This is a genomic window from Clostridium beijerinckii, from assembly GCA_003129525.1.
Classification (GTDB): domain Bacteria; phylum Bacillota; class Clostridia; order Clostridiales; family Clostridiaceae; genus Clostridium; species Clostridium beijerinckii_D.
Map to the genome: position 1 here is coordinate 1,057,672 of CP029329.1, position 57,671 is coordinate 1,115,342.

49 protein-coding genes (2 of these 49 only partly in view) are annotated in these 57,671 nt (G+C 29.2%); 42 read left to right on the forward strand and 7 right to left on the reverse strand.

Going from position 1 to position 57,671, the window contains the following annotated elements:
• The 4 genes from DIC82_04405 to DIC82_04420 form a co-directional block, all read left to right on the forward strand.
• Positions 1 to 763, forward strand: partial view of an isoleucine--tRNA ligase gene (locus DIC82_04405; protein AWK50327.1) — the 3' end only. 2,351 nt of this gene lie to the left of the window's left edge; the window shows 763 of its 3,114 coding nt (coding positions 2,352–3,114); its start codon lies off the left edge, out of view; its stop codon occupies positions 761 to 763.
• Positions 764 to 1,033: 270 nt separating this feature from the next.
• Positions 1,034 to 2,032 carry a catabolite control protein A gene (locus DIC82_04410; protein AWK50328.1) on the forward strand — a complete coding sequence of 333 codons (999 nt, stop codon included), beginning with the start codon at positions 1,034 to 1,036 and terminating at the stop codon, positions 2,030 to 2,032.
• 332 nt (positions 2,033 to 2,364) lie between these two features.
• Positions 2,365 to 2,808, forward strand: a complete 444-nt coding sequence (locus DIC82_04415) for a MarR family transcriptional regulator (GenBank protein ID AWK50329.1) — start codon at positions 2,365 to 2,367, stop codon at positions 2,806 to 2,808.
• A complete protein-coding gene (locus DIC82_04420; protein ID AWK50330.1) occupies positions 2,801 to 4,153 on the forward strand; it encodes an MATE family efflux transporter in 1,353 nt (450 codons plus the stop codon). Before DIC82_04415 ends, DIC82_04420 begins: the two co-directional genes overlap by 8 nt.
• 74 nt (positions 4,154 to 4,227) lie before the next feature.
• Here DIC82_04420 and DIC82_04425 read toward each other — a convergent pair whose 3' ends face one another.
• The gene (locus DIC82_04425; protein AWK50331.1) at positions 4,228 to 4,413 is read right to left on the reverse strand and encodes a hypothetical protein; all 186 of its coding nucleotides are present in this window, start codon (positions 4,411 to 4,413) and stop codon (positions 4,228 to 4,230) included.
• Between the two features lie 111 nt (positions 4,414 to 4,524).
• Between DIC82_04425 and DIC82_04430 the strand changes: the two genes are divergently transcribed.
• The 3 genes from DIC82_04430 (at position 4,525) to DIC82_04440 (ending at position 7,101) form a co-directional block, all read left to right on the forward strand.
• On the forward strand, positions 4,525 to 5,100 hold the full coding sequence (locus DIC82_04430) for a spore maturation protein (GenBank protein AWK50332.1): 576 nt from the start codon (positions 4,525 to 4,527) through the stop codon (positions 5,098 to 5,100).
• An 81-nt stretch (positions 5,101 to 5,181) separates the two neighbouring features.
• A complete protein-coding gene (locus DIC82_04435; GenBank protein AWK50333.1) occupies positions 5,182 to 5,706 on the forward strand; it encodes a spore maturation protein in 525 nt (174 codons plus the stop codon).
• Positions 5,707 to 5,856: 150 nt separating this feature from the next.
• Complete coding sequence (locus DIC82_04440; GenBank protein AWK50334.1) at positions 5,857 to 7,101, forward strand: Xaa-Pro aminopeptidase; 1,245 nt, start codon at positions 5,857 to 5,859, stop codon at positions 7,099 to 7,101.
• A 166-nt stretch (positions 7,102 to 7,267) separates the two neighbouring features.
• Here the strand turns inward: DIC82_04440 and DIC82_04445 are convergent, their stop codons facing one another.
• Positions 7,268 to 7,909 (reverse strand): hypothetical protein, encoded by a 642-nt coding sequence (locus DIC82_04445; protein ID AWK50335.1) that lies wholly within the window; start codon positions 7,907 to 7,909, stop codon positions 7,268 to 7,270.
• A gap of 601 nt (positions 7,910 to 8,510) precedes the next feature.
• On the opposite strand from DIC82_04445, the gene DIC82_04450 reads away from it, so the two are divergent.
• From DIC82_04450 to DIC82_04540, 19 genes are all read left to right on the forward strand, one after another.
• The gene (locus DIC82_04450) at positions 8,511 to 10,448 is read left to right on the forward strand and encodes a methionine--tRNA ligase (protein ID AWK50336.1); all 1,938 of its coding nucleotides are present in this window, start codon (positions 8,511 to 8,513) and stop codon (positions 10,446 to 10,448) included.
• A 734-nt stretch (positions 10,449 to 11,182) separates the two neighbouring features.
• Positions 11,183 to 12,112, forward strand: coding sequence for a ribokinase (rbsK, locus tag DIC82_04455; protein AWK50337.1), 930 nt, complete (start codon positions 11,183 to 11,185; stop codon positions 12,110 to 12,112).
• Between the two features lie 2 nt (positions 12,113 to 12,114).
• Complete coding sequence (locus DIC82_04460; protein ID AWK50338.1) at positions 12,115 to 12,510, forward strand: D-ribose pyranase; 396 nt, start codon at positions 12,115 to 12,117, stop codon at positions 12,508 to 12,510.
• A 12-nt stretch (positions 12,511 to 12,522) separates the two neighbouring features.
• Positions 12,523 to 14,022 (forward strand): D-xylose ABC transporter ATP-binding protein, encoded by a 1,500-nt coding sequence (locus DIC82_04465; GenBank protein AWK50339.1) that lies wholly within the window; start codon positions 12,523 to 12,525, stop codon positions 14,020 to 14,022.
• A gap of 36 nt (positions 14,023 to 14,058) precedes the next feature.
• Positions 14,059 to 14,988 carry a ribose ABC transporter permease gene (locus DIC82_04470; protein AWK50340.1) on the forward strand — a complete coding sequence of 310 codons (930 nt, stop codon included), beginning with the start codon at positions 14,059 to 14,061 and terminating at the stop codon, positions 14,986 to 14,988.
• 112 nt (positions 14,989 to 15,100) lie between these two features.
• Entirely contained in the window at positions 15,101 to 16,033 is a 933-nt protein-coding gene (locus tag DIC82_04475; protein ID AWK50341.1) for a ribose ABC transporter substrate-binding protein RbsB, read from the forward strand.
• 168 nt (positions 16,034 to 16,201) lie between these two features.
• Entirely contained in the window at positions 16,202 to 16,858 is a 657-nt protein-coding gene (gene fsa, locus DIC82_04480) for a fructose-6-phosphate aldolase (GenBank protein AWK50342.1), read from the forward strand.
• A 104-nt stretch (positions 16,859 to 16,962) separates the two neighbouring features.
• The gene (gene tkt / locus DIC82_04485) at positions 16,963 to 18,954 is read left to right on the forward strand and encodes a transketolase (GenBank protein ID AWK50343.1); all 1,992 of its coding nucleotides are present in this window, start codon (positions 16,963 to 16,965) and stop codon (positions 18,952 to 18,954) included.
• Positions 18,955 to 19,257: 303 nt separating this feature from the next.
• Positions 19,258 to 20,256, forward strand: coding sequence for a LacI family transcriptional regulator (locus DIC82_04490; GenBank protein AWK50344.1), 999 nt, complete (start codon positions 19,258 to 19,260; stop codon positions 20,254 to 20,256).
• A 119-nt stretch (positions 20,257 to 20,375) separates the two neighbouring features.
• A complete protein-coding gene (locus DIC82_04495; protein ID AWK50345.1) occupies positions 20,376 to 21,161 on the forward strand; it encodes a hydrolase TatD in 786 nt (261 codons plus the stop codon).
• A gap of 295 nt (positions 21,162 to 21,456) precedes the next feature.
• Entirely contained in the window at positions 21,457 to 22,512 is a 1,056-nt protein-coding gene (locus DIC82_04500; GenBank protein AWK50346.1) for a hypothetical protein, read from the forward strand.
• 213 nt (positions 22,513 to 22,725) lie between these two features.
• Complete coding sequence (gene rnmV / locus DIC82_04505; protein ID AWK50347.1) at positions 22,726 to 23,283, forward strand: ribonuclease M5; 558 nt, start codon at positions 22,726 to 22,728, stop codon at positions 23,281 to 23,283.
• Complete coding sequence (locus DIC82_04510; protein AWK50348.1) at positions 23,284 to 24,135, forward strand: 16S rRNA (adenine(1518)-N(6)/adenine(1519)-N(6))-dimethyltransferase; 852 nt, start codon at positions 23,284 to 23,286, stop codon at positions 24,133 to 24,135. It begins immediately after the preceding gene.
• Positions 24,136 to 24,299: 164 nt separating this feature from the next.
• Positions 24,300 to 26,312, forward strand: a complete 2,013-nt coding sequence (locus DIC82_04515) for a hypothetical protein (GenBank protein AWK50349.1) — start codon at positions 24,300 to 24,302, stop codon at positions 26,310 to 26,312.
• A 15-nt stretch (positions 26,313 to 26,327) separates the two neighbouring features.
• Positions 26,328 to 26,894, forward strand: a complete 567-nt coding sequence (locus DIC82_04520) for a hypothetical protein (protein AWK50350.1) — start codon at positions 26,328 to 26,330, stop codon at positions 26,892 to 26,894.
• A gap of 248 nt (positions 26,895 to 27,142) precedes the next feature.
• Complete coding sequence (locus tag DIC82_04525; GenBank protein AWK50351.1) at positions 27,143 to 27,916, forward strand: prolipoprotein diacylglyceryl transferase; 774 nt, start codon at positions 27,143 to 27,145, stop codon at positions 27,914 to 27,916.
• Complete coding sequence (locus DIC82_04530; GenBank protein ID AWK50352.1) at positions 27,903 to 28,739, forward strand: hypothetical protein; 837 nt, start codon at positions 27,903 to 27,905, stop codon at positions 28,737 to 28,739. The genes DIC82_04525 and DIC82_04530 overlap by 14 nt, the downstream gene beginning before the upstream one ends.
• A 20-nt stretch (positions 28,740 to 28,759) precedes the next feature.
• Entirely contained in the window at positions 28,760 to 29,599 is an 840-nt protein-coding gene (locus DIC82_04535; GenBank protein AWK50353.1) for a sodium:proton antiporter, read from the forward strand.
• 161 nt (positions 29,600 to 29,760) lie between these two features.
• Positions 29,761 to 29,949: a ferredoxin gene (locus tag DIC82_04540; GenBank protein ID AWK50354.1), complete on the forward strand. Its 189-nt coding sequence runs from the start codon at positions 29,761 to 29,763 to the stop codon at positions 29,947 to 29,949.
• Between the two features lie 230 nt (positions 29,950 to 30,179).
• Here DIC82_04540 and DIC82_04545 read toward each other — a convergent pair whose 3' ends face one another.
• Together DIC82_04545 and DIC82_04550 are read right to left on the reverse strand one after the other, a co-directional pair.
• On the reverse strand, positions 30,180 to 30,386 hold the full coding sequence (locus DIC82_04545; protein AWK50355.1) for a hypothetical protein: 207 nt from the start codon (positions 30,384 to 30,386) through the stop codon (positions 30,180 to 30,182).
• Between the two features lie 145 nt (positions 30,387 to 30,531).
• On the reverse strand, positions 30,532 to 31,380 hold the full coding sequence (locus DIC82_04550; protein ID AWK50356.1) for a fatty acid-binding protein DegV: 849 nt from the start codon (positions 31,378 to 31,380) through the stop codon (positions 30,532 to 30,534).
• 360 nt (positions 31,381 to 31,740) lie between these two features.
• Between DIC82_04550 and DIC82_04555 the strand changes: the two genes are divergently transcribed.
• From DIC82_04555 to DIC82_04580, 6 genes are all read left to right on the forward strand, one after another.
• The gene (locus DIC82_04555; GenBank protein AWK50357.1) at positions 31,741 to 33,852 is read left to right on the forward strand and encodes an anaerobic ribonucleoside-triphosphate reductase; all 2,112 of its coding nucleotides are present in this window, start codon (positions 31,741 to 31,743) and stop codon (positions 33,850 to 33,852) included.
• Positions 33,853 to 34,409: 557 nt separating this feature from the next.
• On the forward strand, positions 34,410 to 35,576 hold the full coding sequence (nifV, locus tag DIC82_04560; GenBank protein ID AWK50358.1) for a homocitrate synthase: 1,167 nt from the start codon (positions 34,410 to 34,412) through the stop codon (positions 35,574 to 35,576).
• Between the two features lie 18 nt (positions 35,577 to 35,594).
• Positions 35,595 to 37,517: an aconitate hydratase gene (locus DIC82_04565; protein ID AWK50359.1), complete on the forward strand. Its 1,923-nt coding sequence runs from the start codon at positions 35,595 to 35,597 to the stop codon at positions 37,515 to 37,517.
• A 276-nt stretch (positions 37,518 to 37,793) separates the two neighbouring features.
• Positions 37,794 to 38,303, forward strand: a complete 510-nt coding sequence (gene nrdG / locus DIC82_04570; GenBank protein AWK50360.1) for an anaerobic ribonucleoside-triphosphate reductase activating protein — start codon at positions 37,794 to 37,796, stop codon at positions 38,301 to 38,303.
• 111 nt (positions 38,304 to 38,414) lie between these two features.
• Positions 38,415 to 39,290: a galactose mutarotase gene (locus DIC82_04575; protein ID AWK50361.1), complete on the forward strand. Its 876-nt coding sequence runs from the start codon at positions 38,415 to 38,417 to the stop codon at positions 39,288 to 39,290.
• A gap of 184 nt (positions 39,291 to 39,474) precedes the next feature.
• Positions 39,475 to 40,086, forward strand: a complete 612-nt coding sequence (locus DIC82_04580) for a DNA-3-methyladenine glycosylase (protein ID AWK53037.1) — start codon at positions 39,475 to 39,477, stop codon at positions 40,084 to 40,086.
• A gap of 249 nt (positions 40,087 to 40,335) precedes the next feature.
• Here the strand turns inward: DIC82_04580 and DIC82_04585 are convergent, their stop codons facing one another.
• The 3 genes from DIC82_04585 to DIC82_04595 form a co-directional block, all read right to left on the reverse strand.
• Positions 40,336 to 41,421 carry an HD family phosphohydrolase gene (locus DIC82_04585; protein ID AWK50362.1) on the reverse strand — a complete coding sequence of 362 codons (1,086 nt, stop codon included), beginning with the start codon at positions 41,419 to 41,421 and terminating at the stop codon, positions 40,336 to 40,338.
• A gap of 525 nt (positions 41,422 to 41,946) precedes the next feature.
• A complete protein-coding gene (locus DIC82_04590) occupies positions 41,947 to 43,341 on the reverse strand; it encodes an asparagine--tRNA ligase (protein ID AWK50363.1) in 1,395 nt (464 codons plus the stop codon).
• Positions 43,342 to 43,556: 215 nt separating this feature from the next.
• On the reverse strand, positions 43,557 to 44,936 hold the full coding sequence (locus tag DIC82_04595) for a UDP-N-acetylmuramate--L-alanine ligase (protein AWK50364.1): 1,380 nt from the start codon (positions 44,934 to 44,936) through the stop codon (positions 43,557 to 43,559).
• Between the two features lie 290 nt (positions 44,937 to 45,226).
• Between DIC82_04595 and DIC82_04600 the strand changes: the two genes are divergently transcribed.
• The 10 genes from DIC82_04600 to spoVT all read left to right on the forward strand — a co-directional run.
• Positions 45,227 to 46,042: a pur operon repressor gene (locus DIC82_04600; GenBank protein ID AWK50365.1), complete on the forward strand. Its 816-nt coding sequence runs from the start codon at positions 45,227 to 45,229 to the stop codon at positions 46,040 to 46,042.
• A 200-nt stretch (positions 46,043 to 46,242) separates the two neighbouring features.
• Positions 46,243 to 46,518, forward strand: coding sequence for a transcriptional regulator (locus DIC82_04605; GenBank protein ID AWK50366.1), 276 nt, complete (start codon positions 46,243 to 46,245; stop codon positions 46,516 to 46,518).
• A gap of 290 nt (positions 46,519 to 46,808) precedes the next feature.
• On the forward strand, positions 46,809 to 48,176 hold the full coding sequence (gene glmU / locus DIC82_04610; protein AWK50367.1) for a bifunctional UDP-N-acetylglucosamine diphosphorylase/glucosamine-1-phosphate N-acetyltransferase GlmU: 1,368 nt from the start codon (positions 46,809 to 46,811) through the stop codon (positions 48,174 to 48,176).
• Positions 48,177 to 48,225: 49 nt separating this feature from the next.
• Positions 48,226 to 49,191 carry a ribose-phosphate diphosphokinase gene (locus tag DIC82_04615; protein AWK50368.1) on the forward strand — a complete coding sequence of 322 codons (966 nt, stop codon included), beginning with the start codon at positions 48,226 to 48,228 and terminating at the stop codon, positions 49,189 to 49,191.
• Between the two features lie 335 nt (positions 49,192 to 49,526).
• Positions 49,527 to 50,213 carry a DNA-binding response regulator gene (locus tag DIC82_04620; protein ID AWK50369.1) on the forward strand — a complete coding sequence of 229 codons (687 nt, stop codon included), beginning with the start codon at positions 49,527 to 49,529 and terminating at the stop codon, positions 50,211 to 50,213.
• Positions 50,214 to 51,623 (forward strand): two-component sensor histidine kinase, encoded by a 1,410-nt coding sequence (locus tag DIC82_04625; GenBank protein AWK50370.1) that lies wholly within the window; start codon positions 50,214 to 50,216, stop codon positions 51,621 to 51,623.
• Between the two features lie 22 nt (positions 51,624 to 51,645).
• Positions 51,646 to 52,221 (forward strand): aminoacyl-tRNA hydrolase, encoded by a 576-nt coding sequence (locus DIC82_04630; protein ID AWK50371.1) that lies wholly within the window; start codon positions 51,646 to 51,648, stop codon positions 52,219 to 52,221.
• 14 nt (positions 52,222 to 52,235) lie between these two features.
• Entirely contained in the window at positions 52,236 to 55,736 is a 3,501-nt protein-coding gene (gene mfd, locus DIC82_04635; GenBank protein AWK50372.1) for a transcription-repair coupling factor, read from the forward strand.
• Between the two features lie 200 nt (positions 55,737 to 55,936).
• A complete protein-coding gene (locus DIC82_04640; protein AWK50373.1) occupies positions 55,937 to 56,935 on the forward strand; it encodes a peptidylprolyl isomerase in 999 nt (332 codons plus the stop codon).
• Between the two features lie 519 nt (positions 56,936 to 57,454).
• Positions 57,455 to 57,671 carry the beginning of a stage V sporulation protein T gene (gene spoVT / locus DIC82_04645; protein ID AWK50374.1) on the forward strand. Its footprint extends 332 nt past the window's final position, so 217 of the gene's 549 nt are visible here — the first part of the coding sequence; its start codon is at positions 57,455 to 57,457; its stop codon lies off the right edge, out of view.

A 57,671-nucleotide genomic window follows, 5' to 3' on the forward strand; every position in this document is an offset into this window, starting at 1 on the left:
TTGGCCAGAAATTAATAAGGAAGCTATAAATAAGGACCTAGAGAAAGAAATGGATTTAGCTTATACAATTGTTAAGCTTGGTAGAAGTGCTAGAAATGCGGCTAATATCAAGAATAGGCAACCACTTTCTGAATTACTTATATCAACAAAATCCCTTCCAGATTATTATGGAGATATTGTAAAAGAAGAATTAAATATCAAGAAGGTTGAGCTTGGAGCCGATCTTTCAAAATATGTTAACTTCGAAATAAAGCCTAATTTACCTGTTATAGGTAAATTGTATGGAAAATTAATTCCTCAAATCAGAAAGGCAATTTCTGAAAAGAACCAAATGGAATTAGCTCAAAAGATTCAAAATGGTGGAAGTGAAACTATAATTGTTAATAATACAGAAATAGTTCTTACAAATGAAAATATTTTAGTTACAATGCAAGGTTTAGAAGGTTATGCATTCGCTGGAGAAGGCGAACTTGGAGTTGTTTTAGATACAACTGTAACACCAGAACTTCAAGAGGAAGGTCATGTAAGAGAAATTATTTCAAAGATTCAAAATATGAGAAAAGATAAAGGCTTTGAAGTTGCAGATAAGATAAAACTTTATGTAGCAAATAATGATATGTTATTAAATATTATTAAGAAGTTTGAAGACACAATCAAAAAAGAAACTTTAACTTGTGAAGTTATTTATAATGGAGAAGTTGATTATACAGAAATAGTTATAAATAGTGAACAATTAAATATGACTGTTGAAGTTATAAAGTAGTATAAATATTGGATAATATGGCTAGGAATAGAGAGAATCCCTTAAAATTCCTAGTCATTTTATTTCAATAATAGGATTGATAATTTAAAAGTTTGCATTTTTATATCTTATATTGTAAATTATTAAATAAAAGTATAAGTTTAAGGGAGAAAATTATGACTTTTAACAAAACTTATAATAAAATAATAATTTATTTATAGTATTGTTGATTTATAGCGTAATATATTAGTATAATGAACTTATCTAGAAGAATTCAAAGGAGGAATAATAATGGCTACTTCTATTAAGGATGTTGCAAAAGAAGCTGGAGTATCAATTGCAACCGTTTCTAGAGTTTTAAATGACATCGATGTGGTGAATGAAGATACTAAGAAAAAAGTTGTAGAAGCAATAAAGAAACTTTCATACAGACCTAACATAGTTGCAAGAAGTTTAAAAACTCAAAGAACAAAAACAATAGGAATTTTACTTCCAGATATATCAAATCAATTTTACCCGGAAATTGTAAGAGGAGCTGAGGACGTTTCAAATATATACGATTACAATATAATATTGTGTAATTCAGACCTTGATATAGAAAAGGAAAAAGAATATTTAAGAGTACTTAGTGAAAAAATGGTTGATGGTGTAATTTATATGAGTAGTTCTCTAAATGAAGAAATTTTAGAACTAATCAATGAATTAAATTTAAAAACTATATTAGTTGAAACAAAAGATAAAGATGGATTATTACCAAGCGTAACTATTGATAATGTAAAGGGTAGTTATGATAGTACAAAATTTTTAATTGAAAAGGGAATAAGGGACATTGCATTTATAGGTGTTAAAAAAGATAATTTAAATGCTTGGGGAGATAGATATGTTGGTTACGAGAATGCCATGAAAGAAGCAGGCCTTAAAATAGACCAAGAATTAGTATATCTTAATTCAATTAAGGTAAAGAGTGGATATGAAGGCATACAAAAATTCGTAAACCAAAATAAGAAATTTAAGGGCGTTGTATGTGCATCTGACGATGTTGCAATGGGAGCAATAAATGCTTTAAGAGACAATGGACTTAGAATACCAGAAGATGTAAGTGTTATAGGATTTAATGATAACTTTGCAGCATCAATATTCTACCCTAAGATTACAACAGTATCTCAACCAACTTATGATATGGGTTCAGTTGCTATGAGAATGCTTATTAAGCTTTTAAACAAAAAGGAATTAGATGAACCACATTACGTGTTAGAACATCAATTAATTGAGAGAGAAAGTACAATTTAAATAGAAAACTCAAAAGTGAGAATCCAAATTTTATATTTTGGTTCTCGATCTTTCCCTGTAACATTTATGATTTGTGTGAGTTACAGATTCAGCGACTAAAGGGAGCTGAATTTTATAATAATAAAAGGCTGCTTTAAAATGGTTAAATTATTTTAAGCAGTTTTTTTGTGCTTATAAAATTGTAATGGCGAAGGGATTTGATTTAGCACTAATTAGTTGCAGTTGCAACCGATTAGTGCTAAAATAGTTGTTATTGCAACTATTAAGTTATAAAAAGTAAAAATATTTATTATAAAACTATTTTGTTTTAACGGGAATGGGAGAGATTTAACATGGAACATTACCAACACATTGGGAAATATATTAGTGATATTCACAAGTCAGGTTGTATTTATTTCAATAAAGAATTTAGAGAACTTGGAATAGGGGCAGGTCAATATGTATTCTTATTAAATCTCTATAGATGTGATGGAATAACACAAGAAGAGTTAACTGCGAAAGTTAAGTTAGATAAGGCAACAACTGCGAGAGCTATAAAAAAATTAGAGGATAAGGGTTATGTAAAGCGTGTAAAAAAAGAAAATGATAGGCGGGCTTACAAACTTGAACTTACAGAAAAGGCAGAGGAAATAAGAGAAAAGGTGTATTTAATAATGAATGAATGGGACATTAAAGTTAGAAATTGTTTTACTAATGAAGAATCTCAAGAATTAATGAAATTATTAAATAAATTATCTAAAAGCACGTTAATTACTAAGGAGGATATTTATGAATAGTCAGAACCGTTTAGGAGAAATGAAGGTAGGAAAATTATTATTAGAATTTTCAATTCCAGCTATTATAGGTATGTTAGTTAATACTTTATACAATATAATAGATAGAATATTTATTGGGCACATAGAAGGAATAGGAAGCCTTGCAATGGCAGGGGTTGGAGTAACCATGCCACTAATGTTTATAATTTTAGCATTTGGTATGTTAATTGGGATTGGTACAGCTACTAAAATATCAATAAAACTTGGACAACATGACAAAGAAGGTGCAGAGAAACACTTAGGAAATGCATTTACTTTAATAATAATAACAAGTATTTTTTTAACAATATTTGGACTTTTATTTGCTAACCCACTTCTAAAAATGTTTGGAGCAAGTGAAAATATTATAGGATATGGAGAGCAATTTATTCAGGTGATTTTTATAGGATGTATATTTAATCTTATAAGTTTTAGTCTTAACCATTCAATTAGAAGTGATGGAAGTCCTAAAATAGCTATGGCATCAATGCTTATAAGTGCTATTATAAACATTATTTTAGATCCTATATTTATCTTTGGTTTAGGACTTGGAGTTAGAGGAGGAGCACTTGGAACTGTTGTCGCACAAATGATAAGTAGTATTTGGATTATATATTATTTTACTAAAGGATCTAGTACTCTTAAAATTAGAAGGAAGAATTTGAAACTTGATAAAGAGGTAGTATTAAGTATTTGTGCCATAGGAATAGGTCCATTTAGTATGCAGATTGCACAAAGCGCTGTTCAAATAGCTTCTAATAATTCACTACAATCATATGGCGGAGATCTAGCCGTAAGTGCAATGACAATAGTAAATAGTATAGCAATGGTATTTTTAATGCCTATTTTTGGATTAAATCAAGGACTTCAACCTATAATAGGTTATAATTTTGGAGCTGAAAAACATGACAGAGTTAAACAAGCAGTAAAATATGGAGTCATCACAGCTACTATAATAGTTACAATAGGCTTTATAGTAGTTGAAGGATTTTCAGAAAAATTAGTTATGATATTTAATAATGATCCTGCACTTATAGAAATAACTTCTCATGGGATGAAGATATTTTTAATTATGTTACCATTTATAGGTGGACAGATTATAATTACTAATTATTTTCAATCAATCGGCCTAGTTAAGATATCAATGTTCTTAAGTTTGTTAAGACAAGTTATAATATTAATTCCTTGCCTTTTAATAATTCCAATGTTTATGGGTTTAGATGGAGTATGGATTGCTGGAGCAACATCAGATGTCTTATCTGTTATAATAACACTGTTTGTATTATTTAAAACAACAAAGGGATTGACACGAAGTAAAGAAGCATAAAAAATTCTGCTAGAAATTTAAAACAATCAATAATAGGGATGTCTCAAAATAATTTTGAGACATCCCTATTATATTTAAAGGATTCCTTCGCTTTTTAAAATGTTTTCTAAATTTTGAACTCTATTAGATAGGCAGATAAATTTCTCTTTTAACTGTTCGTTTGAAGGTCCATTATCATTGATAAATTTCTCCATATCTTCGACAGCTTTTAAAGCTTCTTCTACATCTTGTTGAGCTATTTTTAAATTTGAATCTTTCATGAAAAATTCTCCTTCTGAAATTTAATTATGTTTAGTAATTATATCCTATCACTACTAAAAAATAAGTGCAAGGAATATAAATGTAAAGAATAATTATAATAGGAGGAGAATATGATAAATTATATTTGGTTTTTTTTAATATTTTGTGGAGTTTTAGTTGGATTATTAAGTGGAAATGGAGATATTATATCTAAAGCAATAATTAACTCTTGTAGTAATACTGTTACCTTTGTGATTGAACTCACAGGTATAATGTGTTTTTGGTGTGGTGTTATGAAAGTTGCAGAAAATAGTGGACTTACAGAAAAAATATCTAAAATATTAAAACCTATCCTTAAGCTTATTTTTAAAGAGGCTGCTAAAGATGAGAAAGCCTTAGGTGCTATAGTTATGAATCTTACTGCTAATATGATGGGATTATCTAATGCAGCAACACCTTTTGGTATTAAAGCAATGGAAGAAATGAATAGGCTTAATAAAGATAAAGAAACTGCATCTAATGATATGGCTCTTTTTTTAGTTTTAAATGCAACATGTATTCAATTAGTCCCATCTACTATAATTTCTATAAGGGCTGCTTGTAATTCAGCAAATCCAGGAATCATAATATTGCCAACATTAATATCTACAGCAACAGCGGCAGTAGTTGGAGTAATGTGTTGCAAAATATTACAAAGATATTTTTAGAATTAGAATAGCGATCTCAAGACAACTAAGTTTGGAACAACACCATTTAATACTTAACTTTACAGGAGGAATAATAGAACTATGTTAAATTATTTAAGTAAGAGCATAATACCAATAATATTTTTACTTATTATAACTTATGGAATGTTTAAAGGAAGAAAGGTTTATGAGTGGTTCATAGAAGGTGCTAGAGATGGCTTAAAGGTAACCCTGAGAATATTCCCATATCTTTTAGCTATGATAATTGCAGTACAAATATTCAAGGAAGCAAATTTGATGAATTTGCTGAATAATTTAATAGCACCGCTTGGAAATTTTATAGGATTGCCTAAGGATCTTATACCACTAATAATCATAAAGCCCTTATCAGGAAGTGGGGCTATTGGAATGTTTACAGATATAATAAAAAGTTTTGGACCAGACACTAGAACTGGTCTTATAGCATCTGTTGTAATGGGCAGTACAGAAACTATATTTTATACAATTACAGTTTACTTTGGGGCGGTAAAGGTAAAGAAAATAAGGCATACTTTGTGGGCAGCAGTTTTTGCAGATATGACAGCAATAATTATGGCAATTTTTATGGTTAATATATTTCTTATTTAAATGCCTTTATTAATATTAAGGCATATTCCAGGAAATAATAAGTAAGTCAAAAATCGAATCATTAACTTATTATTTTCTTTCATATGCCTAATTTTTGGAGTATTATGTTTAAAGGAAAGAAAATATTTGTAGAAAGAAAGAGGCTAGATAATGAATAAAGATGCGTATATAGAAAACAGAAGTAGATTTATGGATAATATAGAAAACAACTCAATGGTATTATTATTTGCAGGAAAGCCATGTAAAAAAACAGGTGATGAACTATATCAATTTACTCCAAATAGAAATTTTTATTATTTAACAGGGATTCAAGAAGAAGAACATATAGTACTACTATCCAAATTTAAAGATATAGTAAGTGAAAAATTATTTTTAAAAGACTTAGATTTGTCTAAAGAAATGTGGAATGGAAGGACTCTAAGGGACAATGAAGGAAGAGAAATATCAGGAATAGAAGATGTATTGTATATGAAGGATTTCAATTCTAATATAAATAGATTGATTAATGGTTCTGAAGGAATAAATTTATATTTAGATTTAGACAGAGAAGCTATCGATGAAGTAGATTCTATTGCAAATATTTTTGCAATAGAAATGAAAAACAAATATCCACAAGTTACAATAAAGAATCTTTCAAGTAAGATTGCACCGCTTAGAATGATTAAATCTGAACAAGAAATAGCAGAGATGCAAAAGGCTATAGAGATAACAATTAGTGGAGTAAAATCTTTAATGAAGAATGCAAAAGCTGGAATGAAGGAATACCAACTTGAAGCATATTTTGATTTTGAATGTAAAACTAAAGGGGTTAAGGACTTAGCTTTTGGAACAATAGCAGCGGCAGGTAAGAATGCAACTATACTTCATTATTCAGAAAATAATAGTGAATTAAAAGATGGAGATTTAATTCTTTTTGATTTAGGAGCCCAATGGAACTTATATAATGCAGATATTACAAGGGTTTTTCCTGTGAATGGAAAGTTTACAGATAGACAAAAGGAAGTTTATGAGGCCGTACTTAGAGTAAATAAAGCAGTCATTGAAAAAATAAAACCAGGAGTTGATTCTAAGGAATTGAATACATGGTCTAGAGATTTAATAGCTAAAGAATGTATCAAGCTAGGAATCATAAAAGAAAAAGAAGAAGTGAGTAAATACTATTGGCATAGTATAGGACATAGTTTAGGATTAGATACTCATGATTTGGGAATACAAGGAAGAGAATTTACATTTGCAGAAGGAATGGTATTCACAGTAGAACCTGGAATATATATAAGTGAAGAAAGTATTGGAATAAGAATTGAAGATGATATTTTAGTTACTAAAACTGGCTGTGAAGTTTTAACAAAGAATATTATTAAGGAAGTTAATGAGATTGAAGAATTTATGAAATAATTAGCAAAGTACTTAATTAAAGAAATGACATGGGTTTGTAATATTATTTATAATAAATCAGGTCACTTTTTAGTTTGTTAAGAATTATTACGTTTATCTTTAAATATGCCAGAATAGTAGATAGTTTTGTTTTTACACAAGATTATCTACTGTTCCTAATGGAAATCTATTTTTGTCTTGTTGTTTTTGAGGGAGAATCTAACATAACTTTCAAGTCATTAAGTTCAATTCGTTTTTCTTCATTATCAATATTTATATAACAAATTATGTTTTGTATTTTAGTTAACTTTGCATCGCTATTTAATAATTCTTGTTTAGTAGCATCCTTTTTCCAAATATAACCTTTTGAGACAGTTTTAGTTGGAGGAATTACTGAATCAAGAAGAAATATGTGCTCATCATGAAAATTACTTGTCTTTGTATATTTATCTTCAAATAAAATATGAAATGAAATCTTTGATATTTCAACATTTGTATTATTCTTAATTTCAAATTCGCTATAATAATAATTATTATCATCATAAAAAGTTTTTTCTGTTATGACAATTGGATCTTCGCTATTGCTACTTATTACTTTCATGTCTAATTCATTATCATTAACTTGGGTCATGGCATCTTTTGAATTTTCATAATAGTAATACCCTAAACCTATACCAATAGACAAAATGATAACAAAAATAGCTGTTGAAATAATTGATATTATTTTTAGTTTGCTAGCATTTTTTATTATTGCTATTAGTAGTAATATAAATGAAATAATTACCCCAATGGCGCCGATACCAAACATTATTTCATAATTTTGAAACATATTATATTAGCCTCCTATCGAGCTATTTTTTAGTTAAACTACTGTTTAATTAATATAAGTATATCACAATACTTATATTTTGCAGATTTTATGGTAAATATTGAGGGGAATAAGAATTAGATTGATGTACAAATATTTTATATTTACGATTAACCCTAATTAATTTTTAAATAATAATTGATTATATTAGTAAAATTGGTTACAATATTAAAAGGGAACTCGACTCCCTTCGGTCACTGAGTAAGTGATTCACTCCAAATCATAGATTTGGGTTCTCTAATTATAGTAAAAAAATTAAATGCATTGAAAAGAAGAGTAATAAAATAAGCATTCTAAAAGAGAGTTAACATATGCTGAAAGTTAGCGTTTGTGAATTTTATGAAGATGGTCTTAGAGCATATTTTTTGAGCCAATATTATTGGGTTAGGGAAGTACGGTAGCAACCGTTATATTGCAGGGTGATGATAGTCACATATTGAGTTATTTATTGTGAAATAAGTAAGAATTAGAGTGGTAACGCGTATAATACGTCTCTATATAGGTTTTAATATACCTATATAGAGACTTTTTTATTTTTTTAAAATAAGGAGGAACACAAATAATGTGTAAAGATTGTAAAAAAACATACTATATAACTACACCAATTTATTATCCATCAACAAAGCTTCATATAGGAAATACCTATACTACTGTAGCTGCTGATGCATTAGCTAGATTTAAGAGATTAACAGGCTATGATGTAATGTTCTTAACAGGAACAGATGAACATGGTCAAAAGATCCAAAGGATAGCTGAGGAAAAGGGGATTAAACCAAAGGAACATGTAGATGAGGTTGTTGCTGGGATTAAGGACCTTTGGAGCATGATGAATATAAGCTATGATAAGTTCATTAGAACTACTGATGATTATCACATTAAAGCAGTTCAAGATATATTTAAGAAATTGTATGATCAAGGAGATATATATAAGAGTTCTTATGAAGGTTGGTATTGTACACCTTGTGAATCATTTTGGACTGATACTCAATTAGAAAATGGAAACTGTCCAGACTGTGGTAGACCAGTTGAAAAATCAAAAGAAGAAGCTTACTTTTTTAAGATGAGTAAATATGCGGATAGATTAATAAAATATATTGAAGATAATCCAGAATTCATTCAACCAGAATCAAGAAAGAATGAAATGTTAAATAACTTCTTAAAGCCAGGACTACAAGATCTTTGTGTTTCACGAACTAGTTTTAACTGGGGAGTTCCAGTAACATTTGATGAAAGTCATGTTGTATATGTTTGGATTGATGCATTATCAAACTACATAACTGCTCTTGGATATGGTCAAGACAATAAAGAGTTATATGAAAAATATTGGCCAGCAGATGTACATTTGATAGGGAAGGACATTTTAAGATTCCATACTATTTATTGGCCAATCATGTTAATGGCTTTAGATTTACCACTTCCAAAACAAGTATTTGGTCATGGATGGTTACTTGTTGACGGTGGAAAAATGTCAAAATCCAAAGGTAATGTAGTAGACCCAGTTGTACTTGTAAATGAATTTGGAGTAGATCCTGTAAGATATTATTTATTAAAGGAAATTCCATTTGGAGCAGACGGATTATTTAATAATGAAATATTTATAAAGAAGATAAACTCTGACCTGTGTAATGATTTAGGTAATCTTTTATCAAGAACTGTGGCAATGATCGAAAAATATTTTGATGGAGAAATGCCAGCACAAGACGAAAAAGAAGCTATTGATGATGAACTAATAAACTTGGCATTATCAGCACCAACTAAAGTTGAAGAATCAATAAATATATTAAATATACCACAAGCATTGGAACATGTTTTTGAATTAATAGGAAGAGCTAATAAGTATATAGATGAAACAACTCCATGGATATTAGCTAAAGATGAAAATAAAAAAGCTAGACTTGGAACAGTTCTTTATAATTTAGCTGAAAGTCTTAGATTTGCATCAGTAATGATTTCAGCATTTTTACCAGATACAGCTAAGAAGATTAATGAACAAATAAATACTTCAGAAATCTCATGGGATTCTATAAAAGCATTTGATGGAACAAAAGCAGGAACAAAAGTAGTTAAAACTGAAAACTTATTTCCAAGAATAGATGTTGATAAAAAGCTTGAAGAATTAGAAGCTTTAAAGGTTGCATCTATACCAGTTAATAAGGAAATAACTCCTATAAAGGAAGAAGTCACAATTGATGATTTTGAAAAACTTGATTTAAGAGTGGTTAAAGTATTATCATGTGAACCAATAAAGGGAGCTAAAAAATTATTAAAATTAAAGGTAGATTTAGGTGGAGAAGAAAGACAAGTGGTTTCTGGAATAGCAAATTACTACAAACCAGAAGACTTAGTGGGAAAAAATGTAGTATTAGTCGCTAATTTAAAACCAGTAAAGCTTAGAGGTGAATTATCACAAGGAATGATTTTATGTGCTGCAACTGATGATGACAGTATATTAAAAGCAGTAGATCCAGGTGAACTTGAGACTGGAAGTATAGTAAGATAAGCAGATAAGTGAAAGTCCAAAAGTGAGAATCGAAAAGTGAATGTCCAAATTTTATATTTGGAAACATGAACTTTCTCTTCGAGCATTTTACATTTCGTTCTTCGAACTTTCCCTGTGGGCATCTATGATTTGGTTCCTTGAACTTAGTTAACTCATTTATGAGTTAACATCATATAAAAATGATTTGATGATGATCGCTTACTCTATGAGTACTCATCTGACGTTAGGAAGAGGAGTTTCATATGTAAGAATATTTATAAAAAAATAGAACGTCTCACTTAGGGGAGTGAGGCGTTCTTTAACCATATAAAAATATTGGTTAAAAGGGGTAAATAATAATGCTTTAACTACTTTACAATTTAAATTTTACGACAAAAGTATGTCAGTTACGTGTCAAAAAACATAAGTTTGTAGAAATTAATTAAAGTTATAAGTTATCTTACGAGACTGTATTAGATTCGTGTAAAAACAAATCCAATACGGTCTTTTTACATGATTTAATAATACTAAAAAATAAAAACAGTACTTTCAGTATATTTTGATCATTTATGCAAATGTTATAAATATAAGTTTGTGTGATTAAGTGAATAAAAGTTTAAAGGTATTATTTTCAATTAATTTAACTTTTATTTCCGGAAAACATTCACAAAAAAACTATTGACATTATTATGATAACGTTTTATACTTTAGTTAACCGGATTACTTAACCGGTTAAGCAAAGAAGAGGTGAGTGTATGAATAAAGTTTGTATTCTTGGAAGTATTAATATGGATATGGTTGTTTCAGTAAATAAGATGCCACTAGTTGGAGAAACTATTTTTAGTGATAATTTTAAATTAGCACATGGAGGTAAAGGTGCTAATCAAGCAGTTGCATCACGAAGACTAGGTGCAGACGTATATATGATAAGCAAAGTAGGTAAAGATGCTTATGGATTGGAAATAGTAAATAATCTTGAAAAAGAAAATATAAATGTTAACAGTATATTTAAAGATGATGTCAAACCAACAGGTACAGCAATAATAACTGTAAACAATGAAGGAAATAATTCAATAATAGTTGTACCAGGTGCAAATATGACTCTTAAATTAAAAGAAATAGATAAGTGCAAAGAAGTTATAGGTAATAGTGACATAATAGTAGCTCAATTTGAAACACCAATAGAAGTTACAATGGAAGCGTTTAAACTTGCAAAAGAAAATGAAGTTATTACAATTTTAAATCCTGCTCCAGCAAAAGAAATTCCTACAGAGTTGCTTAAGTACACAGATATTGTAGTTCCTAATGAGACAGAAGCTACAGCATTAACAGGAGTAAAGGTTCAAGATTTAGAAAGTGCAAAACAAGCTGCAAATATATTTTTTAATGATAAAGTTAAATATGTAATCATTACATTAGGGGATAAGGGTGCAGCTGTAATATCCAAGGAAAGTGGAGTTTTAATACCTGCATATAAAGTAAATGCGGTAGATAGTACTGCAGCAGGAGATTCATTTATAGGAGCAATAAGTACTAAATTAACAAAATGTAATTTGAACATTAATTCACTAATAGAAGCAGTTAAATTTGGGAACAAAGTTTCAGCTATAGCAGTTCAAAGAGAAGGAGCTCAACCTTCAATACCATTTTTAAAAGAAATAAATGAGATTTATAAGGAGGAGTAAAAGTGAAGAAAATTGGCATTTTAAATGGAGAAATTTCTAGTGTAGTTTCAAAAATGGGACACAAAGATTTAATAGCTATAGGAGATTGTGGATTACCAATACCTGATAAAACAAAAAGGATAGACATAGCATTATCAAAAGATATTCCTAGTTTTATAGATACATTGAAGAATGTATTACTAGAACTTCAAGTAGAAGAGGTAATTTTGGCTACAGAAACAGAAGAAAATAATCCTAAAGTTTTCACTGAAATAAAAAAACAATTTGAAAATGTGAAATTTACTTTTATAACTCATGAAGAATTAAAAATAATGTTAAATGAGTGTAAGGCTGTAATTAGAACAGGAGAACAAACTCCTTATGCGAATATAATTCTTAAATCTGGAGTGATTTTTTAAGGAGGCGTAATAATGGAAAAAAATATTCCTTTCCTTGAAATGAAAGGCATAACAAAAAGTTTTCCCGGAGTAAAGGCACTTGAAGACATAAATTTAAGCTTATATAAAGGAGAAGTATTAGCTCTTTTGGGGGAAAATGGTGCTGGAAAATCTACATTAATGAAGATTTTAAGTGGTGTTTATCAAAAAGACGATGGTAAAGTTGTTATACAAGGTACAGAAGTAGATATAAAAAATGTAAGGGAAGCTGAAAAATTAGGTATATCAATAATACATCAAGAATTAAGTGTGTTGCCCAATTTAACAGTTGCAGAGAATTTATTTTTAGGAAATGAAAAAATAAATAAATTAACTAAAAAACTAGATAGAAAAACAATGAACAGTATGTGTAAAGATTATCTAAAACAAATAGGATGTAATGTTGAGCCAGATGAGTATGTTAAAAATATAAGCATTGGAGAAATGCAAATGCTTGAAATAGTAAAAGCAATTTCTAAAAATTCCAATGTAATAGTTATGGATGAGCCAACAACAGCCTTAACAGATACGGAAACAGACAATCTTTTTAAAGTTGTTCAAATGCTTAAAAGTAAGGATATTGCAATAATATATATATCTCATAGATTGGACGAGATTTTTGCTATTTGCGATAGGATAAATGTTTTAAGGGATGGGAAATATGTAGGTGAAGTTAAAGTAAAAGATGTAACTAAGGATGATTTGATAACTATGATGGTAGGAAGAAAAATGGAGGAACAATATCCATATAAAGAACCCACTAATGTAACACCTATATTAGAATTGAAGGATATTTGTTTAGAAGGTGTTTTGAAATCAATTAATTTGCAAGTAAGAGCAGGAGAAATACTTGGAATGTCAGGCCTTATGGGTGCAGGTAGATCAGAAGTTGCAAAGGTTATCTTTGGAGAGTATAAAAAGACAAGTGGTTCTATTGAGATAAATGGGAAACAAGTAAACATAAATTGTCCTAAAGATGCAATAGACAACGGAATAGCATATTTATCAGAAGACAGAAAAAAAGAAGGTCTTATATTACCTTTATCCGTAAAAGAAAATATGACGTTAGCTTCTTTAGATAAGTTCGAAAAGAAAACGTTTCGTATAAATAAAGCAGATGAAAAAGATATAGTTGATGAACATATAAAAAGATTATTAATTAAAACACCTAATCAAGACCAATTAATAAAGAATTTAAGTGGTGGTAATCAACAAAAAGTTATTATTGCAAAGTGGCTTATACAGGATCCTAAAGTTTTAATAATAGATGAGCCGACAAAAGGTATAGATGTAGGTGCAAAAAAAGAAATATATGATGTCCTGAATGCATTAAAAGCTGAAGGAAAAGCAGTTATCATGATTTCTTCAGATATGCCAGAAGTACTTGGAATATCAGATAGAGTAGTAGTAATGCATGAAGGAAAAATAACTGGAGAGTTAAGCCGGAAAGAAGCAACTCAAGAAAGTATAATGAAATTAGCAATTGGAGAATAAAAGAAGAATTAAATTTTTTATAAGGGAGAGTTAAAAATGACTAATATAAAAGATAATTTATTAAAATATAAATCTATTTTAGCATTAATTATATTATGCATAATTGTTAGTGTAATTTCACCATCATTTCTACAAATATCAAATTTAAGAAATTTATTTACTCAAATTTCTGTGAATGCAGTTATATCATTAGGAATGACTTTTGTAATACTTACAGGTGGAATAGACTTGTCTGTAGGATCAATTGTTGCAATAGCAGGTGCAGTATCAGCTGTAACTATAAAAAATACAGGAAGTATATCACTAGGAATATTAGCAGCATTATTTACAGGGATTTTAGTAGGGTTTATTAATGGAATAATTGTTTCAAAAGGAAAGATACAAGCATTTATAGCTACTTTAGCTACACAAACTGTATTTAGAGGAGTTACTTATGTATTTACTGGAGGTAATCCTGTATCTGGATTAGGTAGTGATTTCGTGAAACTAACTAATAGTAGAATATTAGGAATACCTGTTCCAGTTATTATTACTATAATTGTATTTGCAATTTGTGCGTATGTTTTGACACAAACTAGATATGGAAGATATGTATATGCAGTAGGTGGGAATGAAGATTCATCAAGACTTTCAGGCATAAATGTTAATAATGTTAAAAATTGGGTGTATATTATATCTGGTGCTACAGCTGCAATTGCAGGAATTATTGTTACAAGTAGAATAGGATCAGCAGCACCAACAGCTGGTAGTGGATATGAATTAGATGCAATAGCAGCAATAGTTATTGGTGGTACAAATTTAGTTGGTGGAGAAGGAACAATACTTGGAACAATAATAGGTGTGTTAATTATTGGAGTTTTAAACAATGGTTTAAATCTTATGGATGTTTCAGCCTTTTATCAAACTATAGTAAAGGGATTAGTAATACTATTAGCAGTTTTAATTGATAAGAAAAAGGCTAACTAATACATAAAACATTTACGGTAAAGAAAATGCGATATTACTAGTTAAATCTAAAGGTATTGCCTAAAGAGATAACTAATAAAATTTATTTGAATTATTTTTAGGAGGGAATTTTATGAAAAAAATATCTAAATTAGTATCAATTGCAATGATAGCAACTATGGCAATGGGTGTATTTGGAGGATGTAGCTCTAGTAGTGACAATTCATCTTCAAGTGAAAAATCTGATTCTAAAAAAATAGGTATGGTTGTTTCAACTTTAAACAATCCTTTCTTTGTAACACTAAAAGAAGGGGCTGAAGCTAAGGCTAAAGAATTAGGATATGAATTGTTAGTTGTTGATTCACAAAATGATTCATCAAAAGAGCTTTCAAACGTTCAAGATTTATTGCAAAAAGGAGTAAGCACTTTAATACTTAATCCTGTTGATAGTGATGCAGCTGAAAGTTCAGTTATCCAAGCTAATAGTGAAAAAATTCCAGTAATAACTGTAGATAGAAAATCCAATGGGGGAGATGTAATTTGCCATATAGCATCAGATAATGTAAAAGGTGGAGAAATGGCAGGTAACTTTATAAAAGAACAACTTGGTGGTAAAGGCAATATAGCAGAACTTCAAGGAACAACAGGTGCTTCTGCAACACGTGATAGAGGTGCAGGGTTCCATAATATAGTTGATGCAGATAAAAATTTAAAAGTTGTATCATCTCAACCAGCTGATTTTGATAGACAAAAAGGATTAACTGTAACTGAAAATATGCTACAATCAAACCCAGATATTCAAGCTGTTTTTGCACACAATGACGAGATGGCATTAGGTGCTGTTAAAGCATTAAGTACTTCAGGAAAAAAAGCTATAGTTGTTGGATTTGATGGAGGCGATGATGCCAAAAAAGCTGTAGATTCAGGAGAAATGGCAGCAACAATAGCACAACAACCAGATTTAATGGGAAGTATTGCTATAGAAAATGCTCAAAAGATATTAAAGGGAGAAAGTGTAGATAAGGAAATTGCAGCTGACTTAAAACTATATGTAAAGACTAAATAATAAAAACACAGATTTATTAAGGTCATAAATAAAAGTATAATCCGAAATTTAGATAATAAGGATTATACTTTTATAATATAACCGTTAGATAATATTAATTAAAGTAACTACAGCATAAACGATAGAAAATCAAGATAAGTAAACTAAAAAAGAGGAGATGTAAGAAAAATGAGATTTTTTTTAGACACAGCAAACATAGAACACATTAAAGAAGCAAATGAAATGGGAGTAATATGTGGTGTAACTACAAATCCATCATTAGTTGCAAAAGAGGGTAGAGACTTTAATGAAGTAATAAAAGAAATAACAGAAATAGTAGATGGACCAATAAGTGGAGAAGTTATAAGCGAAGATGCTCAAGGAATGATTAAAGAAGGAAGAGAAATTGCAGCAATTCATAAGAATATGATTGTAAAAATTCCAATGACAGCAGAAGGACTTAAGGCAACTAAGGTTCTATCTAAAGAAGGAATTAAAACAAATGTAACTTTAATTTTTTCAGTAACACAAGCATTACTTGCTGCTAATGCAGGAGCAACATATGTAAGCCCATTCTTAGGAAGAATAGATGATATTTCAATGGATGGAATGGAACTTGTTAGAAATATTGCAGACATATTTGCAATTCATGGAATAGAAACAGAAATAATCGCAGCTAGTGTAAGAAATCCAATTCATGTTATTCAAGCAGCACAAGCTGGAGCAGATATTTCAACAATACCATATAGCTTAGTTCTACAAATGATAAAACATCCGTTAACAGATCAAGGATTAGAAAAGTTTAAGGCAGATTGGGCAGCAGCGTTTGGGTCAGTTAACAGTTAACAATGAACAATTAACAGTTAAGGAGGAAAAGCTTGCAGCTTTTCTGAAGATTAATATATTTAGAATGTAATTTATAAAATTAGTAATGTAAAGTGAGGAAAAAAATGAGTAGAGAGTTAGATAAATTATCTATTAATGCAATAAGGGTGCTTTCAGCAGACGCAATTGAAAAATCACAATCTGGACATCCAGGACTTCCACTTGGTGCAGCTAGTATGGCATTTACACTATGGGCAAAGATGAACCATAATGGAAAAAATCCTGAGTGGGATAATAGAGATAGGTTTGTATTATCAGCAGGACATGGTTCAATGCTTGAATATTCATTATTACACTTATTTGGATATGGAGTAACAGTTGAAGATATTAAAAACTTCAGACAAGTAGGAAGTTTAACTCCAGGACATCCAGAGTTTGGTCATACTAAAGGTGTTGAAATTACAACAGGACCACTTGGACAAGGTATATGTAATGCCGTAGGTATGGCAATGGCAGAAGCACATCTTGCAGAAAAGTTTAATAAAGAGAACTATAATGTAGTTAATCACTATACATATGCAATCTGTGGAGATGGTTGTCTTATGGAAGGAATCTCAGGAGAAGCATCATCACTAGCTGGAACTTTAGGTCTTGGGAAATTAGTTGTATTATATGATTCAAATAATATTTCAATTGAAGGAAGTACTGATATAGCATTTAGAGAAGATGTAGCTAAGAGATATGAAGCTTATGGCTGGCAAGTATTAAACATTGCTGATGGAAATGATATAGATGCAATAGAAGCTGCTATTGAAGAAGCTAAAGCAGAAACTTTAAAACCTTCAATTATAATAGTTAAAAACCAAATTGGTTTCGGATGTCCTGCAAAACAAGGAAAAGCATCAGCTCATGGGGAACCATTAGGAACTGAAAATGTAATTGCAATGAAAGAAAACTTAGGTTGGAAGACAGAACCAGCATTCTATGTGCCAGATGAAGTATATACAAATATGAATGAACACATAGAAGAAGGCGTTTCAAAAGAAGAAGCTTGGAACAAATTATTCTCAGAATATAAAAAAGCTTATCCAGAATTAGCTTCAGAATATGTTGCATGGATGAGCAACGAAATAGATAAAGAAGCATTATTAAATAATGAAGAATTCTGGGGCTTTGATAAAGAAATGGCTACAAGAGAATCTTCAGGAATAATGATAAATAGATTAGCTAAATTAATTCCTAATTTAATAGGAGGATCAGCAGATCTAGCTCCTTCAAATAAAACTTATATGGCTGGCAAGGGAGACTTCTCAGATACTGACAGAAGCGGACAAAATCTTCACTTTGGAGTAAGAGAACATGCAATGGCAGCTATAGTTAATGGTATGTATGTACATGGCGGACTTAAGGTATTCTGTTCAACATTCTTTGTATTCAGTGACTACATGAAGGGTGCTATGAGATTATCAAGTCTTATGAATCTTCCAATAGCTTACGTTTTAACACATGATAGTATTGGAGTAGGAGAAGATGGTCCAACTCATCAACCAATAGAACAATTAGCAGCACTTAGAAGTATGCCAAACATGACAGTATTTAGACCAGCTGACTCAAAAGAAACAGCAGCAGCTTGGTATTATGCTGTAACTAATGGGACTACACCAACATCATTGGTATTAACAAGACAAAAGTTACCACTATATGATGGATGTCCTAAGAGAGCATTAAAGGGTGGATATATCCTTAAAGATTCTAAAAAGGAAATTCCAGATGTACTTCTTATGGCATCAGGTTCAGAAGTTGAATTAATATTTAAAGCAGCTGACGAATTAGCTACTAAAGGAATAGACGCAAGAGTTATAAGTATGCCATCATTTGAGTTATTTGAAGCACAAGATGAAGCTTATAAAGAATCAGTTATGCCAAATAAAGTAAGATCAAGAATTGCTGTTGAAGCATTAACATCATTTGGATGGCATAAATATGTAGGTCTAGATGGAGATGTTATTTCATTAGATACTTTCGGAGCATCTGGAAATGCAGAAACTTTATTTAAACAATTTGGATTCACTGTAGAAAATGTTGTTGATAAGGCAGTTAAAGTTGTTAATAAATAAATTTAAATTGGCAACTTAGTTGATATTATGAGTAAATAACAATATACATATAACCAAAAAGTTTATTCTTTATAATAATATAATAATGAAAGCCATATAAAATAAAGAAATAAGTTTCTGTTTTTATATGGCTATTCTAGTAAGATAAATTTTAAGCAGATATATATATAGCAATAAAAAGGCCATATAATTTAAAAATGATGATAATTACTATCGATAAACAGTAGATTAATATATAATTAGATTAGAAATATTAAGACTATGCATTTACACATTAACATTAAGGATTGGGGTAGCTAATATATGAAGAAGATAACAATGAAAGATATTGCAGAAAAAGTAGGAGTGTCAAAAACTACAGTATCTATGGTTATTAATAATAAGGATAGTAGTATAAGTGAAGAAACTAAAAAGAAGATATACGATATTATAGAACAAACGGGATATATACCTAATAATATTGCTAGGGGTTTAAATACCAGAAAATCTGGAAGTATTGCAATAATTATTCCGGATATTTCAAATCCATTTTTCTCAGAGTTATCAAGGGCTATAGAAGATGTTGCAAATAAATTAGGATACAACATAATTTTGTGTAATTCCGATAATAATGCAGATAAGGAAAAGAAGTATGTAGAGCTTTTAATAAGTAAATTAATTGATGGAATAATTTTAATTCCAGGAGAAAAAAGTGATGCCAGTGCAAATCTTTTAAAATTGAATGGCATACCATTTGTATTTATGGATAGAAATATTGAAGGTTTTGAAGATTATCCAGGAGTTTATTTTGATAATAAACAAGGAATAAAATGTGGCATAGAATATTTATATAGTAAAGGTAAGAGAAATATAGTATTTGTTTCTGGACCAAAGAAAATAAGTGTAAACCAAGAAAGAATAGATGGGTATAAGGATATTATGACTAAGCATGGTATTTATAATAAGTCATTAATTTTTGAAACTGCATTTTCTTTAGAAGGTGGTATTGAAATTACTAATGAAATAATTGATAAATGTGAATGTTTTGATGCTATTTTTTATTCTAATGATGTAATGGCTATAGGAGGGATGAAGACCCTTAAAAGAAGAGAATATAGAATTCCTGAAGATATTGTAATAATGGGTTTTGATGGAATAAAATTATCTAGAATGATCGAACCAGAACTTACAACAATTCAACAACCTATTTATAATATGGGGCAACAAGCATGCAAATTAATAATAGATATTATAAATGAAGAATCGATAGATAATACAAAAGTATATTTCGCACCTAATATTATAGTTGGTGGAACAGCTTAGCATCTATATTAAAGAGATTATAGTTTAAAAATAGATAGCAATCGCATAAGTTTTAATGATAATTATAGGTACTAGATCTGATTAATCTAATGTACTTAACAGAAAGGATGATACTAAGTATGCAAGGAAAGTTTGAAATAATAGATAGTCATGCGCACTATGATGATGAGGCTTTTGATGAAGACAGAGAAAAAGTATTAAATGAAATTAGAGAAAATGGAGTTATTGGAGTATTAAATTGTGCAGCATCATATTCTAGCTTAAAAACTACAGATAAGTTGACTAAAGATTATGATTTTATATTTGGAGCTTTAGGTATTCATCCAGAAAACGCCAATGAAATGAAGAAGGATACCTTAGATGAAATCAAAGATTATATTAAGGACAATGATAAGATAGTAGCAATAGGAGAGATTGGATTGGATTATCATTGGGATGAGAATCCACCAAAAGATATACAAAAAGAAGTGTTTAGAAGCCAAATGAATTTAGCAAAAGAATTAAGTTTTCCGGTAGTTATTCATGATAGAGATGCACATAAAGATACATTAGAAATAATGAAGGAATTTCCAGAAGTTACAGGGGTAGTGCATTGTTTTTCAGGGAGTGTAGAATTTGCAAAGGAATGTATAAATCTAGGATATTATATAGGTTTCACGGGTGTTATTACATTTAAAAATGCCAAAAAAGTCATTGAAGTAGCGAAAGAAATACCACTAGAAAAAATTCTTGTTGAAACAGATTGTCCTTATATGGCACCAGAGCCAAATCGAGGAAAAAGAAACAAATCGGACTATATTGAACATATAATAAACAAGTTTGCTCAAATAAGGGAAATTGACCCATACAAGGCAAATTTGAGCTTTAATGAGAATTTTTTTAGGTTGATTAAAAAGGGAAAATAAGGTAAAATGTAATATGTACACTTAAATAATAATTCTTGTACTCAATTCATAATAAATTAAACTTACATTTAATTTATCACTAATTAAATACAAATTTTCATAATTAAATATCATTTAATTTCTAACTATATAATGGAGTAATGTTAAAATACGCTATCATTTTTATATTATTATATTTTTATGCACAGAGTGCATTATTACTATGCTTCATTATAATGCAAGGGGTTATAAATTTGACAAGTTTGGATTATTAATATATAATTCAAAGAACACTCTTGCCAAAGGAGGGAAATTAATGGTAGAAAAATTAAAACAATTTATTAAAAAAAGTTTTTCTAACGGTCCGACCAAGGCAAAAATTTTAATTGGGGTAATTGCAATAGTATTTGTAGTTACTACAGCAGTGACAATAATGAGTATGAGAAAAACGCTCGTAATAAGTATAGACGGTAAAGAAGAGACTTTTGTCACGTACAAGGGGACTGTTAAAGATGTGTTGCTAGAAAATGGAGTGCAAGTAGCTCCTAAAGATAAAGTGCAGCCATCATTAGAATCCAAAGTATCTGAGAAAGAAACTATTAAATTAAAGACAGCTATTCCTGTAGAAATTAAATCAAATGGAATAAAAGTACAAGTGCAAACAGCAGAAGATACTATTGAGGATATGCTAGATGCAGAAGAAACTACATTAAAAGAACAAGGTATTCAATTTGATAAAGATGTGGATGAAATATTACCTTCATTAAATTCTAAAATAGAAGGTGACGTAAGTGTGCAACTTGTCAAAGTAGAAACAAAAGACCTTGTTGAGAAAGAAGTTATTAACTTCGATACAATAGTTGAAAAAGATGCAAATCTAGATAGTAGTGTTCAAAAGGTTAAGAGTGAAGGAAATAATGGCGAGAAGGAAATTACTTATCAAATAATATATAAAGATGGAGTAGAGGTTTCTCGTAATGTAAAGAGCACTAAGACTATTTTAGAACCACAAAATCAAATAGTGGTAAAAGGAACTGGACAAGTATACGCAAGTAGAGGCGGAAATAGCATAACTTATAAGAAAAAGCTCAATTGTACAGCAACAGCTTACAGTAATCATTCGAATACTGCTACGGGTAAAAAACCCGTTAGAAATGAAGGCGGTTTAAGTACGATCGCAGTTGATCCATCTGTAATCCCATTAGGAAGTAAGGTTTATGTAGATGGATATGGGTATGCAATTGCAGCTGATACAGGTGGTGCTATAAAGGGCAACAAGATTGATATATACCTTAATACATCAAATGAATGTTATAATTGGGGGAGAAGATCAGTTAACGTATTATTAGTTGCGCATCCAGGAGAATGGTAAATTATCTTAAGAGATAACATTTGTTATCTCTATTTTTTTTCTTTAAATTGTAGTAAATTTATCATATTATTAGAAAAGAGATAAAATAAGTGGTATCTTATAAGTAACAATTAGCACGTGAAAGAAAATAACAAGTCAAATATACAAAATAAACTAGAATATACTGGCTTATTATTATTTTCAATGTGCCTTAATGAAAGGAAGTATAAAGTATTGATAAAAGAAGTAATCGTTGTTGAAGGTAGAGACGATGTAGATGCTGTAAAGAAAGCAATAGACGCAGAAACAATAGCTGTTGGAGGATTTGGAATAAACGCAAAGGTAATTACAAGAATACAAGAAGCCCAAAAAAGAAAAGGCGTAATTGTTTTGACTGATCCAGATTTTGCTGGGGAAAAGATAAGAAGAATAATATCTAAGAGGGTTAAGGGAATTAAACATGCATATATTGCAAAAGAAGATGGACTCAAAAATGGAGACATTGGAGTTGAAAATGCTTGCCCAGAAGTTATTTTAAGAGCACTTGAAATGGCTAAAATAACACAGATAGAAAAACAAGAATTCTTTACTATGCAAGATATGTTTTATTTTAAGCTTACAGGAGATAATACATCAAAGGTTAGAAGAGGGATGCTAGGCAAAATATTAGGAATAGGATATGGAAATGCAACTCAAATGATTTCTAGATTAAATAATTATGGAATAACAAAAGATGAATTCGCGAATGCTATAGAAAAAATAGAAAAACAATTGGAAGTGGGTAAGAAATAAATGGATTTAAAGGATATAAAAACTCAAGAAATAGTTAATAAGTATAATTTTAAGTTTACAAAAAGTCTGGGTCAAAATTTTCTAGTGGATGATTCAGTACTTAACGATATAATAGATGGAGCAGAAGTAAATAATGAAGATTTTATTATAGAAATTGGTCCAGGAGTAGGGACTTTAACTGCTCAGCTTTTAATGAAAGCAAAAAAGGTAACTGCAATAGAATTAGATAGTGACTTAATTCCTATTCTAGAAAAAGAGTTGGGGGATAATGAAAACTTCAATTTAATACATAAAGATGCACTTAAAGTAGATTTTAATGAACTTATTGGAGATGAAAAAAGTGTTAAGCTTGTAGCTAATCTTCCATATTACGTTACAACACCTATAATTCTTAAACTTTTAAAAGACGGATATAATTTTAAATCTTTAACTATTATGATACAAAAGGAAGTTGCAGAGAGAATTAATGCAGAACCAAATTGCAAGGCATATGGAGCATTGTCTGTTTTGGTACAATATTACTGTGATACGAGTATAGTAAGAAGAGTAGCACCAACATCATTTATTCCAAGGCCAAAGGTAGAATCTATAGTGATAAAATTAGATAGATTGGATAAGCCTAGAGTTGAAACTAAAGATGTAAGGTTTATGTTTGAATTAGTAAGGGCTGGATTTAATATGAGAAGGAAGACTTTATGGAATGCTACAAAGGCACTTAAAGTAAATAAGGAAAAATTAGAAGAAGCATTTGAAAAATCAGGAATAGATCCTAAGAGAAGAGCAGAAACTCTAACAGTACAAGAATTTGCAACATTAGCAGATTGCATATATGATATGAAAATTAACGATTAAAGGTATTACGAAAGGCTTTTAAAGTTTTAGACGTATTTGAAAAAATAACAGATCTTGTTTTAAGACAAGGTCTGTTATTTTCTTTCATGCGGCTTAATTAAATCATAATAGCAATTCTTCCGCATATAATATATGGAATAAATATATGTGGAGGGAATATAGGGGTGGCACATAATAAATTATATAGAAATTTTATAATATTACAGGAAGATGAAAGAGGATATTCTCATTCTAACGATAAAGCTTTATCTGGATATGCCAAGGTTGAGGCAAAAGGTGATAAGTGTAAGGTATCTTTTTATGCCCAAAATCTTAGGCAAGAAGATAATTATTCCATGGTACTTATCTGTTGCAAAAGGGATTTAAAACAATTAATTGATTTAGGACCTTTAGCAATAAATGGAGTTGGAAAAGGAGATACCAGCAAAGAATACTATGTCAATAACATAGCTGGACTTGGAATATCTTATGAAAAAATATCTGGAGCTGCTATTTGTAAAATAAAAGATAATGAAACTGAGTTTATAATGCATGGATTTATGAATGGGGAAGATTCTGCTGATAATTGGAGGAAATTTAAAGTTGTTAAAGTAGATTCTAAAAAGTACATTAATAAACTAGATGAAGAACCTAAAAAGTATATTAATAAACTAGATGAAGAACCCAAAGAGTACATTAATAAATTGGATGAAAAACCTAAAAAGTATATTAATAAACTGGATGAAGAACCTAAAAAGTATATTAATAAACTAGATGAAGAGCCTAAAGAGTACATTAATAAATTGGATGAAAAACCTAAAAAGTATATTAATAAACTAGATGAAGAACCTGAAAAGTATATTAATAAATTTGATGAAGAACCTAAAAAGTATATTAACAAACTGGATGAAGAACCTAAAAAATATATTAATAGATTGAATACAGAACCTAAAAACAAGGATATTCTTGATTCAAGTATAAATAATAAAGTTATAATATCACAATCAAATATTGTAGAAACTAAAACTGTAAAAGCATCGAAATTAGAAAGTGAATTAGTTGAGCGTAAAAAGGAAGAAGATAATATTAAATCTAAAGAAAATATAGAAGTAGGAATTTCAAATGAGAACAATTCTAAAGTGGAAGATAAACATCAAAACAGGATTCCTGAAAACCATAAGAAGATAGCTCAAACTATAGATTCTTTAGATGAAGATAGAAATAAGTGTAAAGAAGCTAAGAAATGTGAGAAGAATGAAGAAACTAAAAAGTGTTACAAGCATGAGATGGATGAAAATATAGAAGAATCTATTAATAGATTATCTAAAAAGTTAGAGACTTATGATGGTGTAATAGATTTTAGGATAAATAATTTGCATGAGGATATTATAGTTTATGGTTTTATAAGGGATAAGAAAAGCAATGACTGTAAGTGGAAAAAATTCAAATTAGAAAAGAAATGTAGAAGTGAGAGCAATATTAAACGTAATTCAAGGAGAATAGAAGAAAACTTTAACTTAGATAAATTAAATCAAACAGTTAGAGAAGATAGATTAGATAGATTAGATATAATAGATTTTGATGAATACGAAAATGATATTCAAAAAATAGGATCAAAAAATACTGAACAACAATCAAGTTTAGATAATATGCAACAACTAAGCTCAAATAATAATATGCAACAATCAAGTTTAGATAATATGCAACAACTAAGTTCAAATAACAATATTCAACAAATGAATTTAGAGAATATGAAACAAGTAACTTCAAATCAGGATTTTAAAATTAATGGGGAAGTAGGGCAGTATTTTGAGAAACTTGCAGAAGGCTTTGAGCCTTATAATGGAAGTTTAGCTGATATAAATTATTGTAAATTGTATAAAATAAATGTAAATAGTATGGAGGATTTATGCGATGAATCAAATTATAATAAGTATACATTAGCATATTATCCAATGCTAAACTATTATCCTTATATTACTAAGGTAGGGTATTTCTTATTAGGATATAAATGTAATAAAAATGGCCATATACAATATATTGTATATGGAATACCAGGAAGTAAAGAAACAAATGATCAACCATATGGAGGAAGAACAGGTTTCGTAACGTGGACTAGTGACAATAAAAATGATAGAGGGTATTGGCTAATGTTCTATGATTTTAAAAATTCTTCAATTGTAATCCCAACAAAATAGGAAGATAAAATTATTATGAATAAAAAGCAATTAATTGTCACATCAATATTGTTATCATTAATGATAATACTAGCCATAACTCAAGGTTTCTTTAAGGACAATTTTGAACGGATGGTTCTTACGGATAGAGGAATAAGTGAATTTAAGGAATATGATTTTGATGAAGATAAGTATGTTATATCATTGCCAAGTGAATGGATTGTAGATGAAAGAGAAAGTAAAGGGCAATATGTAAGCCATAAATTAAGTTTTAAAGACAATAATAATAAACTTACTGGTTTGTTGGAAGTAATAAATACTAAAGATGATTTAGATGTATTTGCAGAACGTGATTTGAATAATCAGTATTTAGAATACTTTAATTCAGAGGTAATACCTTTTAAGAATCCTAATAATGCTGGAGTATTAGTAAAATATGAGACAAGTATAAAAAATGGATACGACTTTAAAAACGAATGTTATTATTTGAATTTAGAAGAAGGTAAGACAATAAAGGTATTATTTAATCTTAAGAAAAACGAGTATAGGGAAAATATGAATACTATTTTTAATACTATTATCTCAAGTATTAAAACATCTTAAAAGTAATGTAATAAGTATGGGCGTAATAATGTGTTTGAAAATTTCAATAATAGATAGCTTGGCGTAAAATTTGCTTCGTTATAGTCCACAAAACATATTGTAACATGTTTAGATTGCTATTTGTTTTTATATCATTTAAGAAAACAAATAAGATTTGCCAAGGATAAGGATAAGTATTATAATTTAAGTATCAAGGAGAAGCAGAAACTAGCTTCTCCTTGATACTTATTTGACGTTTGGAGGGAATAATGAGGATAATATTATTTGAGATATTTGGTATACAAATAAAGGGTTATGGATTAATGATTGCAATTGGTATAATTGTTGCAGCCGCTTTATTTATAAATAAAGGAAAAAAGAAAGGGTTTAATGAAGATCATTTATTAAACTTAATTATTTTTGCAATAATAGGTGGAATGCTTGGAGGTAAAGGATTATTTATAATAACTGAATTTAAGGATATTATAAAAGAACCAAGTATATTATTGAATTTTGGATATGGTTTTGTTATTTATGGAGCTATAGGTGGTGGTGCTTTAGCAATGTACCTATATTGCAAAAAAAAGAATTGGAATATAATTGAGATGCTAGATATGACAGTCCCAGGTCTTGCAATAGCACAAGGTTTTGGAAGAATTGGATGTTTTTTAGCTGGATGTTGCTATGGAGCAGAAACTATATTACCTATAGGTGTAAAGTTTCCTAAAACTTCTCTTGCACCAGCAGGAATAGATGTACACCCAACACAAATTTATTCTTCGATTTTTGATTTTTTATTAGGATTTTTTCTTTTATATTATAGTAAGAAGGAAAGACAGAATGGTAAAGTAGTGGGTATGTATTTAATAATATATAGCATTGGAAGGTTTTTAGTAGAGTTTTTAAGAGATGATCCTAGAGGAAGTGTTGGATTTCTTTCTACATCGCAATTTATTGCAATATTTACTTTAGTGCTTGGGATTATTATTTTTAATAACCACAAGTTTTTTAAAGGAGCGAAGAAAAACATTGAAGAACAATAAATTTTCAATTATAGTTTTAACCACATTATTAACTGCAAGTATGATGCTCTCAGGCTGCACCTTTGTTAATGATTTAGAAGTTAAAATGAATCTTAAAAATCAGCAATTTGAGTATATAAAACAAAATAGAGTAGATAAGATTGTTATACAAAGTGTTAGGGATAGCGGATTTAGATTTGTAGTTAATGATAGTAAAGCAATAGAGGATATTTATAAACTTTTGTCAGAAGGTAGTGAGGTTTCAAAAAAGAGTTCTCTTGATCCAGATTATATTTTTGAGGTCTGCATTGGAGACGAAGTAAATAAGTACCAATATGTAGTTGGAGCTAACGAGCGTAATACAGGTAATTTTTATAATGAAGATAAAGCTTTTTCAGTTTCAAAGAATTTAGAAAATACTATAATGCAAAATCTTTCATTTATAAGAAAACCAAGAAACTTTCAATACATATACTATCAATCAATATTGAAGGTTATTGAAAGCAAAAGGGACATTTTATCTAATGATAATAAGGTTGGAATAGATATAGGCGGAGATGTAGATTGCTTAAAATATATATTTTCTGTGGACTTAGAAGAATTTAAGAAGAATCTAAATGAGGTTTTACCGAATGTTGATTTGGTGAATAATAATTATGAAAACTTTGATACAATAATAAGAGTTAAGAATAGGGGATATAATAGTACAATCTTCAAAACTTTAATAACTGTAGAAAATAAAAAGGATAAATCTTTTGAGAGCTATTATATATTAGCAGAATATAATTATAAGGATTGGGATATTAAGGTAAGCGAACCAAACAAAGTACCACAAGATTGGTGAAGTAAATGGAGGATGAAATAATGAGTTGTGAAAACTGTCAAAGTAAGGATACATGTAAATCTAAGGATGAAGGATGTAAAGAAGAAAGTTTGAAGTTAACACCTAGATATGGAAAGATAAAAAATGTTATAGGTGTTATAAGTGGAAAAGGTGGCGTTGGTAAATCAACGGTTACTGGAATTATGGCAACTATGTTAGCTAAGAAAGGCTATAAGGTAGGGGTTTTAGATGCAGATATTACGGGACCGTCCATGCCAAGGTTTTTTGGTGTTAATAGTAAAAGAGCAACTATAATTCCTTTAGAAAATGATATGGTAAGATTTGAACCTGTAGAAACAGAAAGTGGAATAAAGGTGATTTCTATGAATCTTTTAACCGCAGTAGAAGATGAACCCGTTATTTGGAGAGGTCCTGTGATTACAGGAGTATTAAAGCAAATGTTTATAGAGACTAATTGGGAAGAACTAGACTATTTGCTTATAGATATGCCGCCAGGTACTGGAGATATAGCTTTAACTGTAATGCAAGAGTTTCCAATTAATGAAATTGTAATAGTTTCTACACCACAAGATATGGTATCAATGATTGTTAAGAAAGTTGTTATTATGGCTCAAAAGATAGGCATAAAGATTAAAGGCGTAGTAGAAAATATGGCTTATATAAACTGCCCAGATTGTGATAAAAAAATAAGAGTATTTAGCAGAAAATCTTCAGATGAAAATGCTCAATATCTAGGATTGCCTCTGATAGGAGAACTACCAATTAATATTGAACTTACAGAAGCACTAGAAGAGGGCAAAGCTGAGGAATATGTTAGAGAAAACTCATTGTATTCGTTAATATTTGAAGGATTATATTAAAAAATATTTAGGCATATGAAATAAAATAACTAGAATGTTTAACTTGTTATTTTACTTTATATGCCTTATTTCTAAATTATGATGTTATATATACATAAATTATTATTTCTTAGGAAATAATAAGTTAGTAATTTTATATTATAGAAAGGATTGATTTATTAATGAAGCCAAATGTAGATAAAGATACTTGTATATCATGCGGATTATGTCCATCAATATGTCCAGAATGTTTTGATATGGAGGATGATGGAAAGGCTGGAGCAATAGTTGATGAAGTTCCAGATGATTCAATGGATTCAGCAAAAGAAGCAGAAGAAAGTTGTCCGGTAAATGCAATTTCTATAGAATAATAGAATATGTAAATCTAATTCAAATAGGATTGATAGTTGTATAAAACAAATATCAATCCTATTGTGTATTTATATAGAAATTTATAGATTAAGTGCATAAATGGTATGAAATTTTTACAAGGTTTCATTCCTTATGTTAGAATTAATTAAATAAGGTTTAAAAGGTTTATATATAAAGTATTAGCTAACTTTGAATACTCTGCAATAATCAGAATATTTTGAAATTGTTATTATAAATAGTCAATTATGTTGTAAATATTAGATTTATCATCTTTATTATGATTGGCATTATAATTGGAACTAGATTTACTTAAATTTACCGTGTGATGAGCAATAGAATTAGAAGGTAGATTATTAGATGAAGTAATAAAAATATCGTCATTACTATTAACAATAGTAGCATCTTTATAGGTTGAATCTAATACAAAATCTTTCATATTAAAATAACTCCTTTCTCTATAGAAATATTATTTACAAATAGAGAAAGGAGTATACAGATTAAATACATAAAAAATAACAAGTCAGTATGCAAATCCATTTTATCTGATGTTCTCAAGAATTACAGGCTTTATGTAATATGTCTTAATCTACTTTTTCAACTATAAGCCCAACAAGTCCAGGACCTGTATGAACTCCAAGCGCAGGGCCAATTTCTCCGCCTAAGGTACATTCTATTAGATTTGGAAAATATTTTATTGCATCATATAACATTGCAGCTTTATCAGGAGCATTTCCATCTAGAACCCAAACTTTACATGGACTAGCTTCTAAGTAGGGCTTTAGTAAACTTGCTAAGCGAGATATGGATTGTTTTATTCCTCGAATCTTGCATACAGTATGATATATTCCATCATCACCTACAGTTATAATAGGTTTAAGGTTAAGAGCATCTGCTATTGTGCCAGAAACTTTACCTATTCTACCACCTTTTATTAGATATTCCAATGTATCTATCGTAAAGAATACATCTATTTTGCTTCTAAATATAGGTAGGATATCTACTATTTCATTAAAAGACTTTCCTTCTTTAATTAAATTTGCTGTTTCAATTACCATTGCACCCTCTGACATGGTTAAGGTCATAGAATCAAATACAAAGATTTCAAGCCCAGAAGTATTTTCAGCAGCAAGTCTTGCAGAATTATAAGTTCCTGAAAGACCACTTGATATAGTTATTATAATTACATGAGTATAACCTTCATTTTTTACTTCTTCTAAGGCAGAAGCAAATTTATCTATACTAGGTAATGAAGTTTTAGGAATTTCTTTAGGTAATGCTTCATAAAGCATTTTGGGAGTTATATCTATTCCATCATCATATTCCCTATCAGAAAATATAATTTTAAGCGGTAATATCTTAATATTATTTGCTTTTGCAAAATCAGTATTTAAATCAGAAGCACTATCAGTTATTAATGCTATTTTATCCATCTTAGTTCCTCCTAAAATATAATAATATTTAATTAATTATATCACTATTTGTAAAATATAAGTTTTTTATTAGTTCAAGTATTAACATTAAAACGTAGAAATAATAAAATTTTTATATAAGATATTAAGAAAAAATATGATAAATGTAGTGATAAGCAATGATAAGAGTTGTTTATAATAAGTCAAATATATAAAAGTGACAAAAAATGGCCAAATCGAAAGATAATGAGATGTAAATCATGATAATTAAAATCTAGAGGTTTAAAAATAAAAAAATAGAAGCATTGCTAATGAATACCTAATACAGTATAATAATACGGTAGTGATTACACTATATATTGTGTCATGGAGGGAATAACAATGCTATATGTTGTAAAAAGGGACGGGAGAGAAGTTGAATTTAATTCAGACAAGATAGCCCAAGCCATTAAAGGGTCAGCCGCTGAAATAGGTTTAATTTTAAGAGAAAGCCAAGTATTAGATACTGTACAGAAAGTAATTACATATATTGAATTAGAGCATAGAAAAACAATAACGGTAGAACAAATACAGAATTTTGTAGAGAAATCACTACACGATGAGGGTCATAAAGATATAGCGTTTGCCTATTCAGGATATAGAAAAGAAAGAACAAAGGTTAGAGAAATAAAATCAGATTTAATGAAAGCAATTCGCCAAATTGGTGTTGAGACAGATAGAGATAATGCAAATGTAGGAAATAATTTTAGTTCAAAATTACTTAGAATAGCTTCTGAATCAAATAAGTGGAATACCTTGGCTATAATGCCTAAAAGTTTAGCAAAAGCTCATGAAACAGGAGACTTATATTATCATGATTTAGATAGTTATAATTTAACTGTAAATTGTTTGCATATTCCGACTAGAGAAATGTTGGAAAATGGATTTAATACAGGATATGGAACAATTAATGCTCCTAGAAGAATAGAAACAGCTGCAGAATTATCATGTATTTTATTACAATCAACTCAAAATGACATGTTTGGAGGTCAATCTCACCCAGACTTTGATAATGATATGGCTATATTTGTAAATCCTACTAGGGAAGAGATTAGAAAAGAATTAGAAGAACTAGAAATCCCTGAGGAAAAGATAGAAGATTTACTTGAAAAAAAGGTAAGAAATAAAGTAAAACAAGCTATGCAAGGTGTTGTTTACAATCTTAATACAATGCATTCAAGAGCTGGATCACAAGTTCCATTTAGCTCAATCAATCTTGGATTACCTGAAAGTTCAGATGCTGCACTCGTATGTGAAGTTTTTCTTTTAGAATATGAAAAGGGATTAGGAAAGGGAGAGCAACCAATTTTCCCTAACATAATTTTTAGAGTCAAATCAGGAGTTAACAGAGAAGAAAATGATCCGTATTTTTATTTATATAAATTAGCATGTAGAGTAGCTGCAAAAAGAATGAATCCAACGTTTATGAACATTGATGCAGACTTCAATAAAGAATATTATGATATGGGATATGTTCCAGCAACCATGGGATGTAGAACTTACCTTATGAAAAATATAAATGGCGAACCAGGTTGTAAAGGTAGGGGAAATATAGCACCTACAACTATTAATCTTCCAAGAGTAGGATTGCAAGCCAAAGGGGATATAAATAAATTTTTTGAAATATTAGATTCAAGATTAGAGTTATCAAAGGATTCTCTAATGCATAGATATAATGTGTTAAAAAATCTGAAGGTTAAGGATTTGCCATTTGTTGCAGGGCAAGGACTTATGAAAGGTTCAGAGGGTTTAAAACCTGATGATTCAATAGAACCAATCCTAAAGCAAGGAACATGGGGAATTGGATTTATAGGACTTGCAGAAACACTAGTAGCTTTAACAGGCAAACATCATGGAGAAGATACTGAAGCTAGAGAATTAGGTGTGAAAATTATTGAACACATAAAACAATATACAGATAAAATTACAGAAGAGTATAAATTAAATTGGAGTTGTTATGCTACTCCGGCAGAAGGCCTTTCAGGTAAGTTTATAAAACAAGATCAAAAGATATTTGGAGTAATAAGTGGAGTAACTGATAAAGAATATTATACAAATAGCTTCCATGTACCAGTTTCACATGCGATTTCTATTAAAGATAAAATCAATATTGAGGCTCCATATCACAAGCTTTGCAATGGTGGGCATATAAGTTATATAGAAGTAGATGATTCACCGAATGCAGAAACAGTAATGGATATAATAAATTATGCATATAAGAATACTAATATCAGTTATGTGGGAATTAATTTTCATATAAAATATTGTAGGGATTGCGGAACTTACTTACATGAAAATCAAAGTAGTTGTCCAAAATGCGGAAGCCAAGATATACAAGGAATATCAAGAGTTACCGGATATTTAAGTTTAGACGAAAGATTTGGTGCAGGAAAATACCATGAGAGAGAAGATAGAATATCTCATACAGAAAATCATGGTCATAACTATAACTAAATATCAACTGATATTTAATTATATATAATAGATTTAACTTTATATACAAATGCCTAGGAAAAGATAATTATATGAATAGTTAGTTAATAATGTTCAGTAGTTGGTAATTTGTGATTTTAAATTAGTAATTAAGAAGCTATCTTAAAATAAGAAAATGAATTGGATTCAGTTCAATATATTATTTTAAGATAGCATTTTTATTATTGTTAATCCTCAAAGTTTAATTCATAAACCATATAATATCTTTATTTAAGATTATTAATGAATAGAATTAGTATAAATCGGGGATTAAATAAGTAAACCTATTATAAAAGTTAAAATAATTAAGGTATTGCAATATTTCAAAAAAAACTTGCAATAATATCATTTATTTTAACTTAAATAGGCTGATTTTCGAAGTTACTTGAAGGAGAGGCTCTATTCTATTGCAAAAAACAATGATAAGACTTGTCTAGAGTTGATGAAATATGATATTATAAAGAAAGATTAATAAAATGATATTTTATTAGCTCTTATTAAATATGCAATAAGTTAATAATGTAAGTGGAGGGATTGCAATGGCAATTAGTAATTTGAAAGAAAACAAAAAAGTTACTATAGTAGATACCACTCTTAGAGACGGTGAACAAACCGCAGGAGTTGTTTTTGCTAATCAAGAAAAAATAATGATAGCACAAATGCTAAGTGACTTAGGCGTTGATCAACTAGAAGTAGGAATTCCTACAATGGGTGGGGACGAAAAAAAGGCTATAAAGGAGATCGTAAAAAGAAATTTAAAACCTAGTATCATGGCATGGAATAGAGCTGTAATTGGTGACATAGAACAATCAATAGATTGTGGAGTTGATGCGGTTGCTATATCAATATCAGTTTCTGATATACACATTCAACACAAACTAAAAACATCTAGAGAATGGGTATTAGAAAGCATGGTTAAATCTGTAGAATTTGCAAAGAAAAATGGACTTTATGTATCTGTTAATGGGGAAGATGCATCTAGAGCAGATAAAGATTTCTTAGTTGAATATATTAATGCAGCTAAACAAGCAGGGGCAGATAGATTTAGATATTGTGATACTGTAGGGATTATGGAACCATTTAGAATTAGAGATGATATTAAATATATATATGATAAGACAGGTTTTGATATAGAAATGCATACTCATGATGACTTTGGAATGTCAACAGCTAATGCTGTAGCTGGTATCAAGGGAGGAGCATCACATGTTGGAGTAACTGTAAATGGTCTTGGTGAAAGAGCAGGGAATGCAGCGTTAGAAGAAGTTATAATGGCATTAATGCTTGTTTATGGATATAATGGTGAAGATATAAATACTCAAATGTTCAGAGAAGTATCACAATATGTATCAAGAGCATCAGGAAGAGAACTTCCAATCTGGAAAGCTATTGTTGGAACAAATATGTTTGCACATGAATCAGGAATTCATGCTGATGGAGCAATAAAAGATCCTAAGAATTATGAAGCTTTCGATCCAGAAATAGTTGGTCTTGAAAGACAAATTGTTATAGGAAAGCACTCTGGAAGGGCTTCAATAATAAATAAGTTTAAAGAATATAATAGAGTACTTACAGATGATGAAGCAAAAGGAATATTGGAACTTGTAAGAGCAACATCAGTTAGATTGAAGAGAACTTTATTTGACAAAGAAGTAGTTCAATTATATAAAGAATATCATAGACAATTAGAAGAAAAAAATAAATAGAAATAGGAGGAACACAAATTGGGTGATAATTTAGTTTACAAGATTTTAAAGAGTCATGTGGTTGAAGGTGAATTAAAGGCAGGAGAGCCAATTGCATTAAAGATTGACCAAACGTTAACTCAAGATTCAACAGGAACAATGGCATATCTTCAATTAGAAGCTATGGGAATAGATAGAGTAAAGACTAAAAAATCTGTGGCATTTATAGATCATAATATGTTGCAACAAGGTTTTGAAAATGCAGATGATCATAAGTTTATTCAAACAGTTGCATCTAAATATGGTGTATACTTCTCAAAACCAGGTAATGGAATATGCCATCAAATATTCCTAGAAAGATTCTCAACTCCAGGAGATACATTAATTGGATCTGATAGCCATACACCAACAGCAGGCGGTGTTGGTATGCTTGCTATGGGTGCAGGTGGATTAGACGTTGCTCTTGCTATGGGAGGAGGAGCTTACAACATTAATACTCCAAAGGTAGTAAAGATAGAACTTACTGGAAAGCTAAATAAGATGGTAGCAGCTAAAGATGTTATCTTAGAAGTTTTAAGAATATTAACTGTTAAAGGTGGAGTAGGTAAAGTTTTTGAATATGCTGGTGAAGGCGTTAAAACACTTTCAGTTCCAGAAAGAGCTACTATAACTAATATGGGCGCTGAACTTGGAGCAACAACCTCAATATTCCCAAGTGATGAAAGAACATTAGAATTCTTTAAAGCTCAAGGAAGAGAAGAAAATTGGATAGAATTTAAGCCAGATGCAGATGCAGTATATGATGAAGTAGTAACAATTAATTTAAATGAATTAACTCCACTTACAGCTAAGCCACACAGCCCAGATAATGTAGCTAAGGTTAGTGAAGTTGGTAAGATTAAAGTTGATCAAGTAGTTATAGGAAGCTGTACTAACTCTTCTTATGAAGACTTAATGAAGGTTGCTAAGATATTAAAAGGTAAAAAGGTACATTCAGATGTTAGTTTAGTAATAGGACCTGGATCAAGACAAGTTATGGAGATGATAGCTAGAAATGGTGCGTTAGCAGATATAATCAGCTCAGGAGCAAGAATACTTGAAAATGGTTGTGGACCTTGTATAGGTATGGGTCAATCACCAGGAACTGATGCAATTTCGCTTAGAACTGTTAATAGAAATTTCTATGGTAGAAGTGGAACATTATCAGCACAAATATATATAGTGAGTCCTGAGACTGCGGCAGTTTCAGCTATAAATGGAGTTTTAACTGATCCAACAGAAGTGGATGTAGATTTAACAATAGATATGCCTAAGGAATTCTTAATAGATGATTCGATGATTTTAGCACCAGCACCAACAAATGTTGAAGTTGAAGTTGTTAGAGGACCAAATATTAAACCATTCCCAGTAAGTAAGCCATTAGCTGAAGAACTAGATGGTAAGGTATTAATAAAGGTTGAAGATAATATTACAACCGACCACATTATGCCTTCAAACTCAAAGTTATTACCATTTAGATCAAATATACCTTATCTTGCAGAATTCTGCTTTAATACAGTAGATACAGAATTCCCTAAGAGAGCTAAGGAATTCAATGGTGGATTTATAATTGCTGGAGGAAACTACGGTCAAGGTTCAAGCAGAGAACATGCAGCGCTAGCACCATTATACTTAGGTGTTAAGGCTGTTATAGCTAAATCATTTGCAAGAATCCATAAAGCTAACTTAATAAATAATGGAATAATTCCAATAGAATTTAAGAATGAAGCAGATTATGATAACATTGATTTAATAGATGACTTAAAGATGGAAAATATCCAAGGTGTTTTAGAAACAGGATTAGTTAAAGTGAAGAACTTAACTAAGGGAACTGAATTTGAAGCAACTATTGATTTAACAGAAAAAGAAATTGCAGTTATTAGAGCTGGTGGAAGACTTAACTACGTAAAAGCAAATAGCTAATTTGAAATATAATAATTAAATGAAAAGGTACAGGAGTTCATATATTTTGAATTCTTGTGCTTTTTTTATATTGAAATTTATAATTGGGAAATTATGAGATATTATAATTTGTAAATTTATTTATAATTAAGTTATAATTAATATATAAGAATTTTTTTAGAGTGATAATAGATACGGCATATTGAAAAATAACAAGTCAGCATACTAGTATATTTCGAGTTATTAACTTGTTATTTTATATCATGTGTCTAAATTAGTTAGAAAGAGGTCGTTATTATGGAAAAGACTATAAGACTATCTGGAATAGCATATGAAAGTTTAGTTAATGGACCTGGCATGAGAAGAGTATTTTTTGCTCAAGGATGCAAACATAACTGCAAATCTTGTTTTAATCCTGACACTCATGATTTTTATGGTGGTGAAGAAAAAAATTTAGATGAATTAATAGAAGATACATTAGATAATCCAATTTTAAGAGGAGTTACATTTAGTGGCGGAGATCCATGGGAACAAGCTGATAAATTTGCTTATATGGCAACGGCTTTTAAAGAAAAAGGATTGAATATTTGGAGTTATACAGGATATACTTATGAGCACATTATTGAACATAAAGATGAATATGAAGGTTGGAATGATTTAATAAATAATATAGATGTATTGGTAGATGGAAAATTTGAAGATGATAAACAACAAGATGGACTTAAATTTAGAGGTTCAACAAACCAAAGGATAATAGATGTTAAAGAAAGTATTAGATTGAATAAGGTCATTACAATAGAGTATTAATTTTTATATACTATATTAATTGAAAGTATCTTTAACAAGGTATATAAAAAAATATAATAGCATACTGACTTATTATTTTTTAAATATACCTAATATGGAGGAGGAAATTTTATGATTTATTCTTTAGAAAATTCAAGTATTAAAATTACAGCAAGTACTCATGGGGGAGAAATACATTCCATAACAAGTAAAGTTGATGGAACTGAATATTTATGGGATGGAAATCCTGAGTATTGGAAGTATCATGCACCAATATTATTTCCTATAGTGGGAAAGGTTTTAGACTCAAAGTATAGAGTTGATGGAAAAACATATGAATTGCCCCAACATGGATTAGCTAGAACTTCTGAGTTTAAATTGATTTCAAAAACAGATAGTGAAGTAACATTTGAATTAAATTTCTCAGAAGAATCTTTAAAAGTATATCCATATAAGTTTTCATTGAGAGCTTGTTATACCTTAGAAAATAACACTGTTAATGTTAAATATAGTGTTAAGAATTTAGATGACAAGATAATATATTTTTCAATAGGAACACATCCTGCATTTATGTGTCCTATCAATCAAATTGGGAAATTAGAAGATTGTTATCTTGAATTTAGTGAAAAAGAGATAAGTAATAGAAATGTTCTTACTAAAGAAGGATATCTGTCTCATAATGAGAGTGAATGTTTAAATTCAACAGATAGTATTATGTTATCAAAGGAATTATTTAAAGATGATGCATTAGTTTTTAATAATTTAAAATCTGATAAAATAACAATAAAATCAAAAAACAGTAACAAAGCTTTAACTATAGACTTTAATGGTTTTCCTTACATGGGAATTTGGGCACCAAAAGATGGAGCACCATTTGTATGCATAGAACCTTGGTTTGGTCATGCGGATTATGAAGATTTTAATGGTGAATTCAGTGAAAAAGAAGGTGTAATTTCATTAGAAGTAGAGCAAGAATTTAGTTGCACCTATAAAATCACTACTATTTAAAACTAATTTAGTATCATTATGCTTATAATTTTTAGTATATTTGAAATAATAAAATTATAGATTAATCCACAGAAATATGAATTGAAATTATATATCTGTGGATTATTTATGATAGCTTGTGGATATAATTAAAGATTTAATGAAATATTATTTTTAATATGTCTAAGAAGGGAGAGTCTAAATGTTGATTTTAGGAAAAGAATTTTATAAGCAGGGAGCATTAATTTTAGCTAAAGAACTTTTGGGAAAAACTCTTGTGAGAAATATTGATAATGTAATTTTGAAAGGAAAAATCGTTGAAACAGAAGCATATATAGGAGAAATAGATAAGGCATCTCATGCTTATAATGGCAAAAGGACTGAAAGAACAGAGCCATTATTTAGAGAAGGTGGCATTGCATATGTATACTTTATTTATGGGAAATATCATTGCTTTAATGTTATAAGTGGACTTGAAAATAAGGGTGAGGGAGTTTTGATAAGAGCACTAGAGCCATTAAATGAATTTGATTACCTTGCCAAAAGAAGATTTAATCAAAATTATGAGGAATTATCAGAAGCTAAGAAAAAATCAATTACAAATGGCCCTTCAAAATTATGTATGGCGTTTTCAATAGATAAATCGGAAAATTATATGAAGCTTTATGAAAAAGGGAACTTTTATATAGATTATGAGGAGCAGGAAAAGTTTGAAATAGTTGAAACTAAGAGAATTGGTATTGATTATGCAGAAGAAGCCATAGACTTTCCTTGGAGATTTTATATAAAAGGTAATAAATATATATCTAAAAAATAGGCAAGATATATTTGTGAATATAGAATTGCTTAAGGTGAAAATGTTTGTATGGTATCAAGCGTTGATATCAGTATTGCAGATGCCATAAGAAGATACAATTAATATTAAAACCACAAAGAGAGCACATATTATTAAAAATCATGTGCTCTTTTTATATATGAAGATTAAGTATTATTTACTTAACTATAGCCATTAATTTTAATTTCAGAAGTTATATTGAAACCCGTACAATATAAGATGTTTAACTTTTTATAGTTCATATCTTATACTTGTTATAACTATTGAAATTTCATCTATTAAATTAATTTCTTTGTTAATTGTATCAGTTTTAGAGCTTTTAATGACTTTTACAATAGGTCTTAGTGGAAAGTTAGGTAGAGTTTCCTGAACCACAGCTATATCACCATTACTAAGATCAACTAAAGTTCCTTTAGAAAAAGGAATTACTATTTTACAAAAAGTATTAACTATATCATAATCAAACATCTTACCTGCATTAGACATTAAATACTCTAAAACATCACTTGGAAACATTGCTTTCTTATTAGGTCTACCTGTTGATAACTCATCATAAGCATTAGCAATGCTTACAATTTTGCTTAAGGTATTGATTTCATCATTAATTAATGCGTTAGGATAACCCAAGCCATCAGGCCTTTCATGATGTTGCAATGCTATTATTTTACTATTAGCACTTAAGTTATAAGAGTCTGATAGATATTTGTAGCCGAGATTTGAATGCTGTTGTAGTATTGAAACTTCTTCTAATGTTAGTTCTTCTTCTTTCATTAGGAGTTCTTTGGGAATAAATGATTTTCCAACATCATGAAGCAAAGCTCCTGTGGAAAGATGTTGCAATTGCCTCTTAGGTAACTTTAAAGCAATACCAAGAACAAGTGATATTACAGCAACATTTACAGAATGAGAATAAACATAATTATCCAGACTTCTTATATCTACTAATGAAAGTAGTACACTTTTGTTGTTTAGTATATTTTCAATTAAATTTTCTGCCATATTTTCAATGTTGTTAAAATATACAGATTCCTTTTTTGAAAATTTATCAGCAACAGTAAGTCTACTTATATTTGAAAAAGCTTCTTTTATTGTTAAAATTGACTTTTGTCTTAACTCAGGTTTAATAATATCTTCTATTTCTTCAGAACTATATTCATCAATTATATATATTGATAAGATATTTATTTCTTTTATTTTAGATATAATTCCTTTGCTTAGAATTACACCAGATCTTACTAATATTCTGCCTTCAATGTCATATAAAGTTTTACCGATAATTGTATTTGGCTTTACACATTCAATTGGAACTAATCTCATAGTTATCTTCTCCTCAAGCATTTGGTTTTAAATAATACAAGTTACAACATAATTCGCTGGTAATATATTTCACATAAGAATAGTATATCAGTAAAATTAGTCTATTTATAGTATTATAGGGAAAATATATTATTATTTATATAATATATTGTCAAATTATAGATTTAATGTTATGAATTTGGGAAGTGTTAACTTGAGATATAGCTCTGATTTAAGTGAACTTCTATTTAGGTGTGAAGTTCCATGAAACTTATAGAAAATAGATTGAATTGCTAGATTTTTATTCATAAAAGTAGCAGATGATATTTCATTACTATTTATTATGTAAGTATAAATAGTAAAAAAATATCATCTGCTATTAGGCATGTAAAAGAATATAACAAGTCAAAACATGTGATGTAGATTTTACATCAGACAAGCTGATATGTTTACCTAATAAAGCCTTATTAAGTAAACGTGCCTATGAAGTATGTTTACTTAATAGACTAGTATACTGAATTGTTATTTTTTCAAATGCATCTTATATTAAAATTCTGATGTTCCAGGAGTTCTAGGGAATGGTATTACGTCTCTGATATTTGTCATGCCAGTTATGTACATGATTAATCTCTCAAAACCTAAACCAAAGCCAGCGTGTTTAGTTTCTCCATACTTTCTTAGTTCTAAGTACCACCAGTAATCTTCTTCGTTTAATCCTAATTCAGCCATTCTGCCCTTTAAGACATCTAATCTTTCTTCTCTTTGACTACCACCTATTATTTCTCCGATTCCTGGGACTAAAAGGTCAGTAGCTGCAACTGTTTTGTTATCATCATTAATTCTCATGTAGAATGCTTTTATTTCTTTAGGATAATCTGTTACAAAAAGAGGCTTTTTAAAGTGCTCTTCAGTAAGATATCTTTCATGTTCTGTTTGTAAATCAATGCCCCAAGCTACATCATAATCAAATTTATTGCCACATTTTTCTAAGATTTCAACAGCTTCTGTATAAGTAACTTTAGCGAAGTCTGATGAAACTACATGATTTAATCTCTCTAATAATCCTTTATCAACAAATGAGTTAAAGAATTCCATTTCTTCAGGACATTCATCTATAACATATTGTATAACATACTTAAGCATGCTTTCTGCAAGTTCCATATCGTCTTGTAAATCTGCAAAAGCAATTTCAGGTTCAATCATCCAAAATTCAGCGGCATGTCTTGTTGTATTAGAATTTTCAGCTCTAAAAGTTGGACCAAAAGTATAGATGTTTCTGAAGGCTAAAGCAAAACACTCACCATTTAATTGACCAGAAACAGTGAGATTAGTCTCTTTTCCAAAGAAATCTTTGCTATAATCTATATTTCCATCTTCAGTTAATGGTGGATTTTTAGGATCAAGAGTTGTTACTCTAAACATTTCTCCAGCACCTTCAGCATCACTACCAGTTATTATAGGAGTGTGTGCGTATACGAAGTTTTGTTCTTGGAAGAACTTATGTATAGCAAAGGCAGCAACAGAACGTACTCTAAAAGTTGCTGAAAAAGCATTAGTTCTAGGTCTTAAATGAGCTATTGTTCTTAAATACTCGAAAGTATGTCTTTTCTTTTGAAGAGGATAATCAGAGTTTGACATTCCTTCAACAATAACTTCTTTTGCTTGAATTTCAAAAGGTTGTTTTGCATCAGGTGTAGCAACTAATACACCTATAACTGAAATTGAAGAATTGATAGGTAATTTCGATATTTCTTTAAAATTACCTAATTTATCATCAAAAACTATTTGGATATTTTTAAAGAAAGAACCATCATTAACTTCTATAAAACCAAAAGCATTAGATGCTCTTAAAGTTCTTATCCAACCTGATATTGTTATTTCCTTTGATAAAAAATTATCAGTATTTCTATAAAGGCTTCTAATTAAAATTGATTTTGCCATATCATATGACCTCCATTTTATAAATAATATTTAGTCAAAAAATGAAAAAATTTTCACTTTAAAAGAACGGCATATAAAAGAAAATAGACTAGCATACTGACTTGTTATTTCTTTTAATATGCCTTATATAATAATCTGCTAGGTTTAATACTAACTAGATTTTACAATACTTTGTTGGCTAATGCAACTTAAGTAACCCCTAGAGGGTTCATCATTTAAGCTTCTAAATACTTTTCACCAACAATAACTACATCACCAGCACCTACTGTTAACAATAAATCGCCAGAAGTAAGTTTCGACTTCACATAATCTAATGCTTCATCATGTGAATGAACATTAGTACATTTTATACCTTTGCTTCTTATAGCATCTCCAAGGTCATCAGAAGATACAAGTCCAGTATTTTTTTCACGTGCAGCATAAATATCCATTAATATAAGCTCGTCGGTATCACTAAAACACTCTGTAAATTCATCAAATAAAGATTTTGTTCTAGTATAAGTATGAGGCTGAAATATGCAATAAGTTTTATTGTGTTTAATTTGTTTTGCAGTACTTAAAGTAGCTTTAATTTCTGTAGGATGATGAGCGTAATCATCTATTACAGTAACGCCATTTAATTCACCCTTATACTCAAATCTCTTATGAGCGCCCTTACATTTTGATAATCCTTCAATTATATTGTCATTAGAAATATTAAATATAAGGGAAACACAGATTGAGGCAAGTGCATTTAATATACTATGCTTACCTGGAATGTTTAAAGTAAGAGAAAATAAATTTTTATTGTCTTTATATACATCAAAGGTTGCACAACCATCCTTATTGAAAATAATATTTTTAGCAATTACATCTGAAGTTTCATCAAAACCATAGCTTAAAGTATTGCAATCTACCTTAGATAGAATTTCTTTAACTCTAAAATCATCACCATATCCTACAAGATAGCCATCCTGAGGAATAAGTTTAGAAAATTTTAAGAAAGTATCAGCAATTTCATCTATGTCTTTATAACAATCTAAATGGTCAGCATCAATATTTAAGATTACACCTATATATGGGAAAAACTTTAAAAATGAACGTTTATATTCACAAGCTTCAGTTAAAAAATACTCACTATTACCTATTCTAAAATTTCCATGAATTATATCTAATTCCCCACCCACTAAAATAGTTGGGTCTAGATTACCAGCAAGTGTAACATGGGAAAGCATAGATGTACATGTAGTTTTTCCATGAGTACCTGAGATGGCTACATTATATTTATGACCTTTCATAATCTCACCCAAGAATTCAGCTCTATCCATTAGTGTAATATTCTTTTCCTCAGCTTCTAAAAGTTCAGGATTATCAGATGGTATTGCAGCCGTATAAACTACTAAATCTACATTTTTAATATTTTCGCTTTTGTGGCCTATGTAAATTTCAGCACCTGAAGCCTTTAATTTCTCAACAATTGGAGAATTTTTAAAATCTGAACCAGATACCTTGAACCCACTATTTAATAAAACAGCAGCGAGTCCACTCATACTAATTCCGCCAATACCTATAAAATGAATTTTTTTATCTTTATCATTTATAAAATCGAAAGACAAACGATCAACTCCTTTTTAATTAGCAAAACTAAAGGTTTATCATATATTCTCTAAACTTTAATTAAAATCTTTAGTTTTATACTTTAACTATAATTATATACATTTTTCTAAAAATCAACCATAGGAAAAATTAAATACATAATATATTATGGAGATTTATCATATTTGTGAATAAATTAGAAATATATACATTAACATTATAACTAAAAACATTGATATTAACTTGAATTTAGAATAAAATATGAATATTAAAGGGATTTAATATAAAAAAATTCGTGTAGGTGATTAAAATGGAGAAGTTTACTAGAAATAAAAGAGTAGTTGCCATAACTAAAATCTTATTGGAAAATCCCAATAAGATTTTAGGATTGAATAATTTTTCAGAATTATTAAATGCAGCAAAGTCTACTATAAGTGAAGATATAGTCGTTGTTCGTGAAGTTTTAGAAAGACTTGAAATGGGTAAAATTGAAACAGTTGCAGGCGTTGCAGGAGGAATAAAATATATTCCACAGAGTGGTGAAGAAAAAAAGAAAGCTTTTGCACTAGAACTATGTAAGCAATTAAGTGATGACGGCAGAGTTATTCCTGGAAATATAATATATATGACTGACTTAGTATATAATCCTAAAATAATAAATAAAGCTGGAATTATGCTTTCATCATGCTTTAAGGGAAAAGATGTTGATTATGTAATAACTGTGGAAACTAAGGGTATTCCTCTAGCTTATGAAGTAGCTAGAAACTTAGGCGTACAATTAATTATTGCAAGAAGGGATAGTCAAGCAACGGAAGGGCCAACAGTTACTATAAATTATGTTTCTGGTAGCAACGGAAGATTACAACAAATGGCATTATCAAAAAAATCAATGAAATCATCTAGTAAGTGTATATTTATTGATGATTTTATGAAGGGTGGAGGAACTGCAGTTGGAATTAAAGCTCTACTAAAGGAATTTGATAGTGAGTTAGTGGGAATTGGAGTATTAATAGATAATAAACAAATTGAAAAGAAATTAGTTGATGAATACGTTTCTATTGTGGAATTAACTGAAGTAGATAAATCAGCAATTATAGGAATACAGCCTTCAAAAATATTTTCTTAAGCAAAATCGGACAATCTCTTACCAGTAGTATTTTATATAAGGCATATGAAAATAAAAAATCATTATATTTTCATATGATAAAATTTACGCAAAAATAAATTTTATAAGGATTTATTAAATATAAAAAAGGAATTTAGAAATTTGTGGAGAAATTATATAAATATTAAATATTTTTAAGCAACTGGGAAGGGTGGAGTAAAATGCAAATTACAGATGTTAGAATTAGAAAGATTACATCAGAAGGTAAAATGAAAGGAATAGTTTCTGTCACATTTGATAATGAATTTGTAGTTCATGATATCAAAGTTATAGAAGGACAAATGGGTTTATTTATTGCTATGCCTAGTAGAAAAACACCAGATGGAGAATTTAAGGATATAGCTCACCCAATAAACACAGAAGCAAGAGAAAAAATTCAAACTGCAATTTTAGAAGCTTATGAAAAAGCTGTTTCAGAAGAAGTTGTAGAAGGGTAATGGGTTTAGTAAATAAGAGGAAGTTTTAATAACTTCCTCTTATTTTGTGAAATTAAATTCTCGAATATAATATTAAATGGGACATGGGTTGAAATAAAAGTAGCTTTCCAATATAATTAAATTAATATGAATATTTAACGAATTATCAAGGGAATTAATCGTGTTAATATAAAGGCATACTAAAAAATATACACAGATAAAAAAAGCGCAACCAAGATCATTTCACAGATAAAAAAAGCACGAAGTAGATTTTTTAGATGTCTAAATTTATAAATGAGGTGTGATATATAATGTATAAATGTGCACTAGTTTTAGCAGCTGGTCAAGGTAAGAGAATAAAGTCAGATTTACCTAAAGTATTGCATAAAGTATGTGGTAAAGAAATGTTAAAGCATGTTATAGACTCAATAAGAAGTTCAGCAATTGATGATATTAATGTAATTATCGGCAAGGGTGCTGAGCTTGTAAAAGAGAGAACATTAGATAAAAAGGTATCTTATTCACTACAAGAAGAACAATTAGGTACAGGGCATGCTGTTAAGTGTGCTGAGGAATTTTTAAAGGATAAGAAAGGCGTAGTTGCAATTTTTGCAGGGGACACTCCTTTAATAAAGCAAGCTACTATTGAAAGATTAATTGGTGACCATATTCAAGACAAGAATGCAGCAACCATTTTAACAGCAATTGTTGATGATCCAACCGGATATGGAAGAATTGTGAGAGAAAATAATGAGGTTCTAAAAATTGTTGAACATAAGGATTGCAATGAGGAAGAACTTAAAATTACAGAGATGAATTCCGCAATTTATTGTTTTGATATTGAATTATTAGTAGATGCTTTAAGTAAAATAAAAAATGACAATAATCAAGGTGAATATTATCTTACAGATGTTATTGGAATATTAAAATCTGAAGGTAAGAGGATAGGGGCGGTTGTAACCGAGTATGAAGAAACTATTGGAATAAATTCAAGAGTTCAATTAGCAGAAGCAGAAGAAATACTTAAAAATAGAATAAATATTAAGCATATGGAAAACGGAGTTACATTAATTGATCCTAAAACAACATATATAGGAATTGATGTTGAAATAGGAAAAGATACAATAATATATCCTAATAATATTTTAGAAGGTAATACTAAGATAGGAAGCAACTGTTTAATTTATCAAAATTCAAGAATTGTAGATAGTATTATTGGTAACGAAGTAGATATTCAATCTTCAGTTATATTAAGTAGTAATATTGGAGATAATACAACAGTTGGACCTTTTGCATATATCAGACCTGAAACTACAATAGGTAAACATGCTAGAATAGGAGATTTTGTAGAAATAAAGAAATCAACTATTGGAGATGGAACTAAGGTATCTCATTTAACTTACATAGGTGATGCTGAGGTTGGATCAGAATGTAATTTTGGATGTGGGACAGTAGTTGTAAATTATGACGGTAAAAACAAATATAAGACTATTATTGGAGATCATAGCTTTATAGGATGTAACACTAATTTAGTATCACCTGTTACAATTCATGATAATACATATATTGCAGCTGGATCTACTATTACATCAGAAGTAAATGAAGGTGATCTTGCGGTTGCTAGAGCTAAACAAAGGAATATTAGTGGGTGGGTTGAAAAAAAAGGATTAAAAAAATAAAAGATTTGATTATAAGTTAAGTAAAAATTTTAAGGGGGTATTCTCAATTATGATAAGTCATGGAAGAAATATAAAAGTATTTACTGGGAATTCACACTCTAAGTTAGCACAAGATATAGCAGATATATTGGGAATTCCACTCGGAAGGTCTAAAGTTTCAACTTTTAGCGATGGGGAAATATCTGTTGATATTAATGAGACTGTTAGGGGCAATGATGTATTCATAGTACAATCTACTTCTTCACCTGTTAATAATAATTTAATGGAATTATTAATTATGATTGATGCATTTAAGAGAGCATCAGCAGGTAGAATTACAGCAGTTATGCCATATTATGGATATGCCAGACAGGACAGGAAAGTTAAGTCAAGGGACCCAATAACCGCAAAATTAGTTGCAGATTTATTAACTGCAGCAGGAGCGCATAGAATTTTAACTATGGATTTACATGCAGCTCAGATTCAAGGATACTTTAATATTCCTGTTGACCATCTACTTGGTGCACCAATACTTGCAGAACATTTTATATCAAAAGGATTGATAGATCAAGAAGATGTTGTTGTAGTTTCACCAGATTTAGGTAGTGTGACTAGAGCAAGAAAGTTTGCAGATAACTTACATACACCAATAGCAATTATAGATAAGAGAAGACCAAAAGCAAATGTTTCAGAAATAATGAATATTATAGGAGACATTGAAGGTAAGAGATGTATACTAATTGATGATATGGTAGATACTGCTGGGACTATTGTAAATGCAGCAAATGCACTTAAAGATTTAGGAGCTAAAAATGTTTATGCTTGTTGTACACATGGAGTATTATCAGGTCCAGCATTGGAACGAATAAATAATTCAGCAATAGAGGAATTAGTTATGTTAAATACAATCCCATTAAAGCAAGATTTAGAGACTAATAAAATCAAATCAATTTCAGTTGCACCGTTGTTTGCAGAAGCAATAAAAAGAATTTATGATGATCAGCCAATAAGTAAATTATTTGAATATGAACAATAAAAAACACTATTTCAATTAGAAAAGCAAAAAACAGGATGTATATTTGTTTTAAAGAATTTAAAAAATTGAACAAATGTACATTCTATTTTTTATTTTAGGTTTTTTATTTCATGAAATAAATAATTTTTATTTTAAGAAGGTGAACATTAAGGTTATAATAGAATTATATTGTAAATTTTAATTGAAATATAATTAATAATTGTTAAGTAAGATATTCTTGGAATTCTTACTACAGCGAGGATTAATCATATTTCTTTGTTTGCTATAAAAAATAATTTATGTATGATATATCAGTACTATAAATAATATTAGTCTAATTAGGAGGCAGGGAAATAGTGGATGGATTTTCAACCAAGGTTTTGATTGTAGATGACGATGAAAATATTAGTGAAGTTATAGATATGTATTTGAAAAGTTCAGGATATAGTACTAAGATAGCTTTAAATGGAAAAGAGGCACAAAAATTATATTTGGAATATAATCCCGACATAGTTTTGCTTGACGTGATGATACCGTACATAGATGGTATTGATATTTTAAAATGGATAAGAAAACAAAAAGAAACACCAGTTATAATGATTACAGCAAAGGGAGATACTTTTGATAAGGTTTTAGCATTAGAACTCGGTGCAGATGATTATATAGTAAAGCCTTTTGAACCTAAAGAATTATTGGCTAGAGTTAAAGCTGTATTAAGAAGATATTCTGCAGAAAGTGTTAAAAATGAAATAATAAAATTAAGTGATTTATCAATAGATTCAACTTCTTATAAAGTAATATACAATGAAGAAGACATAAAAATGCCACCAAAGGAATTTGAATTATTATATTATCTAGCAAATAATAAAAACAAAGTTTTTACAAGGGAACAATTACTTTGTGAAGTTTGGGGATATGAATATCCGGGAGATTCTAGAACTGTGGATGTTCATATTAAGAGATTAAGAGAGAAATTAAGTGATGGCGAGCAATGGAAAATTGAAACAGTATGGGGTGTTGGATATAAATTTGAGGTGAATTAAATGAAATGTGGAAGTCTACTTCAAAAATTAATAATGACATTTATTATTATTTTAACTATTGTTTTAGTGTTACTTGCATGGATGCTATCTATATGGTTTAAGATAACTTACTTTGGTGAGAAAAGGACTCAATTTAAACAAGATGGAGAATATATATCTAATGTTATTAAAACATATGATATTGAGAAAAATGATATAAAGTTTGATGAACTACAAGCAATAGTAGATATGTCAAGTGTTGGAGCTAATGCAGATATTATTGTTTGTGATAAGTTTGACTACGTATATTTATATTCTAAAATTGATGAGAATATAAATATAGAAGATAAGCCTGATATTTCAGAAAAAGATATGAATTCATTAATGAATGGGCAGCCTGTAGAATATATTAATAAACAGTTTACTTATATGTATCCAATAAGAGAAAACGATGAATTCCAAGGATATGTTGTAATGACAACTCCATTATCAACTATAAGCAAGCAATTACATAGAATTTACTTTATCGTATGGATATCTGCATTAGTTGCTATGGTATTTGCATCAGCAGTTTTGTCCTTAGTTTCAAAGAAAATATTAATTAATCCCTTAGCACAAATAAACAATGTAGCTAAAAAATTTGCTAATGGAGAAGTTAATAGAAGAGTTTATATAGAATCAAAAGATGAGATTGGTGAACTTGCTAATTCTTTTAATATAATGGCGGAATCTTTAGAAAAAGTTGAGAATAATAGAAGAGACTTTATATCAAACGTTTCTCATGAATTAAGATCTCCAATTACATCTATAAAGGGATTTATTGCAGGAATAATTGACGGCGTAATTCCAAAAGATAAAGAAGGATATTATTTAGATAGAGTTTATAGCGAGATAAAAAGACTTACAAGATTAATTAATGACTTATTAGATTTATCAGCTATTGAATCTGGTAAATTAAAATTTAATATGAAAAAGATTGATATAAATGAATTAGTTAGATTGTGCATTATAAATAATGAACAGAATATAAAGGAAAAGGAAATAACATTAAAAATAGAGTTACAATATGAAAAATGCTATGCAAATGCGGATGAAGATAAAACAATGCAAGTTATAACTAATTTGTTAGATAATGCTATTAAATATTGTGGTAATAATGGAATAATAAAAATTAACACATATCATAAGGGAACAAAAGTTTTTGTGCAAATATATAATAATGGACCTAAAATTGGAGATGAAGAAATAAGGAATATATGGAATAGATTTTACAAGTCAGATAAATCTAGAACAAATAAAGTTAGTACTGGACTTGGATTATCTATAGTAAGGATGATACTTATGCAACAAGGTGAAGAAGTGTGGGTTAAAAATAATTCGGACATAGGTGTTACATTCACATTTTCACTTACAAAATATAGGAATAGATAAAACTTCTAAGGAGGAGAAAAATATGTTTTTGATAGTTGGTCTTGGAAATCCAGGTAAGGAATATGAAGATACAAGACATAATATTGGATTTAAAGTTATTGATAATATTGCAAAAGAGTATAATATTGAAATAAACAGGCAAAAATTTAAAGGTATATATGGAGAAGGATTTATTGAAGGAGAAAAGGTTATGCTTTTAAAGCCAACCACTTTTATGAATTTAAGTGGAGAAAGTGTAAGGGCGGTAGTGGACTTCTATAATCTTAATAATGATAAGATTTTAGTTATATATGATGATATTAGCTTAGAAGTTGGAACTTTAAGAATAAGAGAAAAAGGAAGTGCAGGTGGGCATAATGGAATAAAAAGCATTATAGCGCATCTTAGCAGTGATATTTTTCCGCGAATAAAAGTTGGTGTAGGACAACCTGACATAAACTTAATTAAATATGTTTTAGGCAAATTTACAAAAGAAGAAGAAGTTGTTTTAAGTGAAAGTATACAAGCGTCAACAAAGGCAACTAAAGAAATAATAAAAAATGATATAAAAACAGCTATGAATCAGTTTAATGGATTTAAAGCAAATAAAAAGGTTTAAAGAAGGTGCATAAAATGAGATTAAAAGGGTTATTAGAGCCCTTGGAAAATAGTATAGAATTTCTAAATATCATAAAAGGTATTGAAAACAAAAAATATCCTATTGGAATATATGGCACAGCCGAGTCAGGTAGAGGATATCTGATAGATGGAATTTTTGAAAATATTGATAAATCTATGATAATTGTCACTCAAAGTGATATGGAGGCAAAAAACCTTTATGAAGATTTGATATTATATACCAATGAAGTATACTACTTTCCAGTAAAAGAAATGGTTTTCTATAGTATTGATGCTATTTCAGGAGATTTAAGATGGGAAAGATTAAAGGTAATAAATGAAATATTAAATAAGAAAAAGAAAATAATAGTAACATCAATAGATGCCTTTGCAGCTAAATATACTCCACATAAATTATTTTTAGAGTATAGTATGAATTTAAAAGAGGGCGATGAAGTTAATCTTAATGAAATATCAAAAACATTAGTTCAATCTGGTTATGAAAGAATTGAAATGGTAGAAGGTAAGGGCCAATTTTCATTAAGGGGTGGAATATTAGATGTATTCCCAACGTGTTCAACTTATCCATATAGAGTTGAACTTTTTGGTGATGAAATAGACTCTATTAGGACATTTAATACAGAGTCTCAACGAAGTATTGAAAAAGTTAGAAAATTAAATATTTTTCCTGCAAAAGAAATAATAATATCTGAAGAAACTATAAAATATGGATGTGATAAGCTCAGAGAAGAATTCGATAGAATTGCGTTGGATGATAAAGATAATGAGCGAGTGGAAAAGTTAAGAAAGATATTAAACAAAAATCTAGAATCGCTAGAAGAAACATCATATTTTGAAACCATAGATAGTTATTTGCCATATTTAACTAAAGAAACAGAAAGTCTTTTTGATTATTTTAAAGATTACTTTTTCGTAGTAGATAATGTTCAAAGATGTAAGGGGAAATTAGAATCTACATATTTAGAATTCAAAGAAAATTTTACTGCTTTTTCTCAAAGAGGAGATATATTTCCCGGGCAAGGAAACTTATTAATTAATAAAGAAGAGGTATTAGAATCATTTGAGGAGCAAAATATCGTTTTTTTTGAACCTCTAGCTAAGATTAATGATTGGTTAAAACCATATTCAACAGTAGATGTAGCTCAAGTGACACTAAATAACTATCAAGGGCAATTAGATTTATTAATTGATGATATATTAAGTAAAAAGACTGCTGGATATAAGACGTTAATATTATCGGGAACAAGAGCCAGGGGAGAACGTCTAGTAGGAACTTTAAGAGATAGAGGAATAGAGAGTAGTTATAGAGATAATATTGATAAAATTCAATATGGTGAAGTTGTAATAACTTTTGGTAATCAATTAAAGGGTTTTGAATATCCAAATTACAAAACTTGTGTAATATCAGATAGAGAAGTGTTTGGTGAAGCAAAGAGGAAACTCAAAAATAGCAAGTCAAAGAAAAAAGGAATTTCTAAGATAAAGAGTTTTGCAGAACTAAAACCAGGAGATTATGTAGTTCATGCTAATCACGGAGTTGGTGTTTATAAAGGAATTAAGCAAATTGATGTTGGCGGGCATAAAAGAGATTATTTGGATATTGTATATGATAAAGGCGACAAATTATATGTTCCAGTAGACCAACTTGATTTAATCCAAAAATATATTGGAAGTGAAGGCAAATTTCCTAAGGTTAATAAGCTTGGAAGTATTGAATGGCAAAAGGCAAAGGCAAAGGCAAGAAAGTCAATTAATGAAATAGCTCAAGATTTAGTTAAGCTGTATGCTATGAGAAGTACTGTAAAGGGACATAAATTTCCTAAGGATACGCAATGGCAAAAGCAATTTGAAGATGAATTTCCATTTGAAGAAACTCCAGACCAATTGACATCCATAGATGAGATTAAACTAGATATGGAATCGGATAAGCCAATGGATAGACTTTTATGCGGAGACGTTGGATATGGTAAGACTGAAGTTGCATTAAGAGCTTCATTTAAGGCTGTTATGGATGGAAAACAAGTAGCAATATTAGTTCCAACTACTATTTTAGCAGAACAACATTATAAAAATATAAAAAATAGATTTTCTGATTTTCCTATAAAAGTAGATATGGTTAGTAGATTTAGAACATCAAAGCAACAAAAAGAAATTTTACAAAAAGCAAAAGAAGGTAACTTAGATATTTTAATAGGTACTCATAGGTTAGTATCAAAAGATATACAGTTCAAGGATTTAGGATTATTAGTAGTAGATGAAGAACAAAGATTTGGAGTAAAACAAAAAGAACAAATTAAAAACATTAAGAGAAATGTTGATGTTTTAACTTTAAGCGCAACCCCAATTCCTAGAACTCTTCATATGTCACTAAGTGGAGTTAGAGATATTTCTGTTATTGAAACTCCGCCAGAAGAGAGATATCCTATTCAAACATATGTTGTAGAACAAAATGATCAACTTATAAGAGATGCTATTCTTAGAGAAATAGGAAGAGGTGGTCAAGTTTACTTTGTATATAATAGGGTTGAAGACATTGAAAGAATGGCTAAGTATGTGCAGGCATTAGTTCCAGAAAGTAAAGTTGGAATCGCTCATGGACAGATGGCAGAAAGACAACTTGAAAGAGAAATGTTTGATTTCATGTCACAAGAATATAATGTATTAGTTTGTACAACCATAATAGAGACAGGGATGGATATTCAAAATGTAAATACAATAATAATTTATAATTCAGATAAGATGGGACTATCTCAACTTTATCAATTAAGAGGTAGAGTAGGTAGATCTAATAGAATTGCATATGCATATCTTTTATATACTAAAGACAAGGTTTTAACAGAGGTTGCAGAAAAGAGACTTAAGGCATTAAAAGATTTTACTGAATTAGGTTCTGGATTTAAGATAGCCATGAGGGACTTAGAGATTAGAGGAGCCGGTAATATGATGGGTTCATCCCAACATGGTCATATGGCATCGATAGGATATGACTTATATTGCAGAATGCTTGAAGATACAGTTAAACTACTTAAGGGAGAAATTGATAAAGAACCTATAGAAACGACATTAGATATAAAAGTTGATGCATTTATATCAGAAAGTTATATAGATGATGAAATTCAAAAGATTGAGGTTTATAAAAAGATAGCTGCAATCGAAGGTTTAGAGGATTACAATGACATAAAGGAAGAATTAGAAGATAGATATTCTAAGATACCAGAGCCAGTGTATAATTTAATGGATATTGCATATATAAAGAGTCAAGCTAAATCAATCTTTATAGAAGAAATAAAAGAAACTTCTAAGGAAATAATATTTAAATTTGCACAAGATGAAAGTGAATATAAGAAAATATTCAAAACTTTAATGGATAAATATAAGAAGAGTGTAGTATTAAAATTTGGCACCAATCCTTATTTTGCATTCAAATTAAAAGATATAAAGAAAGAAAGTAAATTAGAATTTTTAAAAGAAGTCTTTGATGACATAATATTGTAACAAATATATGATATAAAAGAGAAGTAATAAAAATAAAATAGTGTAAAAAATTGAATTATAAAAGCAATATTGATATACTAATATTATTACTTTTTACAGTAAGACATCTTCAAAAATAACAGTATATTACAAAATATATATTATGTATTTTAACAGTTATTTTTTAATGTTTAAATCTAGGAATAAGCGAGGGGAAAATTTTGAAAAAAATAAAAAAAATTATTGCAACAATAGCTATATTAACAATTGCAGTATCAGCTATGGGATGTAAGATGATTGAGAAAACACCAGAGGCAATACAAAAAACAGTTCTTGCAACAATTGGAAATGAAAAAATAACAAAAGGCGATTTTGATAAAGAAATGAGTAAATATGATGCTCAGTTAAAACAACAGTATGGAGATGATTATGCAACTAATGATAAAGTAAAAGATCAAATAACAAAAATCAAAAAACAACAATTAGATAGTTTAGTAACCGAAAAGATACTTTTACAAAAGGCTACTGAATTAAATCTTAAACCATCTGATGATGATATAAATAAGCAAATTGATGATACTATAAATCAATATAAGACTCAATATCCTGCAGAAGGACAATTTGAGAGTGCTTTACAACAAAATGGTATTACTGAGGATGAACTTAAGGAATCTTTAAAGAATGAAATCATAACAAAGGCAGTTCAACAAGATATGTTGAAAGATATAACAGTTACAGATGATGATGTTCAAACATATTATGATGAAAATAAAGATGCTAAATATTCAGTAGGTGCTGGTGCAACTGTAGCACACATATTAGTGGCAGATGAAGAAACAGCAAAAAGTTTAAAAGCTAAATTAGATGCTGGTGCTGATTTTGCAACATTGGCTAAGGAAAACTCAACAGATACAGGAACTAAGGATAGAGGCGGTAGCTTAGGATTTGTAGCCTATAACTCAACAGAATTAGTTGCTGAATTTGTAAATGGATTTAAAGACTTAAAAGAGGGCGAAGTTTCTGAACCAGTAAAAAGCCAATATGGATATCATATAATCAAAGCTACTGGATTAAAAAATGCAGAAATAACTCCATTTGATCAAGTCAAAGATGAAATTAAATCAACATTGTTACAACAAAAACAAGGAGACACTTTTAATTCAAAAGTAGAGGAATGGAAAACAGAATTAAAGGTTAAAACTAATGAGGATAAATTATAATTATCAATGAGAAATAAATAAAGAAGGCTGTTTTTAAATAATTATTTAAAAACAGCCTTCTTTATTTAAATAACATAATATTATGAATAAAATAATCGAAAAATAGCTAATATAAAAAAGAATTTGAATTAAAAGTGTAATCAACATATAATACCTAGAATATAAGAATATAAGAATATAAGAATATAAGAATATAAGAATATAAGAATATAAGAATATAAGAATATAAGAATATAAGAATATAAGAAGTTAATAATAAAAACATATGAAAAGTATAGTAGAACACAGGCTTTGGAGGTATATTGTAAAAAAAAATTAACTGTAAAGCATATCTATTTAGTTTTGAAATGATAATTTTTTATGTGTAAGAAATTGAGAATAGAAATATTTCAGTTAAGTATGTAAGTTTATGAAAAATAAATTTATATAAAATTTGCCTATAAGTGTATAAAATTTCTAGAAATTCAAATAATAATAGTGCAACAAATTAATAGAGTTTCAAAGGAGGTTATACAACCAATGAAAGCAACAGGAATAGTTAGAAGAATTGATGATTTAGGAAGAGTGGTAATACCAAAAGAAATAAGGAGAACTTTAAGAATAAGAGAAGGAGATCCACTAGAGATCTTTACAGATAGAGATGGTGGCGTGATTCTAAAAAAATATTCACCAATTGAAGAACTTACTAATTTTTCAAAAGAATATTGTGATAGCTTACAACAAGTTATAGGGCACG

Coding starts and splice junctions, on each gene's coding strand:
- DIC82_04410 (AWK50328.1), top strand. CDS start 1,034: ATGGCTACTTCTATTAAGGATGTTGCAAAAGAAGCTGGAGTATCAATT.
- DIC82_04415 (AWK50329.1), top strand. CDS start 2,365: ATGGAACATTACCAACACATTGGGAAATATATTAGTGATATTCACAAG.
- DIC82_04420 (AWK50330.1), top strand. CDS start 2,801: ATGAATAGTCAGAACCGTTTAGGAGAAATGAAGGTAGGAAAATTATTA.
- DIC82_04425 (AWK50331.1), bottom strand. CDS start 4,413: ATGAAAGATTCAAATTTAAAAATAGCTCAACAAGATGTAGAAGAAGCT.
- DIC82_04430 (AWK50332.1), top strand. CDS start 4,525: ATGATAAATTATATTTGGTTTTTTTTAATATTTTGTGGAGTTTTAGTT.
- DIC82_04435 (AWK50333.1), top strand. CDS start 5,182: ATGTTAAATTATTTAAGTAAGAGCATAATACCAATAATATTTTTACTT.
- DIC82_04440 (AWK50334.1), top strand. CDS start 5,857: ATGAATAAAGATGCGTATATAGAAAACAGAAGTAGATTTATGGATAAT.
- DIC82_04445 (AWK50335.1), bottom strand. CDS start 7,909: ATGTTTCAAAATTATGAAATAATGTTTGGTATCGGCGCCATTGGGGTA.
- DIC82_04450 (AWK50336.1), top strand. CDS start 8,511: ATGTGTAAAGATTGTAAAAAAACATACTATATAACTACACCAATTTAT.
- rbsK (AWK50337.1), top strand. CDS start 11,183: ATGAATAAAGTTTGTATTCTTGGAAGTATTAATATGGATATGGTTGTT.
- DIC82_04465 (AWK50339.1), top strand. CDS start 12,523: ATGGAAAAAAATATTCCTTTCCTTGAAATGAAAGGCATAACAAAAAGT.
- DIC82_04470 (AWK50340.1), top strand. CDS start 14,059: ATGACTAATATAAAAGATAATTTATTAAAATATAAATCTATTTTAGCA.
- DIC82_04475 (AWK50341.1), top strand. CDS start 15,101: ATGAAAAAAATATCTAAATTAGTATCAATTGCAATGATAGCAACTATG.
- fsa (AWK50342.1), top strand. CDS start 16,202: ATGAGATTTTTTTTAGACACAGCAAACATAGAACACATTAAAGAAGCA.
- tkt (AWK50343.1), top strand. CDS start 16,963: ATGAGTAGAGAGTTAGATAAATTATCTATTAATGCAATAAGGGTGCTT.
- DIC82_04490 (AWK50344.1), top strand. CDS start 19,258: ATGAAGAAGATAACAATGAAAGATATTGCAGAAAAAGTAGGAGTGTCA.
- DIC82_04495 (AWK50345.1), top strand. CDS start 20,376: ATGCAAGGAAAGTTTGAAATAATAGATAGTCATGCGCACTATGATGAT.
- DIC82_04500 (AWK50346.1), top strand. CDS start 21,457: ATGGTAGAAAAATTAAAACAATTTATTAAAAAAAGTTTTTCTAACGGT.
- DIC82_04510 (AWK50348.1), top strand. CDS start 23,284: ATGGATTTAAAGGATATAAAAACTCAAGAAATAGTTAATAAGTATAAT.
- DIC82_04520 (AWK50350.1), top strand. CDS start 26,328: ATGAATAAAAAGCAATTAATTGTCACATCAATATTGTTATCATTAATG.
- DIC82_04525 (AWK50351.1), top strand. CDS start 27,143: ATGAGGATAATATTATTTGAGATATTTGGTATACAAATAAAGGGTTAT.
- DIC82_04535 (AWK50353.1), top strand. CDS start 28,760: ATGAGTTGTGAAAACTGTCAAAGTAAGGATACATGTAAATCTAAGGAT.
- DIC82_04540 (AWK50354.1), top strand. CDS start 29,761: ATGAAGCCAAATGTAGATAAAGATACTTGTATATCATGCGGATTATGT.
- DIC82_04545 (AWK50355.1), bottom strand. CDS start 30,386: ATGAAAGATTTTGTATTAGATTCAACCTATAAAGATGCTACTATTGTT.
- DIC82_04550 (AWK50356.1), bottom strand. CDS start 31,380: ATGGATAAAATAGCATTAATAACTGATAGTGCTTCTGATTTAAATACT.
- DIC82_04555 (AWK50357.1), top strand. CDS start 31,741: ATGCTATATGTTGTAAAAAGGGACGGGAGAGAAGTTGAATTTAATTCA.
- nifV (AWK50358.1), top strand. CDS start 34,410: ATGGCAATTAGTAATTTGAAAGAAAACAAAAAAGTTACTATAGTAGAT.
- nrdG (AWK50360.1), top strand. CDS start 37,794: ATGGAAAAGACTATAAGACTATCTGGAATAGCATATGAAAGTTTAGTT.
- DIC82_04575 (AWK50361.1), top strand. CDS start 38,415: ATGATTTATTCTTTAGAAAATTCAAGTATTAAAATTACAGCAAGTACT.
- DIC82_04585 (AWK50362.1), bottom strand. CDS start 41,421: ATGAGATTAGTTCCAATTGAATGTGTAAAGCCAAATACAATTATCGGT.
- DIC82_04590 (AWK50363.1), bottom strand. CDS start 43,341: ATGGCAAAATCAATTTTAATTAGAAGCCTTTATAGAAATACTGATAAT.
- DIC82_04600 (AWK50365.1), top strand. CDS start 45,227: ATGGAGAAGTTTACTAGAAATAAAAGAGTAGTTGCCATAACTAAAATC.
- DIC82_04605 (AWK50366.1), top strand. CDS start 46,243: ATGCAAATTACAGATGTTAGAATTAGAAAGATTACATCAGAAGGTAAA.
- glmU (AWK50367.1), top strand. CDS start 46,809: ATGTATAAATGTGCACTAGTTTTAGCAGCTGGTCAAGGTAAGAGAATA.
- DIC82_04615 (AWK50368.1), top strand. CDS start 48,226: ATGATAAGTCATGGAAGAAATATAAAAGTATTTACTGGGAATTCACAC.
- DIC82_04625 (AWK50370.1), top strand. CDS start 50,214: ATGAAATGTGGAAGTCTACTTCAAAAATTAATAATGACATTTATTATT.
- DIC82_04630 (AWK50371.1), top strand. CDS start 51,646: ATGTTTTTGATAGTTGGTCTTGGAAATCCAGGTAAGGAATATGAAGAT.
- mfd (AWK50372.1), top strand. CDS start 52,236: ATGAGATTAAAAGGGTTATTAGAGCCCTTGGAAAATAGTATAGAATTT.